The following is a 56,013-nucleotide window of genomic DNA, read 5'->3' as shown; positions in this document are numbered from 1 at the left end:
GTGGGCCTGCCGCTCAACATCATCACATGGGCCGCGGCGGTGGCGGCGATCCACTGGTTCTTCCCCTTCTGAAGCATAGCGGTCAGGCGGGAGCCGCCGTCTTTTGCAGGAAGGGGCGCGACAGGCCGTGATAGAGCCTTTCGCGGCAGACCAGCGCGCTGACCGTGTCGGCGATCAGCGCGGTCGCGAATAGCGGGATGACCAGCCCCCGGCTGGCGGTCGTTTCCGTGATGATGATGACGGCGGTCAGCGGCGCGCGGACCACGCCGACGAAATATGCGGCCATGCCAAGGACAACGACCACGGCGGAGGGCGCGGTGAACAGCGGCGACAGGAGATTGCCGATGCCAGCGCCGACCGACAGCGACGGCGCGAAGATGCCGCCGGGCGTGCCGCTGAGCGTCGTCGCCAGCGTCGCGCCCAGCTTTGCCGGGCCGAACCACGGCGGCGCTCCGTCCCCTTCGACCAGATGGCGCGTCGTGCCGTAGCCTGTGCCCCAGCTGATCCCCGTCGCGATGCCGATCACCGCCACGATGACGCCACAGCCCAGCGCCAGCCGCACGGGCCGCGCGCGCAGGGCGGCAAGAGCCGGATGCTGGGACCGTCCGAACGCCAGCACGGACCGTGAGAAGAGGCCGCCCGCCAGCCCGCCGCAGATGCCGATGACCGGAATGACGATAAGGGCAGGGCCCAGCGCCAGCGTCTGCCGCATCGCGCCGAAATAGACATAGTCGCCCGCTATGCCGAGGCTGACGAAACCGGCGATCATGACGGCCGCCATCACCAGAACCGCCACCCGCTGTTCATAGGCGGCGGCCAATTCCTCTATGGCGAAGGCGACCCCCGCCAGCGGCGTGTTGAACGCGGCCGACACGCCCGCCGCGCCGCCCGCGATATAGACGCCCGCCGTGACGGGCACGCGCAGCAGCCGGTGGACGGCGATCATGATGGCGGCGCTGATCTGAACCGTCGGCCCTTCCCTTCCCACGGAGCCTCCGGCAAAGAGCATGGCGAGGGTCAGCCAGAATTTGGCCATGGCCGTTTTTAACGAGATCAGCGGCCCCCGGCTCGACGCTTCGGGATTATGCGCGGCGGCGATAACCTGCGGTATGCCTGATCCCCGCGCAGCGGAAAAGAAGCGCATTGTGATCCACGCCGTCCCAGCGAAGATCAGCGGCGTCAGCACCAGCGGCAGATAAGGCCAGCGGTGGACGATCGCGCCGTGCAGCGATTGAAGATGGTCGCCCAGCCGGGCGAACAGAAGTGCCACCAGCCCCAGCAGCACCGCGCCCGCCGCCGTCGCCACCCTGCGGCGCGCCACGGGTATGACGCCATCGGGCGATCCCCGGAACAGCCTGTCGATCAGGGCGCGGGCGCGCACGGCATATGCGGGTGGTAGGCCGAGTCTGGACATGCCGCCCTATTGGCGCAGCATGGCTGACGTTTCCACCCCGCGGGCAACCTTTCTCCGCACAAAAGGGTTCGGCCGTTTCGCACTGGAAAGGACATTCCATGCTGCTGAGAGCCATTGCGCTGAACTGCATCCTCAAACGCGGCTAGGCTGGTAAGGGTTCGTCCGGGGTGACGGTCGCTCAAACATGATCATGCACGGCGAAGCGGTCAGCACGGGCCGTCGCTGTCTTCGCCCGGTTCCGCCTGCGCCTTTTTCCGTCCGCACAGGATGAGATGGCAGGCGGCATGCCTGTCCGAGGGATCTTCGGGCCTGCGCTGCCATGGCGGAACCCATCCGGGCGGGGCGTTGCCGCAGAAATAGGGCGATGGCCCCTGTTCATGGGGCAACTGGCTTGCCGGGAGTGGCGATAGCGCGGCGGCGGCCAGCGCCAATGCGCTATACCGCATGGCTGAAACGCTTTTCCACGGGTTGCAGATAGGCGTCGAAGCAGGCGGCGATGCTGCGGGCATAGGGCAGCGCATCGGGCGTGAGGAAGATGTGACCCTCGCTCAGCTCGACAAGGCCCAGCCGTTCGAAGCGCGACAGGTCAGGCATGGGATGCACAGCCCCGGCGGGCGCTTCGCCCCGGCACAGCAGCGCCTCTATGATGCCGCCGCGCAGGCGGTCTTCGGATGTGCGGAAGGTGCCGCGCGTTGCGCTCAACTGGCCCGCGTCGACCAGTTCGCGCCAAGGCCCGGCCTGCTTTTCATTCTGGACGATGAGGTCGGGAAACTGGCTGATCGCGCTGGCGCCGAAGCCCAGCAGGATGTCCGCCGGATCGTCGGTGAAGCCCTGGAAATTGCGGCGCAGCCGTCCTTCGCGCGCGGCGCGGGCAAGCCCGTCCTGCGGCAGGGCGAAATGATCGAAGCCGATGGCGTCGTAGCCAGCCATGGTCAGCATGGCATAACCTTGCGCCGCCATGTCGAAGCGGGTGGCAAGATCGGGCAGCGTGCTGCCGTCGATGCGGCGCTGGCGCGGCAGAAGTTGCGGCATATGGGCATAGCCGAACAGCGCGACGCGGGCGGGCTGCATGGCGATGCTGGCGTCGATGGTGGCGGCAAGGTCATCCAGGCTCTGCCCCGGCAGGCCGTACATGAGGTCGAAGCCGGTTGCGATACCCGCCGCGCGAAGCTGATCCGTGGCGCGCTCCACCATATCGAGCGGCTGGATGCGGCCTATGGCGGCCTGAACATGCGGGGTGAAGGTCTGCACGCCCAGATTGACGCGGCTGACACCCATCGCCGCCATGGTCGAAATCCATGTGGCGTCGAGGCGGCGGGGGTCAAGTTCGACCGAAATCTCGATATCGCGGGCGTCGAAGCAGAGCAGAAGCTGCTGGAGCAGGCGGACGAAATCGACCAGCGGCAGCGAATTGGGGCTGCCGCCGCCGAAGGCGATCCGCGCCACCTTGCCGCGTCCGCGCAGCCGCGCGGCGATCAGCGCGATCTCCCGCTCCAGCGCCTCCACATAGGCGGTCAGGCGCTGGGCGCGGTTGGCCGCGCCCGTGTTGCAGCCGCAATACCAGCAGATGTCGTGGCAATAGGGGATGTGGACATAGAGGGAGAGGGGCGTGCCGGGCTCCACCCTGTCCAGCCGGAGGGCAAGCTCCGTCCTGCCCGCATCGGGCGTGAACTGCGCCGCCGTCGGATAGCTGGTGTAACGCGGCACGGGCCGGGCGAGCAGGTCGGGATGATAGGTCCACATGGCTCAGGCGGATCGCATGCCCCCGTGCCGCGCGCATTGAGGCAGGTCAAATTGCCGGTTGCGCCGGATCAATGCCGGACCGGCGGCGCGGGCGCACAGAGGTCTCACCCCAACAAACAGGGAAGGAGATTTTCGCTATGACTATCAAGACGATCCTGCTCGGCGCGGCGGCGGCCTGCGCGGTTGCGGCCGCGCCAGCACAGGCGGCGCAAGGCGACGTGCTCGTCCGCCTGCGCGGCATATTGGTCGCGCCCAACGAAAGCAGCGGAAGCGTGCTGCCGGGCTTTCCGGGGGAGAAGGTGAAGGTCGACAACAGCGTCATGCCGGAAATCGACTTCACCTATATGGCGACCGACCATATCGGCTTTGAACTGATCGCCGCCACCACGAAGCACAGCGCCAGCGGACGCAGCGGCACGACCGGCAGCATCGGCAAGCTGGCGTCGACCTGGGTGCTGCCCCCGACGCTGACGGCGCAATATCATTTCCTGCCCGAAGCGAAGATCCGGCCCTATGTCGGGGCGGGCGTCAACTATACGCTGTTCTACAATGAAAAAGCTTCGGACGGGCTGGAAAGCGCGGTGGGCGCGACCAAGGTGCATATGTCCGACAGCTTCGGCTGGGCGGCGCAGGCCGGGGTCGACATCGACCTGACGGACAAGCTGTTCCTGAACCTGGACGTCAAATATATCGACATCGACACGACCGCCCGGCTTTCGACCACCGCCGCCGGGGTGCAGAAGGTGCGCGTGCATCTCGACCCGCTGGTCTTCGGCGTGGGCGTGGGCATGAAGTTCTGAACAAGGGGGGAAGGAGGGGCGGCCATGTGCTGCCCCTCCTTTCGGGAATCAAGCGGCGGCGAGCGCCTTGACCACGAAGGGCAGGCGCGCGCCGTCCGGCTCCGTCAGCGTCAGATAGCTGCCCGGCACGATCGCATGCGCGTCCAGCCGGAACAGATTTTCATCATCCTCCTCTCCCGGCGCATAGGACAGCGCCCAGCCGTCCGCGGTGCGCAGCAGGCAACCGTGGCGGTCAGGCTCATTGGGCCAGAAGCGGCGGACGGTCGCGAGTTCGGGGTGATGGCGATATTCCTGCTCGTCGATCTTCCCGTCATGGGCGAGGGGCAGGCGCATCACATAGCTGCGCGCGGCCGATCCGTTGGGAAAAGCGGGCGTGCGCGCAAGTTCGAGGCGTATGGTCGTCCATGTCATACTCCATCAAATCAGGCTTTCGCGGCGGAAAGGATATAAGGACTATCCCGGATGGCGGCGTGGCGGGGGACCCCCTAGCCAGGATGGACGGGATTAACCTCTCTCAAGCTGGAGACGTGGGATGAAATCGGTTCTGCTGCACATCCATGACGATCTGGGCATGGAAAGCCGGTTGCAGGCGGCATGCGACATCGCGCGCGCAACCGGCGCGCATATCCATTGCGTGCAGGTGACGCCCGTGCCGGGCATGGTCGGCGCGGACATCTATGGCGGCGCGGGCCTCGCCCCGGCAATCATCGAGGATTTGCGGAAGGCGGACGAGAAGCTGCGCGCGCGCATCGAGGAACAGGTGCGGCGCGAAGGCGTGAGCTGGGACTGGCGGCAACTGGATGACGAAATCGTGCGCGGCCTGCTGTCCGCCTCTATCCTGAGCGACCTGATCGTGGTGACATTGCCCCAGCGGGCGCGCGGGCAGTTCAACGATCCCCTGCCGATCGCGGCCGACCTGGCGCTGTCCGGCGCGGTTCCGGTGATGGCGGTCCCGCAATCGGCGCGGTCGGTGATGGTGACGGGCCGCGCGCTGGTCGCGTGGAACGGATCGCAGGAAGCATCGGCGGCGTTGCGGGCGGCGGTGCCGCTGCTCAAGCTTGCGCAGGAGGTGCATGTCGTGACTGTCGAGGAAGCGGGCAGATATCCCTTCCCGGAGACCGGCGCGCCCGAATATCTCGCGCGCCATGGCATCGGCACGCAGCTTCACACCTGGCCGCAGGACGGCCGGCCGGCCGAAGACGCGCTGATGGCGGCGATCGGCGTGTTGAAGCCGGACTGGATGGTCATGGGGGCCTATGGCCACAGCCGCCTGCGCCAGTTCGTGTTCGGCGGCGTGACCCGCACCATTCTGCACGAGGCGCGCGTGCCCGTCTTGCTGGCGCACTGAATAGACGGCATGCTAATGACATGGCGGTGGCGGATGACGAGACGGACGGACTGAGCGAGCGCGCGCACAGCCTGGAGCAGGCCCTGCTGGGGTCGATCCTGGCGACGGTGCCGGATGCGTTGATCGTCATCGACATGGCCGGGCGCATCGTGTCGTTCAGCGCGGCGGCGCAGCGCATGTTCCAATATGCCGAAAGCGACGTGCTGGGCGAGAATATTTCGATGCTGATGCCTTCCCCGGACCGGGAGCGGCATGACGGCTATATCGACCATTATCTCAAGACCGGCGAAAAGCGGATCATCGGCATCGGCCGCCTGACGAGCGCCCGGCGGCGGGACGGATCGACCTTTCCCATCGAACTGTCGGTGGGGGAGGTGCAGGATCAGGGGCGGCGGCTGTTCACCGGCTTCATCCGCGACCTGACCGAAAGGCAGCAGGCCGAGCGGCGCGTCGCCGACCTTCAGGCGGAACTGGCCCATGCCAGCCGGGTGACGGCCATGGGGACGCTGGCGTCCGCGCTGGCGCATGAACTGAACCAGCCGCTGACCGCTATCGCCAATTATCTGGAGGCCGGGCGCGACCTGCTGGACGGCGACGGGCCGGTGGACCGAGAACTGCTGCGCGAGGCGATGGACGAGAGCGCCAGGCAGGCGCTGCGCGCGGGCGAGATCATCCGGTCGCTGCGTGAATTCATCAAGCGCGGCGAAACGATGCGCCAGCCTGAATCCCTGCGCGAACTGCTGGCGGAAGGCACCGCGCTTGCCTTTATCGGCGCCGACAGCAGCGGCATCGACATGGATATCAGCGTCGACCGGCGGGTCGACAGGGTGCTGGTCAACCGCGTGCAACTGCAACAGGTGATCATCAACCTGGTCAAGAACGCCCTTGAGGCGATGACGCGGACCCCCGCGCGCATCCTGCGCCTTTCCGCCGTCCCGGCCGAGGGCCACAGGGTCGAGGTGATCATCTCCGACAGCGGTTCAGGCCTTGACCCGGAAATGTCGCGGACGCTCTTTACCCCCTTCACCACCACCAAGGCGTCTGGCATGGGCGTTGGCCTGTCGATCAGCCAGACGATCGTGGAAGGACATGGCGGGCGCATCTGGGCGCAGCCGTCGCAATGGGGCGGCACGGAGTTTCACTTCACACTGGACGCAGCGGACGGAGCATGAGCGAAGCCTATCCCATCTATGTCGTGGACGATGACGATGCGATCCGCCGGTCGCTGTCCTTCATGCTCAGGACGAGCGGCTATGCCGTGCGCCTGTTCGAAGGGGGCGCGGCGTTCCTGAAGGAGGCCGCCGGTCTGGAGCCGGGCTGCGTCCTGCTGGACGTGCGCATGCCCGACATTGACGGGCTGGAGGTGCACCGGGAATTGCGCGCGCGCGGCATCATGCTGCCGGTGGTGATCATGACCGGCCATGGCCACATCGACATGGCGGTGGCGGCGATGAAGGCGGGCGCGAGCGATTTCATCGAAAAGCCGTTCGAGAAAGCGGCGCTGCTGGGCTGCATCGAGGCGGCGCGCAAGCTGCTGATGGCGGATCGCGGCGCGACTGCCCGCGCGAACGATGCGCGCGCGCGGCTGAACATCCTGACGGAGCGGGAACGCGAGGTGCTGGACGGGCTGGTCGAGGGACTGCCGAACAAGACCATCGCCTTTGACCTGGGCATCAGCCCGCGCACGGTGGAAATCCACCGCGCCAACCTGATGCAGAAGCTGGAGGTGAAAAGCCTCGCCGAAGCGCTGCGGATCGCCTTTCATGCGGGGTTGGAGTGAGCAGACTCTGAAGGCCGTCACCCCGGACCCTTCGACACGCTCAGGACAGGCTTGATCCGGGGTCCCGCTCCCTCAAACGAGCAAGCCGAAAATATCCTCCCGCTGCGGGTTCGCGCGCTCGATCAAATCTACGGACATTTACGGATAGGTCGCGAGCGCGCGCGGGGGCATGCAGCGGGCATGGATATGCAATTTGATCTGGCGCAAAAGGCGCGCGGGGATGCCGGAATGGCGGCGATGATGACACCGGCCGCGGGGGGGTGCAGCGCGGGCTATTGCGATCGGTGCGAGGTGCGCGACCAGGCGGTCTGCGCCGACCTGAACCCGCAGGAGCGGGTGGCGCTCAACCGGATCGGGCGGCGGGTGACGCTGCAAGCCGGGCAGACGGTGATGTGGGAGGGCGATGACAGCATGATCGTCGCCAATGTCATCGAAGGAACGCTGAAACTCGCAACGTCGACAGGTGACGGGCGCGAGCAGATCGTGGGCGTGGTCTATGCTTCGGACTTTATCGGCCGCCCCTTTGGCGCGCGCACGCCGCATAGCGTGACGGCGCTGACCGACGCGCGGCTGTGCCTTTATCCGCGGGGGGCGTTCGACGGGTTCGCGCGCGAGCATCCGCAACTGGAGCACCGGCTGCTCCAGCGGACGCTGGACGACCTTGACCGGACGCGGGCGTGGATGCTGCTGCTGGGGCGGAAGAATGCGCGGGAAAAGGTCGCGTCCTTCCTGCTGGACATGAGCAGGCGGTTGCGCGCCGACGCGAGCGGCGTGATCGACCTGCCGCTGTCGCGCCAGCAGATCGCGGACATCCTTGGCCTGACCATCGAAACTGTGTCGCGGCAGATCAGCGATATGAAGCGGCTGGGCGTGATCGCGCTCGCAGGGCGGCGGGGCGTGCGGATTTGCGATGCAGGCCGGCTGGAGAGCATGGCCGAGGGGGAGTGAACTGAATCCGCCACATTAAGATCGTCATCCCGCGCCTGACCTGGGATCCGCTTTTCTTCAAGCCATGCGAACAAGGAAGCGGGACGCCGGGCCAGCCGTGGGGTGACGGCAATTAATGTTGCGCTGACCCCCCAAGCTCCTCCCCGTCTGCGGGAGGGGGAGTGGCGGAATCCCGTCTAAGGACATTCCCCTAAAGACCCCGCCCCACACCTTTGACAGAGGTCAATGCGTGGGGGCGGCGGCCGGAGGAAGGACGCCGCGAAGACCTTTCGACGGGGACATCCGATGGATCGATTGCTACTGAAATCGGGCGGCTGGTTCGCGCTCGCGCTGCTTGCCCTGCTGGCGGCGCTGATGGCGGCGGACAGCGGCTTTGCTGTCCATATGGGCATTGCCTGCGCGGCGGCGCTGCTGATGGTGGTGGTGACTGTGCGCGGGGCTGACTATGCCGGTATCGCGCGCGGCCTGCTGAAAATGCCCGTGGACCAGGGGAAATATGATGACGACCCGATCCGCTGGGGCGTGATCGCCACCGTCTTCTGGGGACTGGCGGGCTTTCTCGCCGGACTTTACATCGCGTTGCAGCTCGCCTTTCCGGCGCTGAACCTGGGCATCGAATATACCAGCTTCGGGCGGCTGCGGCCGTTGCATACCTCCGCCGTCATCTTCGCTTTCGGCGGCAATGCGCTGATCGCGACCAGCTTCTATGTCGTGCAGCGCACCTGCCGGGCGCGGCTGGCCTTTCCCACGCTCGCGCGGTTCGTTTTCTGGGGCTATCAGCTGTTCATCGTGCTGGCGGCCACCGGCTATCTGATGGGCATCACCGAGGGCCGCGAATATGCCGAGCCGGAATGGTATGTCGACCTGTGGCTGACGATCGTGTGGGTCGCCTATCTGGTCGTCTTCGGCGGCACGATCCTGAAGCGCAGCGAGCCGCATATCTATGTGGCGAACTGGTTCTACCTGAGCTTCATCCTGACGATCGCGATGCTGCACATCGTCAACAACCTGTCGATGCCGGTCAGCCTGCTGGGGTCCAAGAGCTACAGCGCCTTCGCGGGCGTGCAGGATGCGCTGACCCAATGGTGGTACGGGCATAATGCGGTCGGCTTCTTCCTGACGGCCGGGTTCCTGGCGATGATGTATTATTTCGTTCCCAAGCAGGCGGAACGGCCGATCTACAGCTATCGCCTGTCCATCATCCACTTCTGGTCGCTGATCTTCCTCTATATCTGGGCGGGTCCGCACCATCTGCACTACACCGCGCTGCCCGACTGGGCGCAGACGCTGGGCATGGTTTTCTCCGTCATGCTGTGGATGCCGAGCTGGGGCGGGATGATCAACGGCCTGATGACGCTGAACGGCGCATGGGACCGCATCCGCACCGATCCGATCATCCGCATGATGGTGATGGCGCTGGCCTTCTACGGCATGAGCACCTTCGAAGGGCCGATGATGTCGGTGAAGGCGGTCAACAGCCTGTCGCACTATACCGAATGGACCATCGGCCATGTGCATTCGGGCGCGCTGGGGTGGAACGGGCTCATCACCTTCGCCAGCCTCTATTATCTGGCGCCCCGGCTGTGGAAGCGCGAGCGGCTCTATTCGTTGCGTCTCGTCAACTGGCACTTCTGGCTCGCGACGGTGGGCATCGTTCTCTACGCCGCGTCGATGTGGGTCGCGGGCATCATGCAGGGCCTGATGTGGCGCGAATATGGGAGCGATGGCTATCTGGTTTACGCCTTCTCCGAAGTCGTAAGCGCCATGTTCCCCATGTACGTCATCCGCGCGGCGGGGGGCCTCATGTACCTGGCGGGCGCGATCATCATGGCCTGGAATATCGGCAAGACCATCGCGGGCAGCCCGCTGCGCGAGGAGAAGCCGATGAGCGACGCGGCCTATGATCCGGCGGCGGATCGGCCCCTTGTCACCCAGCCTGCTTAAGGAAGCAAAGACATGACGAGCAAGACCAAGGGCAAGTTCTGGGACCATGGCAGGCTGGAGCGCAATGTCTCCCTGCTTGGCATCGCGTCGCTGATCGTGGTCGCCATCGGCGGCATCGTGGAGATCGCGCCGCTTTTCTGGATCGACAACACGATCGAGAAAGTGGACGGCATGCGGCCCTATACGCCGCTGGAGCTGGCGGGACGGAACATCTACATCCGTGAAGGTTGCTACAATTGCCACAGCCAGATGATCCGGCCCTTCCGCGACGAGACGGAACGTTATGGCCATTACAGCCTGGCGGCCGAGAGCATGTACGACCACCCATTCCAATGGGGATCGAAGCGCACCGGGCCTGACCTTGCCCGCGTCGGCGGAAAATATTCCGACGAATGGCATGTCCAGCACCTGAAGGATCCGCGCGCCGTGGTGCCGGAATCCATCATGCCGGGCTACGCCTTCCTGGCCGAACGCGAGTTGAAGCCGGGCGACATGAGCAGGGACCTGACGGCGCTGTCCAATGTTGGCGTGCCCTATAGCAAGGACGACATCGCCAGCGCGAATGACGACCTGAAGGCGCAGGCCGATCCCGACGCGGACGCCAAGGACCTGATCAAGCGCTATCCCAAGGCGCAGGCGCGCGATTTCGACGGCGATCCGGGCAAGCTGACGGAGATGGACGCGCTGGTCGCCTATCTCCAGATGCTGGGCACGCTGGTCGATGTGGAAAGCGCCAGGCCGCAGGAGGTCGGCCGATGAGCTACGACGCCTTGCGGCATTTCGCCGATAGCTGGGGGCTGGTGTTCATGGCGGTGACCTATGCCGTCCTGATCGGCTGGCATTTCCTGCCCAAGGGACGCGAGCGGAGCGACAAGGCCGCGCTCGCCATATTCGAGACTGACGAAACGGAGGCCGGAAATGGCTGACGAAAAGCGGATCGACGCCGCCACCGGGACCGAGATCAAGCATCATGAGTGGGACGGCATCCAGGAACTGGACACGCCGCTGCCCCGCTGGTGGCTGTGGACCTTCTACGCGACCATCCTGTTCGCTATCGGATATACGATCGCCTATCCGGCGTGGCCGATGATCGACCGGGCGACGAGCGGCCTGCTCGGCTGGTCGAGCCGGGGGGCGCTGGACAAGGAAATGGCGGCGCGGGACAAGCAGATCGCGCCGGTCCGGCAGGCGATCGCCACGACCCCGATCGAGGCATTGCCGGGCCGTCCGCAACTGATGCAGGCGGCGGTCGAGGGCGGGCGCGCGGCGTTCCGCGTGCATTGCGTGCAGTGCCACGGATCGGGCGCAGCGGGATCGAAGGGCTATCCCAACCTGAACGATGATGACTGGTTGTGGGGCGGCGACCTGGCGGCGATCGAAAAGACGATCACCGACGGGGTGCGCAATCCCGGCCATGCGGCGACGCGGCAGTCGCTGATGCCCGCTTTTGGCAAGGATCAGCTTTTGACGGCGGAGCAGGTGGACCAGGTGGTCGCCCATGTGCGGGTGATCAGCGGACAGGACAAGCCAGGCGCCGCGTCGCAGGCGGGCGCCAAGGTCTTCGCAGATAATTGCGCCGTGTGCCATGGCCCGGCGGGCAAGGGGATGCGGGAGCTTGGCGCGCCGAACCTGACCGATGCGATCTGGCTCTATGGCGGAGACACGGACACGATCCGTGAGACGGTATGGAACAGCCGCCATGGCGTGATGCCCCGCTGGGACGACAAGCTGGACAAGGCGACCATCAGGATGCTGGCGGCCTATGTGCACAGCCTTGGCGGGGGTGAGGCGACGCGGGTGGAAACGGCTGCGGCAGCGGGCAAGGAGGTCGTGGGTGATGCCGGGCAATAGCAGCCGGGCCGTCCTCGCCACCCCGGACTTGATCCAGGGTCCCGCTGCATTTTGCCACGGGCGCGAGAAAGAAGCGGCATTCCGGGTCAAGTCCGGGATGACAGATGAAGGATTGGCTTCGTGCTGATGGCTGGTGCTCCCTCGCTCTATGAGAAGCGCAAGGGCGTGTATCCCAAGGCGGTGGACGGATTTTACCGCCGCCTGAAATGGGCGATCATGGCGGTGACGCTCGCCATCTACTGGGGTACGCCCTGGCTGCGCTGGGACCGGGGGCCTTATGCGCCGGACCAGGCGGTGCTGATCGATCTGGCGCACCGGCGGTTCTATATGTTCTCGATCGAAATCTGGCCGCATGAATTCTATTATGTGGCTGGGCTGCTGATCATGGCGGGGATCGGGCTGTTCCTCGTCACGTCGGCGGTGGGGCGGGCGTGGTGCGGCTATGCCTGTCCGCAAACGGTGTGGACCGACCTTTACCAGCATGTGGAGCGCTTCATCGATGGTGACCGCAATGCGCAGCTGAAGCTCGCCAAAGCGCCATGGAGCGCGGGCAAGCTGGCGCGGCGGCTGGTCAAATGGAGCGTGTGGCTGGCGATCGCCTTCATAACCGGAGGCGCATGGATCTTCTACTTCGCCGATGCGCCCACATTGCAGCAGCAATTCTGGAGCGGGACGGCAGCGCCCGTCGCCTATGCGACCGTGGGGGTGCTGACCGCCACCACCTTCATCCTGGGCGGTTTCATGCGGGAGCAGGTGTGCATCTATATGTGCCCCTGGCCGCGCATACAGACGGCGATGCTGGACGAAAAGTCGCTGGTCGTCACTTACAAGGAGTGGCGCGGCGAAAAGCGAGGGAGCCTGAAAAAGGCGGAGGCGCATCCGGGCGAATTTGGCGACTGTATCGATTGCAACCAGTGCGTCGCCGTCTGCCCGACCGGGATCGACATTCGCGAAGGGCCGCAGATCGGCTGCATCACCTGCGCTCTGTGCATCGACGCCTGCGACAAGGTGATGGCGCAGATCGGGCGGTCGCGCGGGCTGATCGATTATTGCACGCAGGACGATGCGGAGGCGGAGAAGAAGGGCGCGCCGCCCAAGCCGGTGCTGAAAACGCTGCTGCGGCCGCGCACCATCGCCTATTTCGCCATTTGGGCGAGCATCGGAGGGGCGATGCTGTTCGCTCTGGGCGCGCGCACCCGGCTGGACATCAGCGCGCAGCAGGATCGCAACCCGATCTTCGTGCGCCTGTCCGATGGGACGATCCGCAACGCCTATACGGTGAAGCTGCGCAATATGGAGGCGCGGCCGCGCGAGGTGGAAGTGAGCGCCACCGGCATTGCCGGCGCGAAGCTGTGGACCGACGCGGGATCGCGCGAAACGGCGGGCACCTCCGTCAGAGCGACCGTGCCCGCAGACAGCGTGGCGAAGCTGCGCATATTCCTGACCTTGCCAGCGGCTGGTCCGGCACGGCAGGATTTCGCCTTTGCCGTGCGCGCCATCGATCGCGAAGGGGGCGGCGACAGCGAGCCCGCCCGATTTGAAAGGCCCTGAACATGAAGCAGCAAGCGCGTTCCTTCACCGGCTGGCACATGACGGCGATACTGGTGAGCTTTTTTGCGGTGGTGATCGCGGTCAATGTGTTGATGGCGACGTTCGCCGTGCGCTCCTTTGGCGGCACGGTGGTGGAAAACAGCTATGTCGCCAGCCAGAAGTTCAACGGCTGGCTGGCGCAGGCGCGGGCGCAGGAAAAGCTGGGCTGGCGCGATGAGGTGACGCTGGACACGGCGCGGCATGTGCGCATGACGCTGAACGTGCATGGCGCGCGGATGAGCGCGGTGGCGCAGCATCCGCTGGGGCGGTCGCCGGACATCGCGCTGCATCTGCATGAGGCGGAGCCGGGACTTTATGTGAGCGATCGCGCTTTGCCCGCCGGACGGTGGCAGGTGCGGTTCGACATTCGCCATGATGGCGGCGAAGAACATCTGCTGCGGGAGGTCGACTGATGGCCAGCCAGCCCGCCTTGCCCGAAGAATCCCTGGTCGAAGCGAAGGAAAGCCTGTTCGCGGTGCCCGGCATCCACTGCGCGGGATGCCTGTCGAAGATCGAGAACGGCCTGCCGTCAACGCCGGGCATCCTGTCAGCGCGGGTCAATCTGGGGGCGAAGCGGGTCGCGATCCGCCATGACGTGGCGCTGACGCCGCCGGACCTGAAGGCCGCGATCATGGCGCTGGGCTTCGAGGCGGAGCCGCTGGCCGACCCGGATCAGGACGTGGCGGCGGCGGAGAGCAAGGCGCTGGTGCGCGCGCTGGCCGTTGCTGGCTTCGCGGCGATGAACATCATGCTGCTGTCGGTGTCGATCTGGTCGGGGGCGGAAGGGGCCACGCGGACCATGTTCCACTGGCTGTCGGCGCTGATCGCGCTGCCTGCGGTGGCCTATGCGGGCCAGCCCTTCTTTCGCTCCGCCTGGGCGGCGCTGCGGCAGGGGCGGACGAACATGGACGTGCCGATCAGCATCGGCGTGCTGCTGACCACGGGCATGAGCCTGTTCGAAACCGTCACGGGCGGCGCGCATGCGTGGTTCGACGGGGCGGTGATGCTGCTTTTCTTCCTGCTGGCCGGGCGGTGCCTGGACAGCATGATGCGGGGAAGGGCGCGGGCGGGGGTCGCGGCCCTGCTCAAGCAGACCGCGCCGGGTGCGCTGGTGCTGGGCGCTGACGGCCGCAGCCAGTGGATCGCCGCCCGCGCACTGCGTCCGGGCATGCGCATGCTGGTCGCGGCGGGCGAAAGGCTGGCGGCGGACGGGCGGGTGACCGAAGGGGAAAGCGGCATCGATATCGCCTTCCTGACCGGAGAAAGCGCGCCGGTGCGGGTGCGGGCTGGCGATGCCGTGCAGGCCGGGGCGATGAATGTCGAAGGGCCGATCACGGTCGAGGTGACGGCGGCGGGCCCGGACACGATGATCGCCGACATCGCCCGCCTGATGGAGGAAGCGGGGCAGGGCAAGTCGCGCTATGTCCAGATCGCTGACCGGGCGGCGCGCTATTATGCGCCGAGCGTGCATCTGCTGGCGGCGCTGTCCTTCGCGGGGTGGATGATCGCGGGTGCGGGCGCGCATCAGGCGCTGCTGATCGCGGTGGCGGTGCTGCTGATCACCTGTCCCTGCGCGCTGGGGCTTGCCGTCCCGGCGGCGCAGATCGTCGCTTGCGGGGCGCTGATGCGGCGGGGCGTGCTGGTGAAGGACGGGTCGGCGCTGGAACGTCTGGCCGAAGTGAGCGAGGCGGTGTTCGACAAGACCGGAACGCTGACGCTGGGCCGCCCGGTGCCGCAGGGCCTCGACCGGATAGGGCGGCAGGACCAGGCGATCCTGCTGGCGCTGGCGCGGGCATCGCGTCATCCCCTGAGCAACGCGCTTCGGCTGGAGTTGGAGGCACGGGAGGTAGTCCCAGCTCCGCTCGATGATATCCGCGAAGTGGCGGGCGAAGGCGTATTCGCCCAGCATGGCGGCGTCGAGGTATCGCTGGCCCGGCCGCGCAGCATCGTCAGCCTGTTCGGCCTTGTGAGCGAATACCGGCGGGGGGATCAATCGGTGCTGCTGTCCTTTACCGACGCGCCGCGCCCCGATGCGGTGGAAACGCTGGACAGGCTGCGCGCCATGGGCGTCAAGACGCTGATCGCCAGCGGCGACCGGACCGAAGCGATGGAGGAAATCGCCCGCGCCACCCGCACGACCGCGATCGGGCATCTGCGCCCGGTGGACAAGCTGGCGCTGATCGGCCGCTTGCAGGCGCAGGGGGAAAAGGTGCTGATGGTGGGCGACGGGCTGAATGACGGCCCGGCGCTGGCGGCAGGGCATGCCAGCATGGCGCCTGCCTCCGCCAGTGATGCGAGCCAGTTGACAGCGGACGCGGTGTTCCTGGGCGACAGGCTGGCCCCGGTGGCGCTGACCGTGCGCGCCGCCCGGCGGACGATTGCGGTCGTGAAGCAGAATTTCGCGCTGGCGATCGGCTATAATGTGCTGGCGGTGCCGCTGGCGGTCGCGGGCAAGGTGACGCCGCTGGTGGCGGCGATCGCCATGTCCACATCCTCGCTGATCGTCATCGCCAATGCGCTGCGTTTGAAGGGGGCCGTGAGATGACCGGGCTTGGATTGTTGATCCCGATTGCGCTGTTTCTGGGGCTGCTGGGGCTGGCTGCGTTCTTCTGGGCGCTGCGGGATGGGCAGTTTGAGGATAGCGAAGGCGCTGCGGTGCGGATCCTGATTGATGAGGATTGAGGGTGGTGTGCATTGAGTCGATGTAACCCGACATCCATTCCAAGTCAGATCGGCCGTCTTCTTCCGTTCGTTCGAGCGTTGTCAAGAAACGCTGAGGTGGCGCTATCCGCTTCTCGACTTCGCTCGAAGCGAACGGATCAAACCATCATATTGCTCCAGGACCAATACCGTTGGAAGGACGGCCGTAACGAATAGAAAAGGGGCCTGATCCGTGTGGATCAGGCCCCTTCCTTTGTTTGTCCATCAATATTCAGGAAATAACCATCGCCTCTGGATCAGGATTGCGGGTCCAGCTCCAATAGTCGGCAAGCTTGAACGGGCAGGACACATAGTTGCGGCCCTTGCTGTTCAGATAATAGCTCTTTGCCTTGGGATGGGACCAGATCATCTGCTTCATCTGATCCTCGACCTTCGCATTCCAGTCGAGATAGGCCTGCTCGGTCGGCTCGATCGCCTTGCCGCCAGCCGCCACGACCTTGTCCAGCGCTTCGATGATGTAGTGAATCTGCGCTTCCAGCACCATGTTGACGCCCGCGGCATGGTTGGGCGCGCTGTTCGGCCCCAGCGTCATGAAGAAGTTGGGATAGGCAGGGGCCATGACGCCCAGATAGGAGCGCGCCTCATCCTTGCCCCAGGCCGCCGCCAGATCGCAGCCGCCGCGGCCATAGACCTTGAGCGACCCCAGCGCGGGTGCGAGTTCGAAGCCGGTGGCGAGCGCGATCACGTCCACTTCGTAGCGCTTGCCGCTCTTTGTGACGATCGCATCCTCCTCGATATGGTCGATATGGTCGGTTTCCAGCGTGACATTGGGCCGCAGCAGCGTGTCGAGCCAGCCGCCATCGGCATCGAGCACGATGCGCTTGCCGAAGATCGGATAGTCGGGGACGATCTTTTCAATGAGGTCGGGACGGCCCGCCAGCTTGTTATGGATATAATGCAGCGCATAGTTGCGGGCGGCGTCATTCTGGGCGGAGATCGACACGTCCTTGTTCGGCCAGTCGGCGTCCATCTTCACATTGCCGTAGAGGCCGTCGCCCGTGAACCAGTAGACGCGGAAGCGGAACCATTCCTTGTAATGGGGGATGTGGCGCAGGGCGAAGTGGATATTCTCGTTCACCGGAACGGCGATGTCCGGGTTGTTGAGCACCCAATGCTTCGATCGCTGGAAGATCACCAGGCTGGAAACCTTGCCTGCGATCGCGGGGGCGAGCTGGGCTGCGCTGGCGCCCGTGCCGATCACCGCCACGCGCTTTCCGGTGAGGTCCATGTCAGGGTCCCACCCGGCCGTGTGCATCTTTGGCCCCTTGAAGCTGTCGAGCCCCGGAATGTTGGGGAAGGACCAGCGATTGAGCACGCCATGGGCAAGCAGCACGGCGTTGGCAACCTCGACCCGCTCCGCGCCGGTCTTCACGTCGCGCAGGGTGACGTGCCAGTTGCTTTGCGCATCATCCCAGCGGGCGGCGACGACCATCGTCTGGAACTGCACATGGTCACGGATGCCATATTTTTCCGCGACGCCGGTCAGATAGTTCTGAATCTCCGGCCCCTTCGGGTGATAGCTGCTCCAGTCGGGGTTCAGTTCAAAGGAATAGGAATGGAAGTGGCTGGGCGTGTCGACGCCGACGCCGGGATAGCGGTTTTCATACCAGGTGCCGCCAAGGTCGGGATTCTTTTCGATGATCGTATAGTCATAGCCCGCTTCGCCCAGCTTGATGCCAGCGGCGATGCCGGTCATGCCGCCGCCGATCACCAGCACGCGGAAACCGGCGGGCGGAGGGATGCGGCCGGGAATATCCTTGCGCGGCACCGGGCGTTCGAAGCCCATCTGGTCGTAGAGAACCGGCATGATCGCGGGATCGACCTCTTCGCCGACGCTGACGCTCATCATGGTGCGCAGCAGTTCGGGGTCGATCGGCCGTTCGACCGGCGGCGTGGGGCTGGTGAGCAGCGCGAACAGGCGGTCGCGCAAGTCCTGCGCCATGTCCTCCGGCACGTTGGAGGGAGCCTCCGCCGTGTAGATGCCGGTCATATAGGGGGCAAAGCTTTCCAGATAAGCGCGGTCCTGCGCATAGGTGGTGTAGACCATCAGCAGCGTCGGCAGGTTCGCTTCCGCAAGAGCGCTGCGAAGGCCTTCCTTATCCGTGATGGGCAGGGGAAAGTTTGACGCCGGTGTCGGCTGACTATGCGCGTTCATGATCACTCCTCTCGCGATGAGGGCGGCAGAAATGCTCGCCTCTCCCGTATGTAAGTATATACTTACTATGTCCTGTAAATTGACAAGGGTCAAAATTCGGACAGAAAAATGGCGGAGCCATCAGGGGATGTTCCGCCATCGAAATGCCGTGCGGCAGGATCAGGCGGCGGCGGCCTTCGCGTTCCGCATGTCCACCGTCGTATGGATACCGTTCACGCGTCCCTGAAAGTCGCCTGCCCGGTCGCGGGGATTGTAGAATTGCCGATACCAGATGCGTTCCTTGTGGAAGGGGCCATCGTCGGGGATCTGGAGGATGTTGATCGCCGGTTCCTTATATTTCCACAGTTCGAAATCCTGGGAGAAGGCGGCGAGTCCGGCTTCATGATAGGCGCGGGCGGTGGCGCGTTCCTCCGCCGTGGCATCACCGCTGGCGGCGGTCCGCGCCATCACTGCGAACCAGACCCGCACCTCGCCATCCTCAACCGGCGTGTTGCAGATCATCATCAGCGACGGATGCTTGCCCTCCATGCGGGACAGGAGGATGCCGGGGCCGGTGTACCAGGTGTCGGTTTCCAGCATGGCGTTGCCGTCCACCAGCGTGCGGTGCCCCGATGCAAAGCGCTGGCGCATGATATGGCCGTCAAATTCATTTTCGAAGAAGATGCTGCCCGACGAGCCATGGACCGGCGCGAAATGCGCATAGTCGGTCATGTTGTCGAGGATTTCCTGCGGATGGATCGGCAGCGTGCCCAGATGATCCACCTGCCAGCGCACCCATCCTTCGTCCGTGCGGTCCCATTCGGCGAAATCGGGCAGGTCATAGTCGGGATCGCCCCCTTCCATGTCATGCCACATCCAGATGCAGCCCGCCCGTTCCGCCACCTTGTGCGACTTGATGCAGGCGGCCTTGGGGATGCCGCGCGTCGAATAGGGGATGTCGTCGCACTGCCCCTGCGCATTGAAGCGCCAGCCATGGGCGGGGCAGCGGATGGAGTCGCCCTCCACCTGATTGCCGTCGCGCACGACATAGGAGGTCGTGTTGCGCGCGATGTTGACGCGCATGTGCGGGCAATAGGCGTCGAGCAGCACGACGCGCCCGCTCTTGCCCCGGTACAGCGCCATGTCCCTGCCAAAGAAGCGCACCGGCTGCGGCTGGTGGGTCACGTCGTCAGCAATGGCGATCATGAACCAGCCGCGAGGGAAGGCGAGTTCGCCAAGGCCATAATCAGCGGTGGTAGCCATAGTCTTTCTCCCCGCGCTCAGATGAAGCTGTCGCTGTTGGACCCGCCCAGCGCGACATTGCCGTAATTGCGGCCGACGATGCCGGGATTGTTGGCGACATGGGTGCGCCCGGCGTGAATGTCGCAGAAGGCGCGGGCGATCGGATTGCCGCGATAGATGGCCTCCGCCCCGCTGGCCGCGAAGATGCGGCTTACCAGCGCGCAGCAGCGGCTGGAAATCTGCGCCGACTGGAAACGGTAATGCAGCCGCGTTTCCACATCCGCCTGCTCGCCTTTCCGCGCCCTGTCCGTGAGATCGGCGAAGTTGCGGAAAAGGATCGTCTTCATCTCATCAATGGCGGCGCGGGTTTCGGCGATCACCATCTGCACATCGGGATCGGCCGAGGCGCTGGCGCCGCTGTTGGCGCTCCTGCGTTTCGCCCCCTTCTCGATGAAGCAGTCGAGCGCGCCCTGAAGCGCCCCGATGGATGAGGAGGAGACGGCGCGCACGAACACCTGCCCGAACGGCAGCTTGTAGAGCGGGCCGGGATTGACCTTCGCGCCGGGGTTGGTGGCGGCGAAGCCGTCCTTCGACCGGTGGGTGCGGTAGGCGGGGACATAGGCGTCCTCCACCGTCACGTCATGGCTGCCGGTGCCGCCAAGCCCGATCGTGTTCCAGATATGCAGCACCTTGAAATCGCCCCGTGGGACCAGGAAGGTCCAGAAGTCGGGCTCGCCCGTCTCAGGATCGTTGACGAGGCCGCCCAGGAACGCCCAGTCGCAATGATCGACGCCGCTGGAAAAGCCCCAGCGCCCGCTGATACGATAGCCGCCCTCGACCGGCGTCACCTGCGCGCGCGGCATGTAGGAGGAGGAGATGAGGGTGGCGGGATTCTTGCCCCACACATCGTCCTGCGCCTGCGCGTCGAACAAAGCGAGCTGCCAGTTGTGCACGGCCACCACGCCCAGCACCCAGGCGGAGGACATGCAGCCTTCGGCCAGCTTCATCTGCACCGCGTAGAAGGTTTCGATGTCCATTTCATAGCCGCCATGACGGCGGGGTTGCAGGATCTTGAAGAAACCGGCTTCCTGAAAATCGCGGATGGTGTCTTCGGGCACCTTGTTCCCGGCTTCACAGGCGTCGGCCCGTTCCCGCAGCACCGGCACCAGCGCTGCGGCCCGGTCGACCAGGCCGGCCATGGTCGGCGCGGCGATCGCATTGGCAAGTGTCATAATCCTTCTCCTTCTGATCAGGCCGCGTCGGCCAGTCTTGCCTGTTCGTCAGCGCCGAAGCCGACACTGAAATCATGGCCCCACAGGCTGGCGGACGTGCTTTCGAAAACAGTGTGATGATCCCAGTCCACGACCCGGCCGCCGCAGCCATATTCCAGCGCGAAGCCGCCGGGCGTTTCGACATAGAAGCTGATCATGTGATCATTGGTGTGGCGGCCCAGCGTCGCCATCAGCCGCGCACCGGCGGCGAGCATCCGGTCATAGGCGTGGCCGACCTCGTCAATGGTGGCGACTTCCACCATCAGGTGGACGCAGCCCGATGGCACTTCGCCTTCGAACAGGGCCAGGCTGTGATGGCGGCCATTGGCGCAATGCAGGAAATCGATGCGCATTTCCGGTCCGCCCTGGCCCATCGGCCGGTGGACCATGAAGTCCGACAGGCCAAGGCCGAGGATGCCGGTCAGGAAGGCGCGTGTTTCCGCGATTTTCGGTGCGGGCAGCACGGCATGGCCATAGCCGAGATCGCCGGTGACGAACCGCGTCCCCTGCGGCGAGCAGAAAGGCGTGAAGCTGCTGACATAGCCGTAGGACAGTTCATGCCGGTTGCCGGACGGGTCCTTGAACCACACCATGTCAGTGACGTGGCGCAGCGCGCGTTCGGCCTGGGTCGCATGGTTGTAGGCGACACCCTGGGCATCGAGCAGGGCGAGCGCATGGGCGAACTGCTCCTCATTGCGCACTTCCCAGCCGCTGGCGAAATAGCCGTCCCGTTCATCTTCCACGATGAACAGCCGTCCGGCGCGCTCGTCTATGCGCAGGGCGATTCCGCCAAGCACGGCATGCGCCGAAAAGCCCGCAATGTCTTCCGCGAAACGCACCCATTGGGACGGGTTGCGAGACGAGATCACGCTATAGGCAAGTGCCGCGACTTCCATGGGGGTCTCCACTCATATTGCCGTGCCATGATGCCGCTGGACGGGGGCGAGCGAATTGACCGCGATCAAAATTGACCAACAAAGCGTCGTAAATGTGATTTTTACCTGCGCATCATTAGGGGATAACGCGGCAAACTTCTGCCATATGCGTTTTATAATCGGCAGTAAAATACGCGAGTGTAGCCAATTTTGATCGCGATCAAGGCGGCTGACCGTTCCACCGGCTCTTTTGAAGTCCTTGCAATAGAGGAAGGCGGAGGAACAGGCATGAAGGCCCAGACGATCGATCGTTCAAGCGTGGCGCAGACCATCAGCCATGTGAACCTTCATTACCCGCGCCCGGAAGATGGCGAGGCGGCGGCGGTGCTGCTGGAAACGGCTGGGCTCGTGCGGACGCAGGAAATGGAACTGCCATCGGGGGGCACCTTCTACCGCTTCACGGCCAACAGCCATGCGCTCAATCAGGCGGACAATATCGTCTATCTGTCACCGCTGCCGCCAGCAACGGCGCAGTTGATCGCCGCTGCGCGCGAAAGCCTGGGCATGGGCACTGCTAACGAGCATCCGGCGGTGAGCGCCTATCGCGCCGCCCATGCGGCCGACCCGGAATATGATTTCCATGTCGGCTTCCTGCTCGACTCGCTCGATTTTCTGGAGGAGCGCTTCCTTGCATTGCAGGCGCTGGAGGCGAAGGATGCGCGCTTTGCCGGGCGGCTTAAATTCCTGGTCAATCGCGCGCTGCCGGGGAATAGCGAGATCGACGCGCGCATGGATGCGTCGCCCGTCTATCGCGGCGTCACCCGCTACACCTATGGCCGCAACGGCGTGCAGGCCTTTTGCGAGACGGACCTGATCGTCGATGGACCGCTGGGCAGCGGCCTGGTGCTGGAGTTCGACTATGTGTTCCCCGGCCACGACGATCACATCATGGCCATATCCGAACAAACCCGCTGACGGCAGGAGGGGCCGTCGCGGGTCAGCGGCAGGCAGCGAGAGAGAGGGTCAGGCGCGGACCATTGCCGAAGCCATGGAGGCGAAGGCCGCGCCAATGCGCTTTGCCACCTCCTCTTCCACGGCGCAGTCGCGCATGGCCTGGTCCATGGCCTTCACCCACTGGTCCGCAGTGGCGGCGCTGATCGAAAAGCGGTTGTGGAGCGTCATCATGCATTTGCCCGGATTGGCCGCGAACCAGTCGGCGGGGCCACCGAGCCATCCGGTCAGGAACCCGGCCAGCGACTTGCGCATGGGGCCAAGGTCGCTGGCGTGCAGCGATCGCAATTCGGCATAGGCGGGAACGGAGTCCATGAGATCATAGAAGCGCTCCACAATCGCCTGGACGCCCTCCCGTCCTCCGACCGCGTCGAAGGGCAGTGTTTCCTCCACAGGCGCGGCGCTGCTCAATTCCGTCTGCCACGCAATGCGTCGCCGATGCTCAGGCTGCCGAGGATGAGCATGAAGAGAAGCATCAGGCCAACGACCAGATGCGGGAAGTAGCTGCCGAAAAGCTGTGCCATGGGTTCCTCCTTTGCAAAGAGAAGAATAGGTGCGCGGGAACGCCGGAACCTTGACCCGCGTCAAAATGCGCGTTGGCTTCGCTGCATTTGGGACGCTGCCGGAACGGCAAAGCCCGATCATGCGTTGGCGGTCGTGGCATTCAGGGAGAATAAGATGAACCGCATGACCTTCATGATCCTGGCGACCGGGCTGACGCTGGCCGCCTGTAACGAAGCGACCGAGCAGCGCGCGGAGAATGCCGCCGGTTCGGCGGCGGCGACGGCCGATGCGGCCGGGGACAGGATCGAAAACGCTGCTGACAACGCCATGGCGGCGCTCACGCCCACCCCTTCGGCGCAGGAGTTCGCGAACAAGGCGGCAAAGAGCGATGCGTTCGAAATCGCGGCGGCGAAGCTGGCGGCGGTCAAGGCTTCCTCCGCCGAGGTGAAGGCCTTCGCCGCGCAGATGATCAAGGCCCACACCGAATCCAGCGCCAAGATCAAGGCTGCGGCCGGTAAGGCGAAACCGGCGGTGACGATCGATGCCGCGCTGACGGCGGACCAGAAGGAAGACCTGGCCGACCTTCAGAAGCTGACCGGCGCGAAGTTTGACGAGGAATATATCGACGGCCAGGTGGATGCGCATGAGGATGCGCTGGCGCTGATGCGCTCCTATGCGTCAGGCGGCACCGATGCCGGACTCAAGACGGCGGCAGGCGAGATCGCGGCCGTGGTCGAAGGCCATTTGAAGATGGCGCGCGATCTGGAGGCAAAGACCGATCGTTGATGAACCTGCTGGACCTTGACCTTGCGCTTCCGGTGCTTGGCGCGGTTCTGGCAGGGGGACTCATCGGCGCGGAGCGGGAATACCGGTCAAGCCCGGCGGGATTTCGCACCCATATATTGGTCAGCCTGTCCTGCGCGCTGCTGATGCTGGCGGCGGTGCATCAGATTCGCTGGCTCAGCGATACGCCCGACGACCTTATCAGGATCGATCCCGTCCGCATGGCCCATGGCGTGCTGACGGGCATCGGTTTCCTGTGCGGCGGCGTGATCTTTCGCGAAGGGCTCAACGTCCGGGGGCTGACGACCGCCGCGTCGCTGTGGATGACATCGTCGCTCGGCGTGCTGTTCGGCGTCGGTTTCTACAGCCTGGCGATTGGCGGGACGCTGGTGACGCTGGGCGTGCTCGCGGCGGTGGCGGCGTCCGAACGGCTTCTGCCGCAGCAGCGCTTTGCCCGCATCATGATCCGGTATCGCCGGTCCGACGTCATGTCCGAACGCGACTTCCGCGCCAGCCTTGCCCGCTTTGGCCTGGTGCCTTCGGTGATCAGCCAGCGGTTGAAGGACGGCTATCTGGAACTGAGCACGACCGTCAACGGCGCGAACGTCCAGCGGGTGGAGGAATTCACCGCTGCCCTTATCCAGGACGCCAGCGTCGTGGGGTTCGAATATCTGCCCCACGACCCATGACATCATGGCGGCGGCGCTCAGGCAGCGCCGCCCGCCTCCTGGCGGGTCTTCCACAAGGACCAGCCAACGCCCCCGGCGATCAGCGCGAAGGTGACGCCCAGGCTCCAGACCGGCGGGAACTTGCCGCCGTCCATCAGGAAGTCGGCGATGAAGATCTTCGCCCCGATATAGACCAGGATCAGCGCCAGCGCATATTTCAGATAATGGAAGCGATGCACCATCGCCGCCAGCGCGAAATAGAGCGCGCGCAGCCCCAGTATCGCCATGACGTTCGACGTATAGACGATGAAGGTGTCCGTGGTGATCGCGAAGATGGCGGGCACGCTGTCCACCGCGAAGACGAGGTCGGCGAAGTTGATGACCACCAGCGCCAGCAGCAGCGGCGTGGCCGCCGTCACCATCTTGCCGGTCACCGGATGCGGCATCCTGGCCAGAAAATGTTCGCCATGCAGTTCGGGCGTCACGCGGATATGCCGGGAAATGAAGCGGAGCGCGGGATTGTTGCCGATGTCCATGGGCTTGTCCGCCGTGAACAGCATCTTGACGCCGGTGAAGATCAGGAAGACGGCGAAGAGGTAGAGCACCCAATAGGCTTCATGCAACAGCATAGCGCCGCCCGCGATCATAAGGCCGCGCAACACGATGACGCCGACGATGCCCCACAGCAGCGCCCGGTACTGGTAGCGGGGCGGAATGGCGAAATAGGTAAAGATCAGGCTGATCACGAAGACATTGTCGATCGACAGCGCCTTTTCGATGAAGAAGCCGGTAAAATATTGCATTCCCGGTTCCGGTCCGCGCGCGAACCAGATCCAGACCCCGAACAGCAGCGCGATGCCGATGTAGAAGGCCGACAGCTTCAGGCTTTCGCCAATGCCGATTTCCCGGTTTTCCTTGTGCAGGAAACCCAGGTCAAAGGCGGTCAGCGCAACCACGATCACCAGAAATGCCAGCCAGAACCAGGCCGGGGTGCCGAGCCAGTCGGCAAACAGAAATTCCATGGAACAGCGCTCCTCTTGTCCAGCCATGCCGATCGCAGACCCGATGCGAGGAGAGCGGAAAGCAGCCCGCCGATCGCATCGGATCATCCGATGCGGTCCGACATCACGCGCTCACCCCGGAAGGAGCAGCGCGCCAGAGGGGCCCGGTCCCGCAAGGGTCATGATAATAGGTAAAATGGCGGCACTCAAGGGCTTGAAAGCAAAGTCGTTGTGGCGGACCGTCAATCGACGATCGTAATAAGCTCGCCAAAGGGGATTGTTGCCAGAACCTTTCCACTGTTATCGGTTATTTCCACCCGATGCCGCAAGTTGACCGGCCTGCCCGAGGAGACATGCTCTGCCATCATGGCGCGCACACCGCGGATGGCGACCTCTTTGGCTGCGGCAAGATCGGCATGATCGGCTCCTTCGTCATCCAATACATCGGCGTCATTGTAGATGTTGATGAAGTAACGCGGCATGGAGCGTAAATACTTAAATCGCCCGCTGGTTTCCTATTTTGATCGAGATTAAGGCTGTTCTACGCGGCTGGCGTAAAATGGCGCGGCCTTATCCTGTTCCTCCCATATTAAAGCGGATCGATCCTGCGTGGCCAGGCGTTCAACACGGAACAAGGCGGCCAGCCGCTTCACCCGACTGAATGAGGACAGGACCATGAATGACCGCAATGCTTTTTTGCAGGGGCAGGGTTCCCCGATCAAGGATGACGAGCCGCCGCCGATCGGAGGATGGCGCGGAGAGAAGGCGGCGGAAGAAAGCGCCAGCAACACGGACCAGCGCCACCGCCTGTCCGGCACCAATGTCGAGGTGGAGGATATTTCGGGCACCGCCTTTGCAGAGGCGACGTCGCTGGGCAAAAGCCCGAACGCACCGGACGAGGGGGATCACGCAGCCGCTCCGCAACCTGCTGCCGGACATGCGGTAGGCCATGGCGACGGCGTCAGCGATCTTGAGGGCGATGCGGATTCGCCTGGCGGCGAGAGCGAGGGCGCTCCCTATCCGCAGCCTTACCGCAAGGGCCGCAGCGACAATGATTTCGGCAGCGTGATGGGTCATGGCGGCCAGTCGGAAATCGCCTATCACGGTCCCGGCCATCTGGGCGAACAGGATGTCGGAGAGGATGACGACCGCAACGGCGTCGCCAAGTCCAACGACTGAACGCCCGTCCGCGCTGATGCGCCCTTACCTATGATGAGGACGCCAGCGCGCCGGAATCCGATGACAATATATGACAGGGCCGGGCCTCCCAAGGCTGCGGTGGAGGATTGATCCTGCGCGACGAGGACAAGAGGGAGCCGAGATCGATCGGCGAAGCGGCGCTGATGATCGAACAGGCGCTGCGCGACAGCGACATTCTTTATCTGGCGGATGATGAGCAGCAGGCGGAAGCGCTGGCCGAGGCGGCAGCGGCGCTCGCTCCCGTTCATCCGGTCATCTTCATACCGTCCAGCGACGCCTTGCCCGGCGACCGCGCGCCTGCGTCGCCCGCTAATGTCGGCAAGCGGGTGGCGGCCCTGCGGGCGCTGCGCCGGGCCAATGCGGCAGCGGATCGCCCCACGCTGGCCTGCATCATGAGCGGGGAGGCGGCGGCCAGGCTCTATGCGGAGCCCGCCGCCTTCGACGCCGTGCCGCCGACGCTGCGCCCTGGTGATCCGATCGACACCGCCGCTTTCGCGCAGGAGGTGGAACGCATCGGCTATGTCATCGACGACCGGGTGGACGAACCGGGCGAAGTCGCCGTGCGGGCCGATGTCATCGATATCTTTCCAGCGGATGCGGGCATGCCCGCACGGATCGAGATCAGCGATGGCAGGATTGCCGCCATCCGCAGCTATGATCCGGTGAGCCAGCTCAGCAACGGAGCGTCCGATCTGCTGGAGGTCGGCCGGGCGCTGGAGCCGGAGGGATCGGAGGGGGGCGGCATATTGGCGCATCTGCGCACGGGGCGGCTGATGATGTCGGCCAAAGCGGACAAGCGCCGCCGCCGCTTCATCAAGCTGGCGCGCGAGGCCGCCGGGCGGGACAAGGGCAAGGTCGACGCCTTCGATGAGGAAGCATGGGCGCAGGCGGCGAAGGACTGGACGGTCGTGGAGGAGGATGCGGCCGTTCACCCGGTGCCGCGCTTTGCCGAAAGCCGCTCGCCACTCAACGCCATGGTCCGCTTCGTCAAGCCGCTGATCGATGAGGGCCATGTCCTGCTGCTGACGGGCAGTGAGCGCGATATCCGCTTCCTGCGCCCGCGCATCGAGAAGAAGCTGAAGGTGGAGATTGGCTCCGTCGCAGGCTTAAGCGAGGCGGAGGCCATGCCCGGCGGCAGCGGCGCTGCGCTGATCGCACCCATCGATCGCGGCGGCATGCGGGACAGGCTGGTGATGGTCGCTGCGGGTGACCTGCTGGGCAGCCGCGCGCTCGTGGGCGAGCGGCCCGAACCGATCGGCCATGCCCTCGCGCTGAGCAGCGGCGACATCCGCGCCGGGGACGTGGTGGTGCATGAGGATCATGGCGTCGCGCGCGTCGCCGGGCTGGAACCCGCGCCGGGCGAGGAAGAGGGCGAAGGGGAAATGATCGCGCTGGAATATGCCGATGGCGCGCGGCGGCTGGTGCCGGTGACGGAGGCAGGGCGCATCTGGCGCTATGGCGCGGATGCGGACGCGGTGAAGCTTGACCGGCTGGATGGCGCGAGTTGGGAGAAGCGCCGCGCGGCCATTGACGAGGCCGCCGCCGAAAGCGCGAAGGCGCTGCTGGCGCTGGCGGAGGAACGCGCCAGGCTGGAAGGGCCGGTGATCGATCCCGACTCCGCGCTTTATGAGCGGTTCGTCAGCGGCTTTCCCTTCAACGAGACCGCCGATCAGGCGCGGGCGATCCAGATGGTGCGCGACGATCTGGCCAGCGGGCGGCCGATGGACCGGCTGGTGATCGGCGATGTCGGCTATGGCAAGACGGAGGTGGCGCTGCGGGCGGCGGCGCTGGCCGCGCTGGCGGGGTATCAGGTCATCCTGGCCGCGCCGACGACGGTGCTGGTGCGCCAGCATCTCCAGACATTCGAGCGGCGCTTCGCCGGGACCGGCATCGCAGTCGCTGGCTTGTCGCGCCTGTCGAGCGCGGCGGAGAAGAAGGCGGCCAAGGCGGGGCTGGCGGATGGATCGATCCGCATCGTGATCGGCACGGGCGCAGTCATGGCGAAGGATGTGCGCTATGCGAAGCTGGGCCTTGTCATCATCGATGAGGAGCAGCGTTTCGGCGCGGCGGACAAGGCTAAGCTGCGCGGGCCGCCGGACATTCATCTGCTGACGCTGAGCGCCACGCCGATCCCGCGCACGCTGCACCGGGCGATGATAGGCTTGCAGCAGATTTCGGTCATCGCCACGCCGCCCGCCCGGCGGCAACCGATCCGCACCAGCCTCAGCCCGCCCGACGATGGCCGCATCCGCACCGCCCTGTTGCGGGAAAAGGCGCGCGGCGGACAGAGCTTCGTCGTCGCGCCCCGGATCGAGGATCTGGCGCCGCTGGCGGAACGGCTGGGCCGGATCGTGCCCGATCTTTCGCTGACGCAGGCGCATGGCAAGATGGCGCCAGCGGAGATTGACGCGGCGATGGTCGGTTTCGCCGATGGCGAAGGCGACATATTGCTGGCCACCAACATCATCGAAGCGGGGCTGGACGTGCCGCGCGCGAACACGATGATCGTGTGGCGCGCTGACCGTTTCGGCCTGGCGCAGTTGCACCAGTTGCGCGGCCGGGTGGGACGGGGCAACCGGCGCGGGCAGGTGATGCTGGTGACGCGGGATGAGAAAATCGCGCCACGCACGATGAAGCGCCTGCGTACGCTCGCCATCCATGACCAACTGGGCGCGGGTTTCGCGATCAGTGCGGAGGATCTGGACCAGCGTGGCGGTGGCGACCTGCTGAGCGACACCCAGGCCGGGCATATGAAGCTGATCGGAGTGGACCTTTACCAGCATATTTTCGGCGCGGCTCTGCGGCAGGCGCGGGGCGAGGATGCGGGCCTGTGGTCGCCGGAGGTGAATATCGGCGCGGCGGGCGCTCTGCCCGCAAGCTGGATTCCAGAGGCGGACATTCGCCTTGGCTTGTATGTCCGGCTGGCGCGGATCACGGATGAAGCAGCGCTCCAGGCGCTGGAGGAGGAGCTTGCGGATCGCTTCGGTCCCTTGCCGCAGCCTGCCCGGCAACTGGTGGCGACCGCGCGCATCGCCATGCTGGGCCGCGCGCTGCGGATCGCGCGGATCGATGCCGGGCCTGCCGCCATCGCGCTGACTCCGCAGCCGGATGCCGCGATCGCCGAAGGGGCGGCGGGGCTGGTGGAAAAGGACGGCAGGCTGCTGCTGCGCGAACAGACGGATGAACCAGAGCGCAAGGATCGGCGCCGCTATTTCCGCCACCGCCGCTCTTGCTGCCGCCGGAGCGTCCACCGCCGCCCTTGCCGCCTGTCGTCTTGCTCTGCGTTCCTGATCCGGCATCACCCCCTTTGCTGGGGATCGCGCCGGGGTTGCCGCCCGCGCCTTTCTGCGCCATCACTGATGTCCTTCTGTCTTGCCGCTGCTTTCACCGTCGGCCTTGCTGTCCTTCCGATCCTCAGTCCGGGGGCTTCCCGGAGTTGGGGGCGGCGTATCGTCGCGGCCCTCCGCCGGTTGCTGGGACGAAGGGGCGTTCTGCTGGTTACCGGCCATCATTCTCTCCTTGGTTTAGGTGCCGGAGAAAAATGCCCGAGAGGTCGCGGGGGAGCCGGGCCATTCGCCCACTTGGGTTAGCTGTTGGTCGATTTCTGCAGGCCGGGCGGAACGGGGCGGGAGCGGCGCTGTTGCCTGACTGATCCATGCAAGCGGAGGAATGCCATGACCAGATATCTGTCCCTCGCCGCGATCGCGATCGGGCTGGCGGGCTGCGCGCCCAGCGATCAGGCGGATTCAGGGGATTCGACTTTCGCGCCTAGCAACACGACGGCGGGCACGGTGCCGGATGGCATCCCCGGCGAAGGGGCAGGCAGCGCCATGACGGACGGGGAAACCAGCACGCGGGGCGCGGTAACGGCCGCCGACAGTCCTACGTCCACGCCGGGCTCCTCAGCCACCGGATCGGCGACGCAGGGCGGGTCAGGCCGCTAGGGAATGTTCCGCCTGCCCCTGTAGATTCCCGCCGCCCGCGCGCAGAAATCGTTGAATATCGCGCCGCCATCTGCTTCCGCAGCCGTGACAGCGCGGTGAAACGCCGCGCACAGGTTCAGCAGGAAGGATGAAGATGGGACGTTTGCAGGACAAGGTGACGGTGATCACCGGCGGCGCGCGCGGCATGGGGGCGGCGACATGCCGCCTGTTCGCGCGGGAAGGAGCGATCGTCGTGATCGCCGACATGCTGGAAGCGGAAGGCGCGGCGCTGGCGGACGAGTTGGGCGGCGGCGCGCGGTTCGTGAAGCTGGACGTTGCGGACGAAGCGGCCTGGGCAGCGCTGATCGCCGATATCCTCCAGCGTCATGGCCGGATCGACGCGCTGGTCAACAATGCAGGCGTGCTGAGCTTTGGCGAACTGGTGACCGCTGATGTGGCCGAGTTCGACCGGGTCTATGCGGTCAACGTCAAGGGCCCCTTTCTGGGCATGAAACATGCCGGTGGAGCGATGCGGGCCGCTGGGCGGGGGTCTATCGTCAACATTGCGTCGATCGACGGATTTCGTGGGGCCAATGCGCTGGGCATCTATTCGTCGAGCAAATGGGCCTTGCGCGGCATGACCAAGACGGCGGCGCTGGAACTGGGACCACATGGCGTGCGCGTCAATTCCGTGCATCCGGGCGGGGTGCACACGCCCATGGTGAACCCGCAGGCGAACCGCACCATGAAGGAGATGAATCACGGCCACCGCCGCGTGCCGTTGCAGCGCATCGGCGAGCCTGAGGAGATCGCCGCGGCCAGCCTGTTCCTCTGTTCCGACGAGGCATCCTATATCAGCGGCGCGGAACTGGCGGTCGATGGCGGCTGGGCAGCGGGCTATTATCATGAAGGCCTGCCGGGCGCGCCCGCATCGCTCCAGCAGGGCTGACGTCCCGCAAGCCGGTGGGCCATAAAGCCATTGCGATGGTGACGGCGTGCGCACCGGCTGCTACTCACCAGGAGTGAGCGGTTACTAACCGCCATCAAGTTGGCCGGCCCATCGGCTTTTCTGGAGGATGCTCATGACTATCAACAATCGACTGAACGGCCGCCGCATCATCGTGTTCGGCAGCGCGACCGGCATTGGCGCGGCCACCGTCAAGCGGCTTGCGGAAGAAGGCGCGCGGGTCTGCGCGGCCGACATCAACATCGAAGGCGCCACGAAGGTGGCGCAGGAAGCGGGCGGTGAGACCTTTGCCGTTCATGTCGATATTTCCGACGAAGCATCGGTGCAGAAGGCGACGGAGGACGCGGTGAGCCGCTTCGGCGGGCTGGACGGCGCGCATATCAACGCGGCGGACCTGCGCGTCATCATGGAAGACAGCGACGCGCTGTCCATCGACCTGTCGATCTTCGATCGCACCGTTGCGGTCAACCTGCGCGGCCATCTGCTGTGCACCCGCGCCGTGCTGCCCCACCTGACCAAGAGTGGCAAGGGCGCGATCGTCTATACCAGTTCCGGTTCAGCCCATGGCGCGGAGCCTGTGCGGCCCTGCTATGCCATGACCAAGGCGGGCGTGAACGCGCTGATGCGGCATGTCGCGGCGCGCTGGGGCAAGGAAGGCGTCACCGCCAATGTGCTCGCGCCCGGCTTCACCGTCACCGGCGAGATGAAGAAGCAGATGGAGGCCAATGCCGAAGAGGCCACTAAATGGGCGCAGCATTTCATGTCGCGCACGCCGCACACGCGCCTGGGCGAATCGGAAGATCATGCCGCAGTCGTCGCGCTGCTGCTGTCGGACGATGGCCGCTGGATCAACGGCGCCATCGTCGACGTCAATGGCGGTTCGCTGATGCGGGCCTGATGACATCGCCGCGGCGTTCGCGTCACAGGCGCGGCGTCGCGGCGGTGAGTTTCGCTTTGGCGGGCACCTTCTTTCGGCTAGGCATCGCTGGATGCTGAACCCCTTGGCCACTTTAAAGCGCCTGCCGTGACCTTGGAACGAAAAAGCACGCGGCGTCAGCGCAACGCGCCGACCATCAACGATGTCGCCCAAAAAGCGGGCGTGTCGCCCATGACCGTGTCGCGCGTGATCAACGGCGGGCAGGTCGTGCGGCCCGCCATGCGGGAAAGGGTGGAGCAGGCGATCGCCGAACTCAATTACGCGCCAAGCGCTGCCGCGCGCAGCCTGGCGGGGGGTGAGGAAAGGCGGATCGCGCTGCTCTACAGCAATCCGTCAGCGGCCTATCTCAGCGAATTTCTGGTCGGTAGCCTTGACCAGGCGAGCCGCAGCGGCGTCACTCTGGTCATCGAACGGTGGGATGAAGGGACATCGGTCGAGGGTGTCATCGCTCATTTGCAGCGTTCGCGCGTCGACGGCGTCCTGCTGCCGCCGCCGCTGTGCGATCTGGAGCCGCTGACGCAGGCGCTGCAACGGGCTGGCGTCGCCGCCGTCGCGGTCGCCACCAGCCGCCCGCCGCAGGGAATGCCGGTGGTCAGCATCGACGATCATCGCGCCGCCTATGAGATGACGCGCCACTTGCTCCAGCTGGGGCACAGGCGCATCGGCTTTATCAGGGGCAATCCCAACCAGCATGCCAGCGGGAGGCGCTATGAAGGCTATCTCGCCGCGCTGGCCGAAGCGGGTGTCGCGCAGGATGAGGCGCTGACGGGGCCGGGCCTTTACACCTACAGGTCGGGGCTGGAGGCAGCGGGCAAGCTGCTGGACTTGCCGGACCCGCCAACGGCGATCTTTGCGGCGAATGACGACATGGCGGCGGCGGCGGTGGCGGCGGCGCACCGGCGGGGGCTGGACGTGCCGGGCGACCTTAGCGTCTGCGGATTTGACGACAGCGCCATCGCGACGACGATCTGGCCTGAGCTTACCACCATCCGCCAGCCGATCAGCGCCATGTCCCGGCAGGCCGTCGAACTGCTGGTGCGGCAGCTTGGGGGCAGGGATGCCGGAGAACCGCCCGCATCCGTGCTGCTGGATTATGAGCTGATCCGCCGCCAGTCCGATGGGCCGCCGCGATGATGCTTGACCTGTTGCCCGTTATGCTGTTGGTAGCGCTACCAGAAACATAAAAGTTGCAGGAGTGCATGATGAAAGGCGTCGTCCTCTCACCCGACTGGCTGCCTTCCGACTGGCAGGCAGGCAGTTTTGCCGGGCGCGTCCTGACGCCGGAAGGGCCAAGCCCGATCCTTGTGTCGCAGGGTATCGCCTACGACATGAGCCGCGTCGCCCCTACGTCCGCGCAATTGCTGGATGCGCTGCCTGGCACGGTTGCGGGCGGCATAGCGCTTGGGCCGCTGGACGCGCTTTCCCTGCCGCTGCTGAGCCCCATTGATCTTCAATGCGTGAAGGCGTGCGGCGTGACCTTCGCTTTGTCGGCCGTCGAGCGCGTGATCGAGGAGCGCGCCATGGGCGACGCCAGCGCCGCCGCCGAGATCCGCACCCGGCTGGAGGCGCGGGTCGGCGGATCGATACGTGCTGTGTCGCCCGGTTCCCCGGAAGCCGCGGAATTGAAGGCGGCGTTGATCGAGGACGGCATCTGGTCGCAGTATCTGGAAGTGGCGATCGGTCCCGACGCGGAAGTCTTTACCAAGGCCCAGCCGCTTTCGACCGTGGGTCCGGGGCATGATGTCGGCGTGCGGTCCGATTCCAGCTGGAACAATCCCGAACCCGAAATCGTGCTGGTGGTGAACGGCACTGGCAAGCTGGTAGGCGTGACGCTGGGCAACGATGTCAATCTGCGCGATTTTGAAGGGCGTTCGGCGCTGCTGCTGGGCAAGGGGAAGGATAATAACGCGTCCTGCGCGCTGGGGCCGCTGATCCGTCTGTTCGATGACGGCTTCACGCTGGACGATGTGCGCGCGGCGGACGTGGAACTGACCATCGACGGACCCGAAGGCTACCGGCTGGAAGGGGTCAGCAGCATGGACCAGATCAGCCGTGATCCGCTGGAACTGATGCGTCAGACGCTGTCGGAACATCATTATCCCGACGGCTTCGTGCTGTTCCTGGGGACGCTGTTTGCGCCGGTGCAGGATCGGGATCATCCGGGGCGGGGCTTCACCCATAAGGTCGGCGATGTGGTCACCATCTCCAACGCGCGGCTTGGCCGCCTGATCAACCGGGTGGTGCTGGCGAAGGATGCGCCTGCCTGGGATTTCGGCCTGTCCCGCCTGATGTCCAACCTTGCCGCGCGCGGTCTGCTCCGCGCCGTAACGCCGGGAGATGTTGCATGAGCCGGGCCATCTACCCCAGCCTCAAGGGTAAAAGCGTCTTTATCAGCGGAGGAGGCAGCGGCATCGGCGAAGGGCTGGTGCAGGCCTTTGCGGCGCAAGGCGCGCGGGTGGCCTTTTGCGACATATTGGAAGCGGAAAGCGCTGCTCTGGCCGCGCGGCTGGGCGATGCGGAGGCCGCGCCTGTCTTTCACCGTTGCGACCTGCGCGACATCGATGCGCTCAGGGCGGTGATGGCGCAGGTCGAGGCGGATTTCGGCGGCATCGACATCCTGATCAACAATGCCGCGAGCGACGACCGCCACAGGATAGAGGATGTCACCCCCGCTTATTGGGACGAGCGGATGGCGGTGAACCTGCGCCATCAATTCTTCGCCGCGCAGGCCGCCGCCCCTGCGATGAAGCGGGCGGGCGGGGGCGTGATCCTGAATTTCGGGTCGATCAGCTGGCATCTCGCCTTGCCGGAGCTTGCCCTTTACGAAACCGCCAAGGCCGCGATCGAGGGCATGACGCGCAGCCTGGCGCGTGATCTTGGCCGCGATAACATAAGAGTGAACTGCATCATTCCCGGCAATGTGAAGACGGAGCGGCAGATGAAATGGTACACGCCCGAAGGCGAGGCGGAGATCGTTTCGCAGCAGTGCCTGAATGGACGCATATTGCCGGAGGATGTCGCCGCGCTGGCGCTGTTCCTGGCGTCCGATGATGCGCGCATGTGCACGGGCCATGGCTATTTCATGGATGCGGGCTGGCGCTGACCGGTACGGAAAGAAAAAGGGCAGGAGGGATTGCAATGACTGAGGGGAGCGGGAGCGCCGAGCGGGTCAACATGGCCTTCATCGCCGCCATCGTCGCCGTCGCCACGATCGGCGGGTTCATGTTCGGATATGATTCAGGCGTGATCAACGGCACGCAAAAGGGACTGGAAAGCGCCTTCCAGCTTGGGAAGCTGGGGATCGGCGTCAATGTCGGCGCCATTCTGGTGGGATCGTCGATCGGCGCGTTCCTGGCCGGGCGCATGGCGGACCTGATCGGGCGGCGCGGCGTCATGATGCTGGCGGCCATCCTCTTCCTCGCCAGCGCCATTCTGGCGGGAGCGGCGGGATCGTCGGCGGTCTTCATCATCGCCCGCATCATCGGCGGGCTGGGCGTCGGCGCGGCGAGCGTCATTTCCCCCGTCTATATTTCCGAAGTCACGCCAGCGGCGGTGCGCGGGCGGCTGTCGAGCGTGCAGCAGGTGATGATCATCACCGGCCTGACCGGCGCGTTCGTCGCCAATTTCGTGCTTGCCCGCCATGCCGGTGGCTCCACGGCCGAACTGTGGATGGGCTTTCCGGCGTGGCGCTGGATGTTTTGGCTGCAAGCGATCCCCGCCGCCATCTACTTCCTTGCCCTGCTGGTGATCCCGGAAAGTCCCCGCTACCTTGTCGCGCGCGGCCGCGAAGCAGAGGCGCAGGCGGTGCTGACGCGCCTCTTCGGACCCGAAGCGGCGGCGCGCAAGGTCGTGGAAATACGCGGCAGTCTGGCTGCGGATCATCATCGCCCCAAACTGTCCGACCTGATCGACAAGAGCAGCGGAAGGATCCGGCCGATCGTGTGGACCGGCATCGGCCTTGCCGTGTTCCAGCAGTTGGTCGGCATCAACGTCGTCTTTTATTATGGCGCGACCCTGTGGGAAGCGGTCGGCTTTTCCGAAGACTATGCCTTGCAGACCAATATTCTGTCCGGCGTGCTTTCGATCGGCGCGTGTCTGGCCACCATCGCCCTTGTCGACCGGGTCGGGCGCAAGCCGCTGCTGCTGATCGGATCGGCGGGCATGGCGGTGACGCTGGCCGTGGTCGCCTATGCCTTTTCGACCGCGGTGACGGGCGCGGACGGCGCGGTGTCGCTGCCGGGCAATAATGGCGTGATCGCGCTGATCGCGGCCAATCTCTACGTGATCTTCTTCAACCTGAGCTGGGGGCCGATCATGTGGGTGATGCTGGGCGAGATGTTCCCCAACCAGATCCGGGGATCGGGCCTCGCCGTCTCAGGCTTCGCGCAGTGGATGGCCAATGCGGCGATATCCGTCAGCTTTCCGGCGCTGGCGGTGTCGCCGGGGCTGGCGATCACCTATACCGGCTATGCCTTCTTCGCCGCCGTCTCCTTCTTCTTCGTCCGTGCGCTGGTGCATGAAACCAAGGGGCGCGAGCTGGAGGACATGGCCGGGTAGACCGAGCGTCCTGTTTTCGCGGCCTCTCCCACAAGGCGCTTGCCAAGCCCTCACGGTAAAATTAGTGCGGTCTCACTAACTAGCGAGAGGGCGTCATGTTGCGGGCGGGAGGGGCCGTTACTGCGGACGAGGCACAGCCTCAGCAGCCAGCGGCGGCCGCATCGCCGCGCAGCGGGGCCACGCGCGCGAAGCTGATCGGCGTGGCGGAGCGGCTGTTCGCTGGACGGGGCGTTCAGGCTGTCTCGCTGAACGAGATCAACAAGGCCGCCGGGCAGAGGCATGGAAGCGCCTGCCAATATCATTTCGGCAACAAGGACGGACTGATCCAGGCGATCCTGGACAAGCATGTTCCCGGCATCGCCCGGCAGCGCGACAGGCTGTTCGACGAGATGGAGGCAGGCGGCGGCGTTCCGGCGATCGAGCAGGTGGTGGCCGCTTTCGTGCGGCCGGTCGCGGCAAAGCTGCTCGATCCCGATGGGGGCAAGGCGTTCGTCCGCCTCAATGCCCAGCTGGTGGCGGTGCATACCATCGGCATGCACCGCGCCGGTTCCGCGCCCTTTGCCGCGCCCTTTACGGAACGGCTGAGCCGCATGCTGAACCTGGCGCTGAGCGCGCGGGCGATCCCGCCGGACGTGGCGGAACGCCGCCTCATCATCGCCGGGGTGATGCTCTATCACGGCCTGGCCGACTATTCTCATCTGCTTGAGGCATCGGGCGATCTTAACGAAGCCAGTCTGGGCAGGTTCACCGGCGATCTGGAGGCGATGATGGTCGCTGCGCTCGTCGCGCCGTTCGCCGGGGGGACAAAGGAGAGATGATGACATCGCCCGTTTATGATTATGGCGGCGCCCATGTCCTCGTCACCGGCGGGACGAGCGGGATCGGCGCGGCGACGGCGGCGGCCTATCGTAACGCCGGTGCGGACGTGACCATCACCGGCACGCGCGGCAGCGCCGCCGATTACGACGCGGACCTTTCGGGCTTCCGCTATCTTCAACTCGATGTGGAAGACGCCGCGAATATCGATAGCGTCGCGGCGGCGCTGCCCCGGCTGGACATATTGATCAACAATGCCGGGATAGCGCTGCCCAGCCTTGGCCTCGACGAATGGGAGCCGGAGATTTTCGACCGGGCGGTGAACATGCTGCTCAATTCGGCCTTTCGCATGGCCCGCCGGACGGTGGACCTGCTGGCCGAAAGCAAGCTGGCAGGCGGCGGGTCCGTCATCGGCATCGGGTCGATGAGCAGTTTTTTCGGCATTGGCGTGGTGCCCGGTTACGGCGCGGCCAAGACGGGGCTGGTCGGGCTGACGCGGACGATGGCCGTCCAATGGGGCGCGCGCGGCGTCAGGGCCAATGCCGTGGCGGCGGGCCTGACGTTGAGCGGGATGACGGCGGGCACGTTCCAGCAGGCGGAATGGCTGGAGCCCACCCTCGCCCGCACGCCGCTCGGCCGCCTTGGCCAGCCGGAGGATATCGCCAACGCCATCCTGTTCCTGACGAGCCCGGCGGCGAGCTGGATCACCGGACAGACGCTGTATGTCGATGGCGGCTATACGGTGGCTGGATGATCCGGCGCGCCTTCTTCCCCTATGAACTGCCGCAACCCCTGCGGCCCAATGGAGTATGCCAGTGACTGACGTGTCGCTTCACCGACCCTATCCGGCCTCAGCGGTTCAGGCCTGGGACCATGAAACCGATATCGCCGTGATCGGATTTGGCGCGGCGGGCGCCTGCGCGGCGATCGAGGGCGCCTTGGCTGGCGCGCGGGTCATGCTGTTCGAACGTGGATCGGGAAGCGGCGGGGCATCGGCCCTGTCCGGCGGCGAAATCTATATCGGCGGCAGCGGCGGAACCGACGCGCAGCGGGCGGCCGGGTTCGAGGACAGCACCGAGGATATGGCCGCCTATCTGAAGGCGGCAGGCGGTCCGTGTGCCGACGAAGCCAAATGCGATCTCTACGCGCGCGAATCCCTGGCGCATTATGGCTGGTTGAAGGAACAGGGCATTCCCTATCGCGGCAATTACCTGCCCGGAAAGCATATCGAGCCGGTCGATGATTCGACGCTGATGTGGTCGGGAAGCGAGGCGGCCTGGCCGTTTTGCGACATTGCCAGGCCAGCGCCGCGCGGCCATGTCATCCAGCATGTGGGCTGGGGCGGCGGGCGTCCGCTGGTCGACCTGCTGGAAAGCCGCGCCCGCGCCCTGGGCGTGGAGGTGGTGACCGACGCCCGCGCCGTCGCGCTGGTGCAGGATGAGGACCGGCGGGGCGTGGGCGTGGGGGTGCGCATCGACAATGTGAACCGCTTCGTCCGCGCCGCGAAAGGCGTGGTGCTGTGCACCGGCGGCTTCGTCTTCAACGAAGACATGAGGCGGCGCTATTGCCCCGAAACCTTCAAGATCAGCAGCCCGATCGGCGATCAGGACGATGGTTCCGGCATCGAAATGGGCGTGGGCGCTGGCGGCGACGCGATCCATATGGAGCAGTTTTTCACCACCTGCCCCTGGACCATGCCCGAACCGCAGGCGCATGGCGTGTTCGTCAACCAGGCGGGCCAGCGCTTCATCAACGAGGATTGCTATCATGGCCGGGTGAGCCGGGTCGCCGTCGATCAGATGGGGGATCGCGTCTATCTGCTGCTGGACATCGCCCATTTCGACCAGCCGCTGGAAATGGCGGGCATCACCATCGCCGGGACGGGCGAGACATGGGAAGAGGTCGAAGCCGAGCTGGATATGGCGCCGGGCACGTTGTCGGCGACCATGGCCTTCTACAACACCCATGCGGCGGAAGGGCGCGACCCGCTGTTCCACAAGAAGCCGCCCATATTGACGCCGCTGGATCAGGGGCCGTTCGTGGCGCTGGAGCTGAATTTCCAGAACAGCTATTTCAGCTTCTTCACATTGGGCGGGCTGCGTACCTCGGTCGATGGCGAGGTGCTGGACCATGGCGGCGCGCCGGTGCCGGGCCTGTTCGCGGCGGGCCGGTGCACGTCCAGCCTGCCCGCCTGGGGCCATGGCTATAGTTCGGGCCTCAGCCTTGCCGACTGCACCTTCTTCGGGCGGCAGGCGGGGCGCAAGGCGGCGCGCGGCTGAGCGGCGGCGGCGCGGCGGCTATCGGCCGGGCGCGGGGCCGCTGCTGTCCCGCTTCACCAGTTCGAAGCGGAAGGATGGCGCATCCGCCAGTCCTTCCACCAGGGCGTCGACAACGGCGCGGCCCATGGCGTCGAGCGGCTGGCGCACGGTGGTGAGCGGCGGCCAGGTGGTAAGGCTGCCCGGCGTATCGTCGAAGCCGACCACGGACAGGTCGGCCGGCAGGCGCAGCCCGCGCCGGTGGGCCAGGGTCAGCACGCCCAGCGCCATGTCGTCATTGGTGGCGAAGATGGCGGTGGGCGGGTGAGGCAGGCCCAGCAGCGCTTCGCCCCCGCTGATGCCCGATGCGAAATCGAACGCGCCCTCGACGAACATCTGCTCGTCCATGGCGATCCCGGCGGCGGTCAGGCCGTCCCTGAACCCGTCCACCCGGCGCTGGGCCGCGCGATGGCTGACGGGCGGGCAGATGACGCCGATGCGCCTGTGCCCCAGGCCGATGAGATGATCGGCCACCATCCGCCCGGCGGACCGCTCCGGCGTGGGGATGTTGAAGCTGGGCGACATGACCGATCCTGCGATGCGCGCGCAGGGCAGGTTGAGTTCGGACAGGCGGCGCAGCATCTGTACATCGTCCGAAAGCGGCGGGGTGAGGAACACGCCATCGGGCCGTAACGCGGCGACGAGGCGGTCGAGCACTTCGAACCGTTCCTCGCCCGACAGCGAAATCGGTTCGACGACCAGATGATAGCCCAGTTCGCGGCAGCGATTCGCGGCCCCCGCCTGAATGCCGCCGCCATAGCCCGGCGCGGGGTTGTTGTAGAGGAAGGCGATCAGGAAGGAGCGTCCGCCCGCAAGGCGGCGCGCCGCCTGATTGGGGCGGTAGTCGAGCGCCTTGATCGCGGCGGCGACGCGGTCGCGCAGATCGCGGCTGACATTGGGCGCATTATTGATAACGCGGGACACGGTCTTGATCGAAACGCCCGCAAAGGCGGCGACGTCACGGATGCTGGACATGGAAATGGCTGTTCGGAATTGCGGGATGATGGAGGCAGGCGTCAGCATTGCAATGCAAGGGAATTACGGCATGCCAGCGGAAATCCGGGCTATTCTGCCGAACCATGCCGATCGCCAGCGATATATGCGTCAAGCTGCGCCACTCCGGTCCCGTTCCATGCGAAAAGCCTCTTGATCCCTATCGCAGGCCGCTATAGAGCGGTGAGACAACGTTGTCATCCTCCACGGGATTTCAGGACAATGTTTTCCCGGGCAATGATGGGCGACTGCACGCGCCTGCATTGCCCGGGTTATCGCTCCGCATGGATTGGCGCCGCCGAGTGGCGCATCGGGCTGCGTGCCAGCTCAGGCGTCGGTGGGTGGCTCGCGCGAACCGCATATGAAATGATTGACGATGGACTCGTCCTGCGCCGCCGGTTCAAACAGGCGGCAAAGCCAATCCAGACAGCGAGCGAGCAGACTCATCGATCCTCTCACGCATTTTATTTGGCCTCATCTTACCTCAAATTACCGGCGTGGGATAGGGCGGTCATGGCGCTGAGCCATGTCGCGGACAGCAACCGCAACGGCATGGAATTGACTTTGAAAACCGTTCGCAATAACGGGGCTGGCACGGCGCGGGGGCGGAGATAATTCATGCTGACGATCATTTCCGAACTGCTCGATGCGCGGCAGCTCAAGGATATCCGCGCGCTGATCGACGCCGCGCAATGGGTGGACGGAAACGTGACGTCCGGCCATCAGTCCGCGCTGGCCAAGAACAACCTGCAACTGCCCGAAGACTCGCCCGAAGCGCGGCAGGCGGGGCAGATGATCCTTGAGGCGCTGAGCCGCAACCCGTTGTTCATCGCGGCCGCGCTGCCGCTCAGAATCTTTCCGCCCCTGTTCAACAGCTATGCGGGCGGCCAGGCGTTCGGCATCCATGTCGATAACGCAGTGCGTATCCAGGCGGGAACCGGCTTTCGCGTGCGGTCGGACCTGTCGATGACCGTCTTTCTGGAGGATCCTGACAGCTACATCGGCGGCGAACTGGCGGTGGAAACCCAGTTCGGCGCGCAACAGGTGAAGCTGCCCGCCGGTCATGCGGTGCTTTATCCCTCCTCATCGCTGCACCGGGTCAATCCGGTGACCAGCGGCCGCCGGGTGGCGAGTTTCTTCTGGCTGCAATCCATGGTCCGTGACGACGCTGCACGGCAGACGCTGTTCGACCTCGACAGCAGCATCCAGGCGCTGGCGGTGACGATGGGCCACGACAATGCGGAGATCATCCGGCTGACCGGCGTCTACCATAATCTGCTGCGCCGCTGGGCCGACGCCTGAACTGGCCCGTCGCACAGGAGCAAATCTCGGGACAGGCCGCTCAATCCTGCGCGATGATGAGTTCGATCCCCGCGCGGCGCACCATGTCGGCGGCTTGCGGATCGATGCCGCTGTCGGTGATGAGGGTGTCCACCTCGTCCAGCCCGCATACGATCGCGCCGGATGAAGAGACGAATTTCGAACTGTCGACCATCAATATGACCTGTTCGGCCCTGTCCACCAGCCGCCGTTCGGCCGCGACGAGGATGACGTCCTGCTGCATCACGCCGCGCGGGCCGACGGCGGCGGCGCCCATGAACAGCTTGGGCGCGTGGAAGCGCGGCATGCTGTCCTCCCCTGCTGGAGCGAGGATGATGTTCTGCTCGCGGAACAGCGTGCCGGACGGCAGCAGGATGCGCGTGCCCGCCTGGGGCAGCAGCGCGTTGACGATGTGCAGCGAATTGGTGAGCACCTGAAGGTCTAGGCCCTCCAGACAGGGGCACATCTGCAAGGTGGTCGTGCCGCCGTCGATCATGATGCCCTCGCCGGGCTCGCACAGGGCGGCGGCGGCGCGGCCGATCGCCTGTTTCCGCGCCAGATTCTGCGTGATCGACTGGTCGAAGGGCGTGCCGGTCAGGCGGCTCTGCGGTTCGGGCGCGGCGTTGGCGGCGGGCGCGGCGATCTTCGCCCCGCCATGGACGCGGACGATATGGCCATGTTCCTCCAAACGGCTGAGGTCGCGGCGGATCGTCGCCGGGGAAGCGTCCAGCTGCGCCTCCAGATCGCGATAGGAAATGAACCCGCTGAGGCGCAGCGATTCCAGGATCAGGCTTTCGCGTTCCGCCGCATGCATTTCGTCCGTCTCGTCCTTCGCTCTTGTGCGGGAGGGGGGTGCCGCTAATGAGCCGCCGACACCCCCAGCATATTGCCTGCGCCGATCACCACGGTAGCGCCGACGAGCAGGCCGATGCCGGTCCATACCGTCCGCCGCGTGCTGCGGCTTGCGCCCTTCCATTCCCGCAGGGCAAAGCCCCAAAGGGTCGAAAAGAGGATGATCGACGCCATGTGCAGCGTCCAGGATGAAAAGCCGTAGCGGCCCATCTGGCTTTCGCCCATCGTGTAGAAGAAGAACTGGAAGTACCAGAGCGTGCCGCCCAGCGCCGCCAGCAGATAGTTGGTGAGCAATGGCGCGCGGCCGCCATTTTCGGGGTCGGAAGGCGCGCCGAAGAACTGCGCCGCGCTCTTGTTCCGGGCGATCAGATAGGCGCACCACAGCGCGTTGGTGGTAAGGCCCCCTGCCAGCACCACGCACAGCACGGGCAGGCCCTGGCTCAGCGGATCGGTTCCCGCCGCCAGCGACAGGTCGCGGATCGGCTGGCCCGCGTCCAGGCCCCAGGCGAAGCAGCCCGACATCACGCCGGAGAAGATGGCGATGAGGATGCCCTTTTTCAGGTTGAACTCAGCCACGCCTTCGGACTGCGCGCCCGCCAGATCCCGCTCCTTCGCCTTGCCCGCGCGGGCGACGACGACGATGCCGGTCAGGGTGATGAGGATGCCGAGCAGCGTGAGCTGGCCGCTGATGGTCGATGCGATCTCCCCTATCGTGCCGCGGAAGATGGGCGGCCCAAGCGTGCCGATCACCGTTGTCAGGCCCAGCGCCACCGCCATGCCCAGCGACAGGCCAAGATAGCGCATGGTGAGGCCGAAGGTCAGGCCGCCAAAGCCCCACATCGCGCCCCAGAACCAGCACCAGAATAATGTTTCGCGCGGGGTGGCGGACAGCACGCCCAGAAGGTCGCTGGTCTGGAGCGAGGCGAAAATCCAGGGCGCGATCGCCCAGGAAAACAGGCCGCCCGCCAGCCAGAACACCTCCCACGACCAGCGGTTGATCCGCTTGTACGGCACGTAGAAGCTGGCGGAGGCGAAGCCGCCCAGCCAGTGGAATATGACGCCCAGCGCCGGATTGCCGCCCATTGATCCTGTCTCCCTCTTGTCTGTTCTGTCTCAGCCGCCCGCCAGTGCGGTGCGGTCTATTTCCCCGATGGATTTCATGCCGGTCAGCGTCATGGCGACGCGCATTTCCGCCTCGATAAGGGCGAGCATCTGCTCCACGCCCGCCTGCCCCTTGGCCGCCAGCGCGAAGACCCAGGCCCGGCCCAGCAGCACGCCCTTCGCCCCCAGCGCCAGCATGCGCACAACGTCCAGGCCCGACCGGACGCCGCCATCGGCCAATATGGTCAGCCGGTCGCCCACCGCATCGGCAATGGGGGGCAGCGCGCGGGCGGTGGACAGCACGCCGTCAAGCTGCCGCCCGCCATGGTTGGACACGATGATGCCGTCAGCGCCGATGGCGGCGGCTTCCTTCGCATCCTCCGGGTCCAGAAGCCCCTTGATGATCAGCGGCCCTTTCCATTCGGAGCGGATGAAATCCAGGTCGCGCCAGCTTATGGAATTATCGAAATTCTCGCGCATCCAGGCAAAGAAATCCTCGATGCCGGTCTTGCCCTTCAGCACGGGCGCGACATTGCCGAGCGCGTGGGGACGGCCGCGAATGCCCACGTCCCAGGCCCAGTCCGGCTTCATCGCCCCCTGAATGGTCCGCCGCATCGCGCCGCGCAGCCCGGCCGCGCCCGCAAGGCCCGAATGATAGTCGCGGTAACGGCTGCCCGGCACGGGCATGTCCACCGTGAAGACGAGGGCGGAGCATTGCGCCTCCACCGCCTGCGCCATCAGATCGCGCATGAAGGCGCGGTCGCGGATCATGTAGAGCTGGAACCAGAAGGGGCGGGCGGCCGCGCTCGCGACTTCGGACAGGGCGCAGGCCGACACGGTCGAAAGGGTGAAGGGTATGCCCGCCTTGTCCGCCGCGCGCGCTGCCTGGCACTCGCCGCGCCGGGCGTTCATGCCCGCAAGGCCGATGGGGGCGAGCGCGACCGGCATGGCCAGCTTCTGCCCGAACAGTTCGGTGGTCAGGTCCAGGCTGGACATATCGCGCAGCACGCGCTGGCGCAGCGCGATCGCTTCCAGATCGGCGACATTGCGGCGCAGCGTCACTTCGGCATAGGAGCCGCCATCGATATATTCGAACAGGAAATGCGGCAGGCGGCGGCGCGCCAGTTCGCGAAAGTCGCTGACCGATGCGGCGATCATGCAAAGGCCTCCAGTTCGGCGCGCCACCCGGCGCGGTAGGCGGACAGGTCGCCGGGCAGCGGCTCCACCTTGCGGAGGGAGCCACTCGGTTCAAGCGCGGGATCGATCAGGCGCAACGCGCCGAAGGACACGTCATTATGGGCGTTGGCTGTATAGACCTGCGTCCCCGGCCGCAATGCGGCGAGCGCGCGCACGAACACTTCGGCTTCGGCGAAACGCCCTTCGACCAGCAGCCGCTGCTGCGCGCCGATAAGGTCGAGCGAGCAGTCGGCGACCAGCGCGGCATAAAGGCAGGCGGCGGCGCGGCGCGCATACCAGTCGTCTGGCCGGTTGACCCAGCGGCATTCCATTTGCGGGAAAGGGCCGAAGCCGGGGGCGAGCGTCGGCAGGATCATCACCTTGTCCGCCAGCAGCCGCTCGACGGCGGCGAGCAGGGCGGGCTGGTCAGGCTTGATGTCGACGCGGCGCGTATCGATCTCGATCAGCGTCTCGATCTCGCGTCCGCCCATGAAGCGGGCGGAGGGCACCGGCTTGCCATAGGCATCGACATTGACGAGGCAGTCGCGCGCTTCGGGCAGCGATGCCGTATCGACGGGCTGGGCGGGCAGGCGCATGGCGATGAACCAGGTGCCGGTGGACAGCACCGTCGCTTCGTTGCGGGCGATCTCCGGGAAACCGCGCGCGGCGAGCAGGGCGGCGTTGGAATCGTGCAGGCCTGCGAGCACCTTCACCGTCTTCGGCAGTCCCGTGCGCTCGGCGATCGCGGGAGAGAGGGTCGCGACCGTGTCAGCCGCGCTGACCACCGGCGCGAAGCGATCGGCCCAGCCAAGCCGCACGGCCATGGGGGAAAGGCCGCCGCTGGCAGGCGCCCACAGGTCGGTATGACAGCCAAGGCTGGTCACTTCGCTGACCGCGCGGCCGGTCAGGAACCAGGCCCAATATTGCGCCCAGGGCAGCAACGTCGCGCCGCGCATCTCTTCGCTATGAATCTGGTCCATCCACCAGATCTGGCTGCCGAGGTTGAGGCCGTCCGGCAGGGCGGGCGATCCGGTGATGGCGAAGGCGTCCCGCTGCTCGCGATAGGCGGCCATCACCTCGGCCGGGATCGCCTGCTCATAGTCGAAGGGCGCGAAGGCGAGCGTGCCGGGCGTTCCTTCCCCATATCCGGTAAGGGCGGCGACGGCGGCGCCGTGGCCAACCGGAATGATCGCCTCCACCGGCTGACCGGCGTGGCGGGCGAGCATGTCGAGCAGCCAGGACCCTATGCCATCGGCGTCCAGGCGGCGGACGCCATCGACCTCGCACAGGCTGTTGGGACGCGTCTGCCGGTCCAGCATTCGCCCGTCACGCGACCAGAGGCTGACCTTGCTGAGCGTCTTGCCTAAGTCGATGACGATGTAGGCACCTGAATCCAACTGCATCCCTCCCGAAACGGGTTATTGAAAGTGATCATTATCAATCGTGATTGATCATTTCCAGTGAAAATGATAGCAAGGCTTCACGCTGCACATCGCTTCACAGCTGAAGGTATCCCATGAACGCTCCGACCAACGCCGCAGATTTCGCCATTCCCTTCGCCGTCCCCACCAGCCGGTGGGATGATTCGGCGGCCGCTTCGATGAGTCCGGCCGAACTGCTGCTCTACCGTTCCAACCTGTTGGGTTCCGACCTGACCGTCACCAATTTCGGCGGCGGCAACACTTCGGCCAAGATCATGGAAACCGATCCGCTGACCGGCGAGCAGGTGGAGGTGCTGTGGGTCAAGGGTTCGGGCGGCGACATCGGTTCGATGAAGCTGGACGGCTTTGCGACCCTGTATCAGGACAAGCTGCTGAGCCTGGAGAAGCATTATGGCGGCGAGCAGGATGACGACAAGATGGTCGGCTATCTGCCGCACTGCACCTTCAACCTGAACAGCCGGGCCGCGTCGATCGACACGCCGCTCCATTCGCTGCTGCCCTTCGCCCATGTCGACCATGTTCACCCCGACGCGATCATCGCGCTGGCGGCGTCGTCGGGCGGCGAGGCTGCGACGAAGGAAATCTGGGGCGGCAAGATCGGGTGGCTGGGCTGGAAGCGTCCGGGCTACACGCTGGGCGTGCAGCTGCGCGATTATGTTAAAGCCAATCCGGGCATCGAAGGCGTGATGTTGGCGGGCCATGGCATCATCTGCTGGGCGGACACGGCCAAGGGCTGCTACGAACATACGGTGCAGCTGATCGCCGACGCGGCAAGCTACCTCAATGCGAAGCTGGCGGGCAAGCCTGCCTTCGGGGGCCGGAAGGTCGCGCCCAACCCGGACCGCGCCGCCATCGCCGCCGACCTGATGCCCCGCCTGCGCGGCTTCATGACTGGCGCGCGCAGCAAGCTTGGCCACTTTTCCGACGATGCCGAAGCGCTGGAATTCGTGGGTTCGGTGGATTTCGAACGGCTGGCCGCGCTCGGCACGTCCTGCCCCGACCATTTCCTGCGCACCAAGATCGCGCCGCTGACGCTGGACCCCGCGCGCTTGCAGGACGACGCCTATCTGGCGCAGAAGATCGAGGATTACCGCAAGCTCTACAGCGCCTATTACGAGCGCTGCAAGCGCGGCAATTCGCCTGCGATGCGCGATTCCAACCCGGTCGTGGTGCTGGTGCCGGGGATCGGCCGCTTCACCTTCGCCACGGACAAGACCACCGCGCGCCTTGCCGGTGAGTTCTACGGCAACGCCATCAACGTGATGCGCGGTTCCGAAGCGATCGGCGACTATATCGCGCTCGATGAACAGGAAGCGTTCGACATCGAATATTGGCTGTTGGAGGAAGCGAAGCTCCAGCGCATGCCCAAACCCAAGCCGCTGGTCGGCAAGATCGCGCTGGTGACGGGCGGCGCAGGCGGCATCGGCGCGGCGACGGCTGCGCGCCTGATGGCGGACGGCGCCTGCGTGATGCTGGCTGATCGTGACGCCGCCGCCGTGGAGGAAGTCCGCGCCGGTTTCGCCAGGCAGTTCGGCAAGGATGTCGTGCGCGCCGCCGTGGTGGACGTGACAGACGAAGCGCAGGTGCAGTCCGCGTTCGACGCCTGTGCGCGCGAATTTGGCGGCCTCGACATCCTCGTCGCCAATGCGGGCATCGCCTCTTCCGCGCCGATCGAGGAAACCACCGTCGCGCTGTGGCGGAAAAATTATGACGTGCTGGCGGAAGGCTATTTCCTGACCGCGCGCGCCGCCTTCCCGATGATGAAGCGGATGAAGGAGCAGGGCGGCACGTCGATCGTGTTCATCGGGTCGAAGAATGGCGTCGCCGCCGCGACCAATGCGTCGGCTTATGCGTCGGCCAAGGCGGCGGCCAACCACCTCGCCCGCTGCCTGGCGCTGGAAGGCGCGCCGTCCGGCATCCGCGTGAACGTCGTCAATCCCGATGCCGTCATCAAGGGGTCCAAGATCTGGGACGGCGACTGGCGCAAGGAACGCGCCGGTGCGCACGGCATCGATTCGGGCAAGGAACTGGAGGAACATTACCGCCAGCGCTCCATGCTGAAGCGCGACGTGCTGCCGTCCGACATTGCCGAAGCGGTCTATTTCCTTGCGTCGGATATGTCGGCAAAATCGACCGGCAACATGATCAACGTCGATGCGGGGAACGCCCAGGCCTTCACCCGCTAAGCAGCAAGGGAGAGGATGGGATGACATTGGCAAGGACATGGAAGGCGCGGACCGGCTGGATGCTGGCCGCTCTCGCCATGGTGCAGACGGGAGGGGCGGCGGCGCAGGCGGTCAGGGCAAAGCCGACCGTTGCTTCGCCCGCGCCAGCCAGCATGGCGGAGCCGGGCGCGATCCCGCTCTATCCGCCAGCCAGGGGCAAGCAGGGCAAGGCCGCCGAAACCGAAATCTGGAACATCAATCCGGGCGAGGGCCGTTCGGTGCGCAACGTCACCGTTCCCACGCTGACGCCGGTCCTGCCGGAAGCGGGCAAGGCCAATGGCGCGGCGGTGATCGTCGCGCCGGGCGGCGGCTTCATGATGCTGTCCATGGATCATGAAGGCTATAAGGTCGCCCGGCAGTTGGCCGACCGCGGCATTGCCGCCTTCGTCCTGAAATACCGCCTGATCCCGACCCCCGCCGACCAGAAGGAAGCGATGCGGGAAATGGCGGCCAGGATCGGCGCGGCCGTGCGCGGCGGGCCGGGCGCGGCGAAGCTGGAAAAGCCCGAAGCGACCGCAGACGCGATCGCTGCCCTGCGCATGGTGCGAACCGATGCCGCGAAATGGGGCGTCGATCCCGCGCGGGTCGGCATGATCGGCTTTTCCGCCGGGGCGATGACGGCGCTGAATGTGGTCCTGCAAGCCCCTGCTGCCGAGCGGCCCGCTTTCTTCGGCTATATCTACGGGCCGCAGGCTGCCGTCGCCGTGCCTGCCGACGCGCCGCCCATGTTCAACGCGATCGCGATGGACGACCAGCTGTTCCCCACCATGGGTTTCCCCATCGCCGAAGCCTGGCACAAGGCGAAGCGGCCGGTGGAAATCCACGCCTATCAAAAGGGCTATCACGGGTTCGGCCTTGGCCGTCCCGGCACCACCACCACGCTGCTGATGGATGAGTTCCACGCATGGATGGCCATGCAGGGCTTCCTCGGAAGCCAGACCAAGAAGTGAGATCATCATGACGACGAACCTGCCCCTTTCCGACGAACTGATTGCAGAGGCCAATGCGCGTGAAACCGCCGCGCTGGAGGAAGATTATGCGGCGCTGGGCCGCCAGCTCGACCGGCGCGGCATCGACATCGACGCGATCAAGGGCCGGGTCGCTGGCTTTTCGGTCGCGGTGCCGAGCTGGGGCGCTGGCCGGGGCGGCACCCGCTTCGCCAAATTCCCGATTCCGGGCGAGCCGACCACCATCCATGAAAAGCTGGAGGATTGCGCCGTCATCAACCAGCTGTCGCGCGTGACCCCGCGCGTGTCGCCGCATTTCCCGTGGGACAAGGTGTCCGACTATGCGGGCCTGCGGCAGGAGGCGGCGAGCCTTGGCCTGGGCTTCGACGCGGTCAATTCCAACACGTTCCAGGACCAGAAGGATCAGGCGCACAGCTACGCCACCGGGTCGCTTTCCTCCACAATCGCCGAAACGCGCGCGCAGGCGGTCGAACATAACATCGAATGCATCGAGATCGGCAAGCAACTCGGATCGACCGACCTCACCGTCTGGGTCGGCGACGGCACGAACTTTCCGGGGCAGCAGGATCTTGGCCGCAGCCTCGACCGTTATCTTGAGGCGGCGGCGCAGGTCTATGCCGCGCTGCCCGACGACTGGCGGATGCTGCTGGAGCATAAGATGTTCGAGCCAGCCTTTTATTCGACGGTCATTTCCGATTGGGGTTCGTCCATCCTGGCGGCACAGGAACTGGGGCCCAAGGCGAAGTGCCTTGTCGACCTTGGCCACCATGCGCCCAACGTCAATATCGAACAGATCGTGGCGCGCCTGCACCGCTTCGGCAAGCTGGGCGGCTTCCACTTCAACGACAGCAAATATGGCGACGACGACCTCGATTCCGGGTCGATCAACCCGCACCAGCTGTTCCTGGTGTTCAATGAACTGGTCGAGGCGGAACTGCACCCGCGCGACGGCTTCAACCCCAGCTACATGATCGACCAGTCGCACAATGTGACCGACCCGATCGAATCCATGCTGTCGTCGGCCGAAACCATCGCGGCTTGCTTCGCCAAGGCGCTGCTGGTCGACCGCGAGGCGCTGCACGCCGCGCAGGAGGGCAATGACACGATGATGGCGTTCCAGGCGTTGCGCCGCGCCTATAATGTCGATGTCGCGCCCATATTGGCGATGGCGCGCATGGAAGCGGGCGGCGCGATCGACATGCTGTCGGTCTATCGCCAGAGCAAATGGCGCGAACGCAAGGCGCAGGAGCGCAAGCCTGTGGGTCTGGGCGCGGGGATTGTTTGACCGTCGCGCCTTGAACAGGAACCGTTCGGGCTGAGCGAAGTCGAATCCCTTCACTGAGCATGGCGAGGCGCCGCGCTCCCTCGGCCCTTCGACTTCGCTGGGCGAACGGCCGACGCAGATGGCCCGGCGTCAGGTGCCGCAGAAGGTCGCCAGCACCCGCTCATGCTCCAGCGGCGGCGCGGCATAGGCTTGGTTTTCCGGCTGATCCTCGAACGGATGCGACACTATGTGCAGCAGCCGTTCGAAAGGAGCGAAGTCGCCCTTGTCCACCGCCGCGCGGATCATCTCCTCCACCCGATGGTTGCGCGGGATGAAGGCGGGGTTGACCCGGCGCATGGCATCGCGGCGTTCGGCGGCTGGGCCTTGCTCGCTGGCGGAACGATCGCGCCAGCGCGCCAGCAGTTCGTCGGCGGCAAGCGGGTCGACGAACAGTTCGCGCACCGGCTCGTCGCCCTGACCCGGCTCGATCGCATCGGCCAGGCAGCGGAAGAACAGGGTGAAGTCCACTTGATTGGCCGTCATGGCGTCGAGCAATCCGGTCAGGAACTCAGCGTCCCCCTCCCTCTCCTGGCCAAGGCCGAGCTTGGCGCGGAAACCCCGCAACTGCGTATCGAGGAAGCGCGGCGCGTAGAACGACAGCGCCTCTTCCGCATCGGCGATCGCCTTCGCTTCATCCGCGTCCAGCAGCGGCAGCAGCGTTTCGGCGAAGCGGGTGAGGTTCCACAGGCCGATGCCCGGCTGATTGCCATAGGCGTAGCGTCCAGCATGATCGATCGAACTGAAGACCGTGGCCGGATCATAGCTGTCCATGAAGGCGCAGGGGCCATAGTCGATCGTTTCGCAGGCGACCGACATATTGTCCGTGTTCATCACGCCATGGATGAAGCCCACCAGCATCCAGCGCGCGATAAGGTCGGCCTGACCCGCGATCACCCGGTCCAGCAGCGCTCGATAGGGGCGGGGCGCATCGGCGGCATCGGGATAATGGCGGGCGATGACATGGTCGGCCAGAATGCGCAGCCCGTCCACGTCCCGGCGGGCGGCGAAATATTGGAAGGTGCCGACCCGGATATGGCTGGAGGCGACACGCGCCAGCACCGCGCCGGGCAGCGCCGTTTCCCGGTAGACGGGCTCGCCCGTGGTCAGGGCGGCAAGGGCGCGGGTGGTGGGGATGCCCATCGCCGCCATCGCCTCGCTCACCAGATATTCGCGCAGCACCGGGCCAAGGGCGGCGCGGCCGTCTCCGCCACGGGAAAAGGGGGTACGGCCGCCGCCTTTCAACTGAACGTCGCGCCGCTGGCCCTGCGCGCCGATTACCTCGCCCAGCAGGATGGCGCGGCCATCGCCAAGCTGGGGCACGAAATTGCCAAACTGATGCCCGGCATAGGCGGTGGCGATCGGCTCCGATCCCGGCGCGATCGACTGACCCGCCAGCATGCGCAGCCCTTCTTCGCCCGCCAGCCATTGCGGGTCGATGCCAAGATCGGCGCAGAGCGCTTCATTGACGCGGATCAGCGCTGGCTGAGGGGCCTGCATGGGCGGCACCCGCGCGAAGAAGCGATCGGGCAGGCGCGCATAGCTGTTGTCGAACCCCATGGTCATGACGGGGTTCGCGGCGCGGGCGGAACGGGCTGGGGCGAAAGGATCATGAGGGGCATGTGGGGATCGCGCCGGAATCTAAAAGGGAGGGCGCTGCATTTCTTGCCTTGCGCGGCGGCGCGCAATAGTCTGGCCGCAAAAAGGGGAGAGGCGACAATGCCGGTAACAAGGGGCGCTGCGGAATGACGTCCGCAGACATCAGCACATTGCCGCCTGTGCACAGGGTGGGGCGGCCTTCGGCCGAACAGAGCAAGGAATTGATGGCGGCGGTGATGCGCGCCGCGCGCGAGGAGTTCGCCGCCAAGGGCTTTCACCACGCCACCATGGAAGCGATCGCGGCCAGGGCGGGTGTGTCGAAACGCACATTATATACATGGCATGCGGACAAGGCGGCATTGCTGCAAGCGGCGATCCTGGACCAGGCGGTTGAACTTACCAGCTATGTCATCGATCCCACGGCCAGCCTGAAGGACGCCCTGGCCGCTTATTCCCGCGCGGTCTTGCGAGAGCTTTCGACGGATTATGCCATGGCCGTGGGCGCTCTCATCATGCGGGAAGCGCGCCAGTTTCCTCCAGCGGGACAGGCCTTGCAGCAGGGGCAGGAATATCTGCGCCGGCCGCTGGTGAAGCTGTTGCAGGAACGGGGCATGACAGCGGCCGAGGCGGATCGCATCGGCAAGCTGTATATCGGCGCCCTGCTCGTCGACATGCAGCACAGGATGATCATGGGCCATGCCGCCCCGACGCCGGACCAGAACCGCCGCCACGCGGCCATGACCGCCACGCTGTTCCTGCCGGGGCTGGAAGCGCGTCTGGCGCAGCTTTCATCCGGTGCGGGGCGGGATGACGGTGAAAGCGGTCATTGAAAAAAGCGACGCAAGGCGATTGCGCCACAGCCCCGCTCATCCGCGCGCGACCTCAAGAAAGGCTCTGAGAAGCGGAGAATGATCGTCAGTCCGCCAGATCATGCTCAGGTCGAACTGCACTTCGTCTTCGCGCCGCAGCCGGACATAGGATACCCCCGGCAGTTGCAGGTTGCGGGCGGATTCGACCACCAGGCACAGGCCAAGGCCGCTCGACACCAGCGCGACGGCGGTCACGACGTCGTCCACATCCTGGACGATATTGGGCGTCATGTTGCGCGTGTGAAACATGCGCATGAGATAATGGGTAAAGCCCTGGGGCCTTTCGACCCGCGGATAGAATACCAGCGGCTCGCTCGCTATGTCGTCGATCGAAAGTTCCGCGCGGCTTGCAAGCGGATGGCCTGAAGGAACGGCGACCAGCATGGGTTCGGTCAGCAGGGTTTCCCAGGTCAGGTCCGCTTCGTCCCGGAAGAACCTGTTGAAACCGATGGTGATCCGCCGCTCACGCAGCGCCTGCACCTGATGTTCGCGATCCATGTTGTGCAGGACGACCTCGACATGCGGATAGAGCGTGCGGAATGCGACGATGATGCGCGGCACCGCGTCCAGCACCGCCGATCCGAAAACGCCAACGTCCAGCCTGCCGAGATGGCCTGACCCCGCCAGCCGCGCGCGGGCGACCGCCTGATCCATCAGGTCCAGGATATTGCAGGCCTCGGTATAAAAGGTTGCGCCCGCTGGCGTCAGTTCCACGCCCTTGCTTCCCCGGATCAGCAATTGCACGCCAAGCGCGTCTTCAAGCTGCTGCACCTGACGCGTCAGCGGCGGTTGCGAGACATGGACGACCGCGGCCGCTCCCCGGAAACTTCGCTGCCGCACCACGGCGACGAAATAGCGCAGCTGACGCAGTTCGATCGCGTTCAGGGACATAGGATGTGATGCCTCTTCCGTATCATCCGGTGCAAAAAGAGGTATTGGACGGTTTCACCGCACAGGTCTAGTTCGATTGGACAGGGAGCGGATCAATCAAGCCGCTCCTGATGGAGGATGACCTTGGATCAGGCAGCAGAGCTTGTGCGATCACCTGGGGGAAGCGGGCAGGAGATTGCCTTCAGGCACTTTATCGACGGACGTTTCGTCGAAAGCGTGGGCCAGGTGTCATTCGAAAATCGGCGTCCGCACGATGGCACGCTCATCGGTCGAGTGGCCGAAGGGAGACGTGCGGACGTCGATGCCGCCGTCATGGCGGCGCGGCAGGCGCTTCACGGGCCATGGGGCGCGCTGTCGACGGACGAGCGCTGCGATCTGGTCCGCGCGGTTGCCGATGGCATCACCCGGCGCTTCGACGATTTCGTTGCCGCCGAAATGGCGGACACCGGCCAGCCGCGATCCATGATGGCTCATGCTTTCGTGCCGCGCGGCGCCGCCAACTTCAAAGCCTTCGCGGACCTCGTCAGGAATATAGGCGCGGAAAGTTTCCAGACGTCAACGCCCGATGGCGGTGGTGCCATCAACTATGCGATCCGCAAGCCCAAGGGCGTCATCGCTGTCATCTGTCCATGGAATGCGCCGCTGCTGCTGATGACATGGAAAGTGGCGCCAGCGCTTGCCTGCGGCAACACCGTCGTCGTCAAGCCGTCGGAGGAAACGCCGGGCAGCGCAACGCTGCTGGGAGAAGTCATGGCGGAAGCGGGCATACCCAAGGGCGTCTATAATGTCGTCCATGGCTTCGGGCCGGATTCCGCGGGCGCTTTCCTGACCAGCCATCCCGGCGTCGACGCCATCACTTTCACCGGCGAGACGCGTACGGGCACGGCCATCATGAAGGCTGCGGCCGAAGGCA

Annotated in this window: 54 protein-coding genes (2 of these 54 running past the window's edge); 36 read left to right on the top strand and 18 right to left on the bottom strand. The window is 65.4% G+C overall.

Translation table 11 applies throughout. From position 1 onward, the window contains the following. On the top strand, positions 1-72 hold the 3' portion of the coding sequence (locus tag ET21_RS0112295) for an SLC13 family permease (RefSeq protein WP_030539939.1). The gene continues 1,248 nt to the left of window position 1, outside the view; only the last 72 of its 1,320 coding nucleotides appear in the window; its start codon lies beyond the left edge, outside the window; the stop codon is at positions 70-72. Between the two features lie 10 nt (positions 73-82). On the opposite strand, the gene ET21_RS0112290 is transcribed toward ET21_RS0112295, so the two are convergent. The 3 genes from ET21_RS0112290 to hemN form a co-directional block, all read right to left on the bottom strand. Next, positions 83-1,414, bottom strand: a complete 1,332-nt coding sequence (locus ET21_RS0112290) for a chloride channel protein (RefSeq protein ID WP_030539938.1) — start codon at positions 1,412-1,414, stop codon at positions 83-85. Between the two features lie 206 nt (positions 1,415-1,620). Further along, the gene (locus tag ET21_RS0112285) at positions 1,621-1,860 is read right to left on the bottom strand and encodes a hypothetical protein (protein WP_021237716.1); all 240 of its coding nucleotides are present in this window, start codon (positions 1,858-1,860) and stop codon (positions 1,621-1,623) included. Continuing rightward, positions 1,850-3,157 carry an oxygen-independent coproporphyrinogen III oxidase gene (gene hemN / locus ET21_RS0112280; RefSeq protein ID WP_030539937.1) on the bottom strand — a complete coding sequence of 436 codons (1,308 nt, stop codon included), beginning with the start codon at positions 3,155-3,157 and terminating at the stop codon, positions 1,850-1,852. The genes ET21_RS0112285 and hemN overlap by 11 nt, the downstream gene beginning before the upstream one ends. Positions 3,158-3,294: 137 nt before the next feature. Between hemN and ET21_RS0112275 the strand changes: the two genes are divergently transcribed. Further along, positions 3,295-3,957 carry an OmpW family protein gene (locus ET21_RS0112275; protein WP_030539936.1) on the top strand — a complete coding sequence of 221 codons (663 nt, stop codon included), beginning with the start codon at positions 3,295-3,297 and terminating at the stop codon, positions 3,955-3,957. Positions 3,958-4,005: 48 nt separating this feature from the next. Here the strand turns inward: ET21_RS0112275 and ET21_RS0112270 are convergent, their stop codons facing one another. Beyond that, entirely contained in the window at positions 4,006-4,368 is a 363-nt protein-coding gene (locus ET21_RS0112270) for a hypothetical protein (RefSeq protein WP_021237719.1), read from the bottom strand. Positions 4,369-4,489: 121 nt separating this feature from the next. On the opposite strand from ET21_RS0112270, the gene ET21_RS0112265 reads away from it, so the two are divergent. The 12 genes from ET21_RS0112265 (at position 4,490) to ccoS (ending at position 16,100) form a co-directional block, all read left to right on the top strand. Beyond that, on the top strand, positions 4,490-5,305 hold the full coding sequence (locus tag ET21_RS0112265; protein ID WP_030539935.1) for a universal stress protein: 816 nt from the start codon (positions 4,490-4,492) through the stop codon (positions 5,303-5,305). Positions 5,306-5,325: 20 nt separating this feature from the next. Then, positions 5,326-6,477, top strand: coding sequence for a sensor histidine kinase (locus ET21_RS0112260; RefSeq protein WP_030539934.1), 1,152 nt, complete (start codon positions 5,326-5,328; stop codon positions 6,475-6,477). Beyond that, positions 6,474-7,085, top strand: a complete 612-nt coding sequence (gene fixJ / locus ET21_RS0112255; RefSeq protein WP_030539933.1) for a response regulator FixJ — start codon at positions 6,474-6,476, stop codon at positions 7,083-7,085. Before ET21_RS0112260 ends, fixJ begins: the two co-directional genes overlap by 4 nt. Positions 7,086-7,265: 180 nt before the next feature. After that, positions 7,266-8,033 carry a Crp/Fnr family transcriptional regulator gene (locus tag ET21_RS0112250; protein WP_030539932.1) on the top strand — a complete coding sequence of 256 codons (768 nt, stop codon included), beginning with the start codon at positions 7,266-7,268 and terminating at the stop codon, positions 8,031-8,033. A gap of 285 nt (positions 8,034-8,318) precedes the next feature. Continuing rightward, entirely contained in the window at positions 8,319-9,977 is a 1,659-nt protein-coding gene (gene ccoN, locus ET21_RS0112245) for a cytochrome-c oxidase, cbb3-type subunit I (RefSeq protein ID WP_030539931.1), read from the top strand. A 12-nt stretch (positions 9,978-9,989) separates the two neighbouring features. Continuing rightward, entirely contained in the window at positions 9,990-10,736 is a 747-nt protein-coding gene (gene ccoO, locus ET21_RS0112240) for a cytochrome-c oxidase, cbb3-type subunit II (RefSeq protein ID WP_030539930.1), read from the top strand. After that, on the top strand, positions 10,733-10,903 hold the full coding sequence (locus ET21_RS0112235; protein WP_021237726.1) for a cbb3-type cytochrome c oxidase subunit 3: 171 nt from the start codon (positions 10,733-10,735) through the stop codon (positions 10,901-10,903). Before ccoO ends, ET21_RS0112235 begins: the two co-directional genes overlap by 4 nt. Continuing rightward, entirely contained in the window at positions 10,896-11,828 is a 933-nt protein-coding gene (gene ccoP, locus ET21_RS0112230; RefSeq protein WP_030539929.1) for a cytochrome-c oxidase, cbb3-type subunit III, read from the top strand. The genes ET21_RS0112235 and ccoP overlap by 8 nt, the downstream gene beginning before the upstream one ends. 126 nt (positions 11,829-11,954) lie before the next feature. Beyond that, positions 11,955-13,379: a cytochrome c oxidase accessory protein CcoG gene (ccoG, locus tag ET21_RS0112220; protein ID WP_030539928.1), complete on the top strand. Its 1,425-nt coding sequence runs from the start codon at positions 11,955-11,957 to the stop codon at positions 13,377-13,379. A gap of 2 nt (positions 13,380-13,381) precedes the next feature. After that, a complete protein-coding gene (locus ET21_RS0112215) occupies positions 13,382-13,831 on the top strand; it encodes a FixH family protein (protein ID WP_030539927.1) in 450 nt (149 codons plus the stop codon). Beyond that, the gene (locus ET21_RS0112210) at positions 13,831-15,963 is read left to right on the top strand and encodes a heavy metal translocating P-type ATPase (protein WP_030539926.1); all 2,133 of its coding nucleotides are present in this window, start codon (positions 13,831-13,833) and stop codon (positions 15,961-15,963) included. Before ET21_RS0112215 ends, ET21_RS0112210 begins: the two co-directional genes overlap by 1 nt. Next, positions 15,960-16,100, top strand: a complete 141-nt coding sequence (ccoS, locus tag ET21_RS0112205; RefSeq protein WP_021237731.1) for a cbb3-type cytochrome oxidase assembly protein CcoS — start codon at positions 15,960-15,962, stop codon at positions 16,098-16,100. The genes ET21_RS0112210 and ccoS overlap by 4 nt, the downstream gene beginning before the upstream one ends. Positions 16,101-16,350: 250 nt before the next feature. Here ccoS and ET21_RS0112200 read toward each other — a convergent pair whose 3' ends face one another. The 4 genes from ET21_RS0112200 to ET21_RS0112185 form a co-directional block, all read right to left on the bottom strand. After that, the gene (locus ET21_RS0112200) at positions 16,351-18,294 is read right to left on the bottom strand and encodes an NAD(P)/FAD-dependent oxidoreductase (RefSeq protein ID WP_030539925.1); all 1,944 of its coding nucleotides are present in this window, start codon (positions 18,292-18,294) and stop codon (positions 16,351-16,353) included. Positions 18,295-18,453: 159 nt separating this feature from the next. Continuing rightward, positions 18,454-19,536 carry a Rieske 2Fe-2S domain-containing protein gene (locus tag ET21_RS0112195; protein ID WP_021237733.1) on the bottom strand — a complete coding sequence of 361 codons (1,083 nt, stop codon included), beginning with the start codon at positions 19,534-19,536 and terminating at the stop codon, positions 18,454-18,456. Between the two features lie 17 nt (positions 19,537-19,553). After that, complete coding sequence (locus ET21_RS0112190) at positions 19,554-20,747, bottom strand: flavin-dependent monooxygenase (protein WP_021237734.1); 1,194 nt, start codon at positions 20,745-20,747, stop codon at positions 19,554-19,556. 17 nt (positions 20,748-20,764) lie between these two features. Continuing rightward, positions 20,765-21,682: a VOC family protein gene (locus tag ET21_RS0112185; protein ID WP_021237735.1), complete on the bottom strand. Its 918-nt coding sequence runs from the start codon at positions 21,680-21,682 to the stop codon at positions 20,765-20,767. A 267-nt stretch (positions 21,683-21,949) separates the two neighbouring features. Between ET21_RS0112185 and ET21_RS0112180 the strand changes: the two genes are divergently transcribed. Beyond that, complete coding sequence (locus tag ET21_RS0112180) at positions 21,950-22,636, top strand: hypothetical protein (RefSeq protein ID WP_030539924.1); 687 nt, start codon at positions 21,950-21,952, stop codon at positions 22,634-22,636. Positions 22,637-22,684: 48 nt separating this feature from the next. Here ET21_RS0112180 and ET21_RS28485 read toward each other — a convergent pair whose 3' ends face one another. After that, positions 22,685-23,083, bottom strand: coding sequence for a group II truncated hemoglobin (locus ET21_RS28485; RefSeq protein ID WP_030539923.1), 399 nt, complete (start codon positions 23,081-23,083; stop codon positions 22,685-22,687). 267 nt (positions 23,084-23,350) lie between these two features. On the opposite strand from ET21_RS28485, the gene ET21_RS0112165 reads away from it, so the two are divergent. Together ET21_RS0112165 and ET21_RS0112160 are read left to right on the top strand one after the other, a co-directional pair. Further along, positions 23,351-23,962 carry a DUF4142 domain-containing protein gene (locus ET21_RS0112165; RefSeq protein ID WP_030539922.1) on the top strand — a complete coding sequence of 204 codons (612 nt, stop codon included), beginning with the start codon at positions 23,351-23,353 and terminating at the stop codon, positions 23,960-23,962. Then, complete coding sequence (locus ET21_RS0112160) at positions 23,962-24,648, top strand: MgtC/SapB family protein (protein WP_030539921.1); 687 nt, start codon at positions 23,962-23,964, stop codon at positions 24,646-24,648. The genes ET21_RS0112165 and ET21_RS0112160 overlap by 1 nt, the downstream gene beginning before the upstream one ends. 17 nt (positions 24,649-24,665) lie before the next feature. On the opposite strand, the gene ET21_RS0112155 is transcribed toward ET21_RS0112160, so the two are convergent. Continuing rightward, positions 24,666-25,649, bottom strand: a complete 984-nt coding sequence (locus ET21_RS0112155; RefSeq protein WP_021237741.1) for a TerC family protein — start codon at positions 25,647-25,649, stop codon at positions 24,666-24,668. A gap of 221 nt (positions 25,650-25,870) precedes the next feature. Continuing rightward, positions 25,871-26,110, bottom strand: a complete 240-nt coding sequence (locus ET21_RS0112150; RefSeq protein ID WP_030539920.1) for a hypothetical protein — start codon at positions 26,108-26,110, stop codon at positions 25,871-25,873. A gap of 193 nt (positions 26,111-26,303) precedes the next feature. On the opposite strand from ET21_RS0112150, the gene ET21_RS0112140 reads away from it, so the two are divergent. The 12 genes from ET21_RS0112140 to ET21_RS0112085 all read left to right on the top strand — a co-directional run bounded on the left by ET21_RS0112140 (position 26,304) and on the right by ET21_RS0112085 (position 40,307). Next, positions 26,304-26,807 carry a hypothetical protein gene (locus tag ET21_RS0112140; RefSeq protein WP_030539919.1) on the top strand — a complete coding sequence of 168 codons (504 nt, stop codon included), beginning with the start codon at positions 26,304-26,306 and terminating at the stop codon, positions 26,805-26,807. Between the two features lie 107 nt (positions 26,808-26,914). Next, positions 26,915-30,418: a DEAD/DEAH box helicase gene (locus ET21_RS0112135; protein WP_237751551.1), complete on the top strand. Its 3,504-nt coding sequence runs from the start codon at positions 26,915-26,917 to the stop codon at positions 30,416-30,418. Between the two features lie 84 nt (positions 30,419-30,502). After that, positions 30,503-30,772 (top strand): hypothetical protein, encoded by a 270-nt coding sequence (locus tag ET21_RS0112130; protein ID WP_051585243.1) that lies wholly within the window; start codon positions 30,503-30,505, stop codon positions 30,770-30,772. A gap of 133 nt (positions 30,773-30,905) precedes the next feature. Continuing rightward, positions 30,906-31,700, top strand: coding sequence for an SDR family NAD(P)-dependent oxidoreductase (locus tag ET21_RS0112125; protein WP_030539916.1), 795 nt, complete (start codon positions 30,906-30,908; stop codon positions 31,698-31,700). Positions 31,701-31,833: 133 nt separating this feature from the next. Then, a complete protein-coding gene (locus tag ET21_RS0112120; RefSeq protein WP_051768157.1) occupies positions 31,834-32,616 on the top strand; it encodes an SDR family NAD(P)-dependent oxidoreductase in 783 nt (260 codons plus the stop codon). 132 nt (positions 32,617-32,748) lie between these two features. Further along, a complete protein-coding gene (locus ET21_RS0112115; RefSeq protein ID WP_030539914.1) occupies positions 32,749-33,789 on the top strand; it encodes a LacI family DNA-binding transcriptional regulator in 1,041 nt (346 codons plus the stop codon). A 65-nt stretch (positions 33,790-33,854) separates the two neighbouring features. After that, entirely contained in the window at positions 33,855-35,003 is a 1,149-nt protein-coding gene (locus ET21_RS0112110; RefSeq protein WP_156029143.1) for a fumarylacetoacetate hydrolase family protein, read from the top strand. After that, positions 35,000-35,758 carry an SDR family NAD(P)-dependent oxidoreductase gene (locus ET21_RS0112105; protein WP_030539912.1) on the top strand — a complete coding sequence of 253 codons (759 nt, stop codon included), beginning with the start codon at positions 35,000-35,002 and terminating at the stop codon, positions 35,756-35,758. The genes ET21_RS0112110 and ET21_RS0112105 overlap by 4 nt, the downstream gene beginning before the upstream one ends. A gap of 35 nt (positions 35,759-35,793) precedes the next feature. Continuing rightward, the gene (locus tag ET21_RS0112100) at positions 35,794-37,212 is read left to right on the top strand and encodes a sugar porter family MFS transporter (RefSeq protein ID WP_021237062.1); all 1,419 of its coding nucleotides are present in this window, start codon (positions 35,794-35,796) and stop codon (positions 37,210-37,212) included. Positions 37,213-37,307: 95 nt separating this feature from the next. Continuing rightward, on the top strand, positions 37,308-38,030 hold the full coding sequence (locus ET21_RS26650; protein ID WP_051768156.1) for a TetR/AcrR family transcriptional regulator: 723 nt from the start codon (positions 37,308-37,310) through the stop codon (positions 38,028-38,030). Beyond that, entirely contained in the window at positions 38,030-38,782 is a 753-nt protein-coding gene (locus ET21_RS0112090; RefSeq protein ID WP_237751550.1) for an SDR family NAD(P)-dependent oxidoreductase, read from the top strand. Before ET21_RS26650 ends, ET21_RS0112090 begins: the two co-directional genes overlap by 1 nt. Positions 38,783-38,837: 55 nt before the next feature. Beyond that, entirely contained in the window at positions 38,838-40,307 is a 1,470-nt protein-coding gene (locus tag ET21_RS0112085) for an FAD-dependent oxidoreductase (RefSeq protein ID WP_030539909.1), read from the top strand. 18 nt (positions 40,308-40,325) lie between these two features. Here ET21_RS0112085 and ET21_RS0112080 read toward each other — a convergent pair whose 3' ends face one another. Beyond that, positions 40,326-41,318: a LacI family DNA-binding transcriptional regulator gene (locus ET21_RS0112080; protein WP_030539908.1), complete on the bottom strand. Its 993-nt coding sequence runs from the start codon at positions 41,316-41,318 to the stop codon at positions 40,326-40,328. 240 nt (positions 41,319-41,558) lie between these two features. Between ET21_RS0112080 and ET21_RS0112075 the strand changes: the two genes are divergently transcribed. Beyond that, positions 41,559-41,951, top strand: coding sequence for a hypothetical protein (locus ET21_RS0112075; protein WP_030539907.1), 393 nt, complete (start codon positions 41,559-41,561; stop codon positions 41,949-41,951). 3 nt (positions 41,952-41,954) lie between these two features. After that, positions 41,955-42,638, top strand: a complete 684-nt coding sequence (locus ET21_RS0112070) for a Fe2+-dependent dioxygenase (RefSeq protein WP_030539906.1) — start codon at positions 41,955-41,957, stop codon at positions 42,636-42,638. Positions 42,639-42,678: 40 nt separating this feature from the next. Here the strand turns inward: ET21_RS0112070 and ET21_RS0112065 are convergent, their stop codons facing one another. From ET21_RS0112065 to ET21_RS0112050, 4 genes are read right to left on the bottom strand one after another with little or no spacing between them, the layout of a single operon-like run. After that, positions 42,679-43,470, bottom strand: coding sequence for a DeoR/GlpR family DNA-binding transcription regulator (locus tag ET21_RS0112065; protein ID WP_030539905.1), 792 nt, complete (start codon positions 43,468-43,470; stop codon positions 42,679-42,681). 44 nt (positions 43,471-43,514) lie between these two features. Further along, the gene (gene rhaT, locus ET21_RS0112060; RefSeq protein ID WP_021239630.1) at positions 43,515-44,591 is read right to left on the bottom strand and encodes an L-rhamnose/proton symporter RhaT; all 1,077 of its coding nucleotides are present in this window, start codon (positions 44,589-44,591) and stop codon (positions 43,515-43,517) included. Between the two features lie 30 nt (positions 44,592-44,621). Beyond that, positions 44,622-45,767, bottom strand: coding sequence for an FMN-dependent L-lactate dehydrogenase LldD (gene lldD / locus ET21_RS0112055; RefSeq protein WP_030539904.1), 1,146 nt, complete (start codon positions 45,765-45,767; stop codon positions 44,622-44,624). Then, complete coding sequence (locus ET21_RS0112050) at positions 45,764-47,188, bottom strand: FGGY-family carbohydrate kinase (protein WP_037470867.1); 1,425 nt, start codon at positions 47,186-47,188, stop codon at positions 45,764-45,766. The genes lldD and ET21_RS0112050 overlap by 4 nt, the downstream gene beginning before the upstream one ends. A gap of 113 nt (positions 47,189-47,301) precedes the next feature. Between ET21_RS0112050 and ET21_RS0112045 the strand changes: the two genes are divergently transcribed. The 3 genes from ET21_RS0112045 to rhaI are packed head-to-tail and all read left to right on the top strand — an operon-like array spanning position 47,302 to position 51,705. Beyond that, positions 47,302-49,413 carry a bifunctional rhamnulose-1-phosphate aldolase/short-chain dehydrogenase gene (locus ET21_RS0112045; RefSeq protein WP_030539902.1) on the top strand — a complete coding sequence of 704 codons (2,112 nt, stop codon included), beginning with the start codon at positions 47,302-47,304 and terminating at the stop codon, positions 49,411-49,413. A gap of 20 nt (positions 49,414-49,433) precedes the next feature. After that, positions 49,434-50,402, top strand: a complete 969-nt coding sequence (locus ET21_RS0112040) for an alpha/beta hydrolase (protein WP_237751549.1) — start codon at positions 49,434-49,436, stop codon at positions 50,400-50,402. A gap of 7 nt (positions 50,403-50,409) precedes the next feature. Further along, entirely contained in the window at positions 50,410-51,705 is a 1,296-nt protein-coding gene (gene rhaI, locus ET21_RS0112035; protein WP_030539900.1) for an L-rhamnose catabolism isomerase, read from the top strand. Between the two features lie 129 nt (positions 51,706-51,834). On the opposite strand, the gene ET21_RS0112030 is transcribed toward rhaI, so the two are convergent. Beyond that, complete coding sequence (locus tag ET21_RS0112030; protein WP_030539899.1) at positions 51,835-53,307, bottom strand: YdiU family protein; 1,473 nt, start codon at positions 53,305-53,307, stop codon at positions 51,835-51,837. A 179-nt stretch (positions 53,308-53,486) separates the two neighbouring features. On the opposite strand from ET21_RS0112030, the gene ET21_RS26645 reads away from it, so the two are divergent. Then, complete coding sequence (locus ET21_RS26645; RefSeq protein ID WP_030539898.1) at positions 53,487-54,170, top strand: TetR/AcrR family transcriptional regulator; 684 nt, start codon at positions 53,487-53,489, stop codon at positions 54,168-54,170. Between the two features lie 36 nt (positions 54,171-54,206). On the opposite strand, the gene ET21_RS0112020 is transcribed toward ET21_RS26645, so the two are convergent. Further along, on the bottom strand, positions 54,207-55,100 hold the full coding sequence (locus ET21_RS0112020; RefSeq protein WP_030539897.1) for a LysR family transcriptional regulator: 894 nt from the start codon (positions 55,098-55,100) through the stop codon (positions 54,207-54,209). Between the two features lie 117 nt (positions 55,101-55,217). Between ET21_RS0112020 and ET21_RS0112015 the strand changes: the two genes are divergently transcribed. Next, positions 55,218-56,013 carry the 5' portion of a 2-hydroxymuconic semialdehyde dehydrogenase gene (locus ET21_RS0112015; RefSeq protein WP_081856707.1) on the top strand. The gene runs 719 nt beyond the window's last position, so the window shows 796 of its 1,515 coding nt (coding positions 1-796); its start codon is at positions 55,218-55,220; its stop codon lies beyond the right edge, outside the window.

This window comes from Sphingobium sp. DC-2 (assembly GCF_000722555.1).
Lineage (GTDB): Bacteria > Pseudomonadota > Alphaproteobacteria > Sphingomonadales > Sphingomonadaceae > Sphingobium > Sphingobium quisquiliarum.
This window is presented reverse-complemented; position numbering and strand designations above follow the sequence as displayed.

Excerpts from the sequence above, each read along its gene's own strand:
- ET21_RS0112290 (WP_030539938.1), bottom strand. The coding sequence starts at position 1,414 with ATGTCCAGACTCGGCCTACCACCCGCATATGCCGTGCGCGCCCGCGCC.
- ET21_RS0112285 (WP_021237716.1), bottom strand. The coding sequence starts at position 1,860 with ATGCGGTATAGCGCATTGGCGCTGGCCGCCGCCGCGCTATCGCCACTC.
- hemN (WP_030539937.1), bottom strand. The coding sequence starts at position 3,157 with ATGTGGACCTATCATCCCGACCTGCTCGCCCGGCCCGTGCCGCGTTAC.
- ET21_RS0112275 (WP_030539936.1), top strand. The coding sequence starts at position 3,295 with ATGACTATCAAGACGATCCTGCTCGGCGCGGCGGCGGCCTGCGCGGTT.
- ET21_RS0112270 (WP_021237719.1), bottom strand. The coding sequence starts at position 4,368 with ATGACATGGACGACCATACGCCTCGAACTTGCGCGCACGCCCGCTTTT.
- ET21_RS0112265 (WP_030539935.1), top strand. The coding sequence starts at position 4,490 with ATGAAATCGGTTCTGCTGCACATCCATGACGATCTGGGCATGGAAAGC.
- ET21_RS0112260 (WP_030539934.1), top strand. The coding sequence starts at position 5,326 with ATGGCGGTGGCGGATGACGAGACGGACGGACTGAGCGAGCGCGCGCAC.
- fixJ (WP_030539933.1), top strand. The coding sequence starts at position 6,474 with ATGAGCGAAGCCTATCCCATCTATGTCGTGGACGATGACGATGCGATC.
- ET21_RS0112250 (WP_030539932.1), top strand. The coding sequence starts at position 7,266 with ATGGATATGCAATTTGATCTGGCGCAAAAGGCGCGCGGGGATGCCGGA.
- ccoN (WP_030539931.1), top strand. The coding sequence starts at position 8,319 with ATGGATCGATTGCTACTGAAATCGGGCGGCTGGTTCGCGCTCGCGCTG.
- ccoO (WP_030539930.1), top strand. The coding sequence starts at position 9,990 with ATGACGAGCAAGACCAAGGGCAAGTTCTGGGACCATGGCAGGCTGGAG.
- ET21_RS0112235 (WP_021237726.1), top strand. The coding sequence starts at position 10,733 with ATGAGCTACGACGCCTTGCGGCATTTCGCCGATAGCTGGGGGCTGGTG.
- ccoP (WP_030539929.1), top strand. The coding sequence starts at position 10,896 with ATGGCTGACGAAAAGCGGATCGACGCCGCCACCGGGACCGAGATCAAG.
- ccoG (WP_030539928.1), top strand. The coding sequence starts at position 11,955 with ATGGCTGGTGCTCCCTCGCTCTATGAGAAGCGCAAGGGCGTGTATCCC.
- ET21_RS0112215 (WP_030539927.1), top strand. The coding sequence starts at position 13,382 with ATGAAGCAGCAAGCGCGTTCCTTCACCGGCTGGCACATGACGGCGATA.
- ET21_RS0112210 (WP_030539926.1), top strand. The coding sequence starts at position 13,831 with ATGGCCAGCCAGCCCGCCTTGCCCGAAGAATCCCTGGTCGAAGCGAAG.
- ccoS (WP_021237731.1), top strand. The coding sequence starts at position 15,960 with ATGACCGGGCTTGGATTGTTGATCCCGATTGCGCTGTTTCTGGGGCTG.
- ET21_RS0112200 (WP_030539925.1), bottom strand. The coding sequence starts at position 18,294 with ATGAACGCGCATAGTCAGCCGACACCGGCGTCAAACTTTCCCCTGCCC.
- ET21_RS0112195 (WP_021237733.1), bottom strand. The coding sequence starts at position 19,536 with ATGGCTACCACCGCTGATTATGGCCTTGGCGAACTCGCCTTCCCTCGC.
- ET21_RS0112190 (WP_021237734.1), bottom strand. The coding sequence starts at position 20,747 with ATGACACTTGCCAATGCGATCGCCGCGCCGACCATGGCCGGCCTGGTC.
- ET21_RS0112185 (WP_021237735.1), bottom strand. The coding sequence starts at position 21,682 with ATGGAAGTCGCGGCACTTGCCTATAGCGTGATCTCGTCTCGCAACCCG.
- ET21_RS0112180 (WP_030539924.1), top strand. The coding sequence starts at position 21,950 with ATGAAGGCCCAGACGATCGATCGTTCAAGCGTGGCGCAGACCATCAGC.
- ET21_RS0112165 (WP_030539922.1), top strand. The coding sequence starts at position 23,351 with ATGAACCGCATGACCTTCATGATCCTGGCGACCGGGCTGACGCTGGCC.
- ET21_RS0112160 (WP_030539921.1), top strand. The coding sequence starts at position 23,962 with ATGAACCTGCTGGACCTTGACCTTGCGCTTCCGGTGCTTGGCGCGGTT.
- ET21_RS0112155 (WP_021237741.1), bottom strand. The coding sequence starts at position 25,649 with ATGGAATTTCTGTTTGCCGACTGGCTCGGCACCCCGGCCTGGTTCTGG.
- ET21_RS0112150 (WP_030539920.1), bottom strand. The coding sequence starts at position 26,110 with ATGCCGCGTTACTTCATCAACATCTACAATGACGCCGATGTATTGGAT.
- ET21_RS0112140 (WP_030539919.1), top strand. The coding sequence starts at position 26,304 with ATGAATGACCGCAATGCTTTTTTGCAGGGGCAGGGTTCCCCGATCAAG.
- ET21_RS0112130 (WP_051585243.1), top strand. The coding sequence starts at position 30,503 with ATGACCAGATATCTGTCCCTCGCCGCGATCGCGATCGGGCTGGCGGGC.
- ET21_RS0112125 (WP_030539916.1), top strand. The coding sequence starts at position 30,906 with ATGGGACGTTTGCAGGACAAGGTGACGGTGATCACCGGCGGCGCGCGC.
- ET21_RS0112120 (WP_051768157.1), top strand. The coding sequence starts at position 31,834 with ATGACTATCAACAATCGACTGAACGGCCGCCGCATCATCGTGTTCGGC.
- ET21_RS0112110 (WP_156029143.1), top strand. The coding sequence starts at position 33,855 with ATGATGAAAGGCGTCGTCCTCTCACCCGACTGGCTGCCTTCCGACTGG.
- ET21_RS0112105 (WP_030539912.1), top strand. The coding sequence starts at position 35,000 with ATGAGCCGGGCCATCTACCCCAGCCTCAAGGGTAAAAGCGTCTTTATC.
- ET21_RS0112100 (WP_021237062.1), top strand. The coding sequence starts at position 35,794 with ATGACTGAGGGGAGCGGGAGCGCCGAGCGGGTCAACATGGCCTTCATC.
- ET21_RS26650 (WP_051768156.1), top strand. The coding sequence starts at position 37,308 with ATGTTGCGGGCGGGAGGGGCCGTTACTGCGGACGAGGCACAGCCTCAG.
- ET21_RS0112090 (WP_237751550.1), top strand. The coding sequence starts at position 38,030 with ATGACATCGCCCGTTTATGATTATGGCGGCGCCCATGTCCTCGTCACC.
- ET21_RS0112085 (WP_030539909.1), top strand. The coding sequence starts at position 38,838 with ATGCCAGTGACTGACGTGTCGCTTCACCGACCCTATCCGGCCTCAGCG.
- ET21_RS0112080 (WP_030539908.1), bottom strand. The coding sequence starts at position 41,318 with ATGTCCAGCATCCGTGACGTCGCCGCCTTTGCGGGCGTTTCGATCAAG.
- ET21_RS0112075 (WP_030539907.1), top strand. The coding sequence starts at position 41,559 with ATGTTTTCCCGGGCAATGATGGGCGACTGCACGCGCCTGCATTGCCCG.
- ET21_RS0112070 (WP_030539906.1), top strand. The coding sequence starts at position 41,955 with ATGCTGACGATCATTTCCGAACTGCTCGATGCGCGGCAGCTCAAGGAT.
- ET21_RS0112065 (WP_030539905.1), bottom strand. The coding sequence starts at position 43,470 with ATGCATGCGGCGGAACGCGAAAGCCTGATCCTGGAATCGCTGCGCCTC.
- rhaT (WP_021239630.1), bottom strand. The coding sequence starts at position 44,591 with ATGGGCGGCAATCCGGCGCTGGGCGTCATATTCCACTGGCTGGGCGGC.
- lldD (WP_030539904.1), bottom strand. The coding sequence starts at position 45,767 with ATGATCGCCGCATCGGTCAGCGACTTTCGCGAACTGGCGCGCCGCCGC.
- ET21_RS0112050 (WP_037470867.1), bottom strand. The coding sequence starts at position 47,188 with ATGCAGTTGGATTCAGGTGCCTACATCGTCATCGACTTAGGCAAGACG.
- ET21_RS0112045 (WP_030539902.1), top strand. The coding sequence starts at position 47,302 with ATGAACGCTCCGACCAACGCCGCAGATTTCGCCATTCCCTTCGCCGTC.
- ET21_RS0112040 (WP_237751549.1), top strand. The coding sequence starts at position 49,434 with ATGACATTGGCAAGGACATGGAAGGCGCGGACCGGCTGGATGCTGGCC.
- rhaI (WP_030539900.1), top strand. The coding sequence starts at position 50,410 with ATGACGACGAACCTGCCCCTTTCCGACGAACTGATTGCAGAGGCCAAT.
- ET21_RS0112030 (WP_030539899.1), bottom strand. The coding sequence starts at position 53,307 with ATGACCATGGGGTTCGACAACAGCTATGCGCGCCTGCCCGATCGCTTC.
- ET21_RS26645 (WP_030539898.1), top strand. The coding sequence starts at position 53,487 with ATGACGTCCGCAGACATCAGCACATTGCCGCCTGTGCACAGGGTGGGG.
- ET21_RS0112020 (WP_030539897.1), bottom strand. The coding sequence starts at position 55,100 with ATGTCCCTGAACGCGATCGAACTGCGTCAGCTGCGCTATTTCGTCGCC.